This is a genomic window from Arthrobacter sp. ISL-95, from assembly GCF_018613695.1.
Lineage (GTDB): Bacteria > Actinomycetota > Actinomycetes > Actinomycetales > Micrococcaceae > Arthrobacter.
The window spans coordinates 113,475-171,145 of the sequence record NZ_JAGGPR010000002.1; the positions used below are offsets into that span (position 1 = coordinate 113,475).

The following is a 57,671-nucleotide window of genomic DNA, read 5'->3' on the forward strand; positions in this document are numbered from 1 at the left end:
GGTACACCAGCTCTGCCAGGTAGATGGGATGCGGCTGCTGCCAGATCAGGAAGGTACCGATAGGGCTGGGGCTTTCCTGCCCGTCCGGACCTATCTGCTTGGGCCAGCGAACGCCGTCGAAACCTTGAGCCTTGGCCGTTTGCCGTGAAGTCTCCAGAACTGTGGAGTACCACCGGAGCGAGGGCAGCAGCAGCTCCGCGCGATTCCACTGCGCAAAGTGGGCGGCATGCCACCAGTGCATCTCCAGATGGAAGCGGCCACGCCAGGAATTGCAGACCAACCCGGTCTCTTGCGGCGGCAACGAGCCCGAGCAGTTGATGGCGGTCAGATATTGCGACAGCACAATCCTGCGTTCCAGTTCCTTGGCTCTGGGAGCATCTGTGGCATCAAGCTCGATTGCCCCTCCTGAAGACCAGAAAGCAGGCCAATATGCCGCGGATGCGTTCTCCACACGACGCGCAGGAGAAAGCCCGACGTCGGTACAGGCGTGGGCGCCGGAGCCCACCTCGGGTGTGGGGCCGGTCAGCCTGTTGTTGCCTCGCGGCAGGCAGTCTCCGTCCCCGGCAGAAACGAAAGCAAGGGAGACCTCCATGGTGGTTGCGTCTGCGGCGCTTGCGACTCGAATCTGGTGCCGCTCTGTCTGTTCTACAGCGAGATCCTGGCCCGAGATGATCACCTGGTAGCGGGAAGCGTCCAGTTCGCGGCGGGCGGTCCATGCTGCGGCGCCACAGTTTTCAGGCGAAGGTTCCGGACCCTGGAGAGTGGTGCTGTGGGACTCGGGCCGGTTCCAGTCCGCGGCGTCATGCCACGCCTCGGACCCGTACGGGAAGGCGACTCCCACCACCAAACCAGCGGCAAGCGCTGTCGACTCCACGCGAATTCCCAGCTCATCGCGGTCCGGATGGCACGCCGTCGTCACTGTGACGGTGTGTCCTGCCAACGTGAAGCGGCTGGTGACCGTGCCCGTCCAGAGGTCCAGGGTCTGTTCAGTGCCAGCGATGTCGGCCGGCGTGAGGGGACGTTCCGTGCCATTGTCCATCCAACGGAATCCGATGCGCCCCAAGTCCAAGCGATGCGCATTCGCCCTGAGCCACGTTTCAGCCAGGGAGGTGTCGGTTTCACGGTCGTTCACGATTTCTCCCACCATGTCCACGTAGGGGACCGGGCCACGGGGTGAATCGTAGAGGACAGTTGAGCCTGTGAGGTGGTAGGGCTCCGGCGGCGGAACGGAGTGCCAACCCCATTGCGCTTGGGTCCCAAGGAGTGTTCCCGGCGGCAGATCGTCACGAGCACCCACCGGATAGTCAACCGGGAATGACTGCAGTCCGGTGAGGTCCACGGTGAAGGCGAATTCGCCGTTGCCAACTGAGACAGGACTGCGTGGATCCATGCGGTGCTGCCGGACGTTGTGCCGCTGGACCAAGGCCTTACGGTCTATCGCGGGTCTGTCGACGGCCTTGGCTTCTGCTGAAGCCAGGACCACGGTGTCGTCAAGCTCACGGAGAGGGAGGAACACCGCTCGTTCATTGGGACTGTTATTGGGCTGATGAAGAGTAAGGAACAGGCCGCCGTCCAACGTCCGGCCGATCATGCCATGCCCTCCATCGGTGTCCCACAGCGGCTCTTCCTCCTGGGTCCACGGGCCCAGCACGGTTCCGGATTCGCTCCGGGCAATCCCCATGGAATAGCCGTGGTCGCCAAAGCTGGACCACAGCATGATCAGACTGCCGTTGCCAAGCCTGAACAAGAAGGGTCCGTCCGTGACGTAAACGGGGAGCTCCCTGTCACGGACTGCTGGCACATCCAATGCTCGAGCCCATGGCGCTTCCGAAGCGCTGAACAGGAAGAACGGCTCACCGACGGCCTGCCTCAGATCGGGACTGAGGCGTTGGGCCATGATGGTGCCGTCATGGACCTGTTTCCACTCGTGGCAGAACACCATCCACGGCGCACCTTCCTGATCAATGTGGAGTGTGCCGTCCAGGCACTCCCAATCACTGGGAGTAACGGGGCCGTCGCTCCAGGGCTCAAAGGGGCCTTCCGGCATGGCGGCGGTAAGTATCTGCGTTCCACGGGAGCATCCCGGAGCGGTGAAAGTGGCAAACATGAAGTAGCGGCCCTGGTATTCATGCACCTCGGGCGCCCAAAACTGTTCCTGGCTCCAGAACCCGGCGGGCGGGCGAAAGGCCTCGATGGGACCTTCCCAGGTCAGCAGGTCACTGCTCCGGTAGCAGTCGAAGCCTGTGGCGGGTCCCCGCCAAATGTTCTTGTCAGTGCTTCCAAAGAGCAGGTATTGCCCGGATTCCTGCAATGTGACTACGAAGGGGTCCCGGATCTGGATCTGGTCCAAGTGGTAGGTCAAAGCGTGCTCCTTTGCAGGCCTAAATAGTTCACGGTGGAAACTATTGACGAATATACACGGCCTTGATACGTTTCAGGAACCGTTTTCTTAAGTCTGAAAGAAGCTTACTCAATGGCGCGTAAATCCCCCCGCAGTATCCGGAAGTCCATAGCATTCTTCACCGCTGTGGGCCTGCTTGGCCTCACCACAGCGTGTTCCAGCCCTTCGTCCAACCAGCCCGAAGACGGCCCGGTAGAAATTCGGTTCTCGTGGTGGGGCAACGCCACCCGTGCCGAACTGACCAACAGGGCCATCAAGGAATTCGAGGCAGCCAACCCCAACATCAAGGTCAAGCCGGAGTACGGAGACATCGGAGGGTACTTCGACAAACTGGCCACCCAGGTGGCTGCAAACGACGCCCCGGATGTCATCACCATGGGCGGCGCCTACCCGGCGGAGTACGCCAACCGAGGCGCGCTTCTGGACCTGTCCACGGTTGGGGGATCCTTGGACCTCTCCAAGATGGATCAGGGAGCCCTCGACAACGGCCAGGTGCAAGGCAAGCAATACGGTGTGTCCACCGGGGCCAACGCCTTGGCCATTGTGGTCAACCCGGCCATGTTCCAAGCCGCCGGCGTAGCCCTTCCGGATGACAGCAAATGGTCCTGGGATGACTTCGCCAAGACCGCCGCGGACATCACCGCCAAGAGCCCCAAGGGAACTTACGGCACGGCCACCGTTCTCACGCACGACTCGCTGGATGCCTTCGCCCGGCAACGCGGCGAATCCTTGTACACGCAGGACGGCCAGCTGGGGCTCGGCAAGGAAACCGTTCAGGACTACTTCGATTTCTCCGTCAAACTCAGTGAGTCAGGCGCAGCCCCCAGCGCTTCAGAAACCGTGGAGAAGCTCAATGTCAGCACCGAGCAGACACTCATGGGTATGGGGCAAGCAGGCATGATGCTAACTTGGACCAACTCCTTGTCTGCCCTCAGCAAAGCATCCGGCGCCGAACTCAAGCTGCTGAAATTGCCCGGCGAGAACCCCACACCCGGCATCTGGCTTCAGTCCTCGCAGTTCTACACCATCGCCGCCCGCAGCAAGCACACGGATGCGGCCGCCAAACTGGTCAGCTTCCTGGTCAACAATGAGGCCGCAGCAAAGATCATCCAGAGCGACCGTGGCGTGCCCAGCAACGCCGGGATGCGCACCGCCATTCAGGACCTGCTGACACCCCAAGGCAAGGTGGAAGCCGCCTATATCGACCAGATCGGCAAGATGGAGTTCGCGCCAACCTTCATCGGTCCTACGGGTTCAACGGCTGTCTCCGAGATCACCGCCCGCATCAACACTGAGGTCCTGTTCAAGAGGCTGAGCCCGGAGAAGGCTGCCGAGCAGTGGCTCAGCGAAAGTAAAGCGGCCATCGGCAAGTAGTACCCAACCGTGTGACAGCAAACGCTCTACTGAGGCGTCAGTGGAACGTTTGCTGTGACCTACTTGGGCGGGCAGGGTCCTCAGCCGGCGTCGCGGACCTCAAGGTACGGGTCTGCCCAGGCTCCGATGATTCGGGCAACCCGTGCTGCCTGGCCTTTCCCGGTGAGGAGATGCTCACTGCCCTCCAACGAGATAAAACTCCGGGGATGCCGGGCAGTACGGAAGATTTCGCTGGCGTTGTCGATCCCCACGGTGTTGTCGGTGGGGGAGTGCATCACCATCAACGGCTTGTGGAGGGTGCGGATGCAGTCGCGAAGGTCCGCACGTTCCACGTCTTCCACAAAGTGGCGCCGGACTTCCATGGGCCGCCCGCCAAGGTCCACCACAGCGCTGCCATCGCGCAGGATGGAGTCAATCTCGGTGTCGAACATATGCTCAACATGCTTGGGCTCGTAGGGTGCGGCAACGGTCACCACGGCGTTGAGGCCGGGGATGTCGCGTGCTGCGGCCAGCACGGCGGCACCGCCGAAGGAGTGACCCACCAGCAGCGAGATTCCACGGCCCTGCTCCTGCATGAAGTTCGCTGCCAGAATGGTGTCGGCTACCTTGACGCTGAACGAGCCCGCCGACCATTCACCGGCCGAGCCGCCCAACCCCAGGTTGTCGAAGCGCAGCATGCCAACGCCCTGCTCCGCGAGCCCTTTGCAGATGCGCGATGCTGCCGGGCTGTCCTTGCCCAGGGTCAGGCCATGGGAGTAGACACCCCAACCGCGCACGGGTCCCTCGGGAACGTCCACGATGCCGGCCAAGGTGTCGCCGGTGCTTCCCGTGAAGCTGATCTTCTCAGAGCGTGACACGCTGATCTCCTTGCGTAGGGGTAACGGTTCCGGTGGCGGCTGGTTCCGGCAGTTGATTAACGACGACGGCGTAATTAACGACGACGGCGCCACCCACCAACAGTGGTGAGCGGCGCCGACGTCGTGCTTGTTCTAAGTCCTGCTTGTTCTTAGGTGAACGCTGAACTAGATCTTGCGGGCCAGAATGGCCTGCTTGACCTCGGCGATTGCCTGGGTGACCTGGATGCCACGGGGGCATGCTTCCGAGCAGTTGAAGGTGGTGCGGCAACGCCACACGCCTTCTTTGTCGTTCAGGATCTCAAGACGCATGTCGCCGGCGTCGTCGCGGGAATCGAAGATGAAGCGGTGGGCGTTGACGATCGCGGCCGGACCAAAATACTGGCCATCGGTCCAGAAGACCGGGCAGGACGAGGTGCAGGCTGCGCACAGGATGCACTTGGTGGTGTCATCAAAGCGCTCACGGTCCTCAACGGACTGCAGGCGTTCCTTGGTGGGCTCGTGGCCCTTGTTGATCAGGAACGGCATGACTTCGCGGAAGGACTGGAAGAAGGGTTCCATGTCCACAATCAGGTCCTTCTCCACAGGGAGGCCCTTGATCGGCTCGACGGTGATGGGCTTGGTGGTGTCCAGGTCCTTCAGCAGCGTCTTGCAGGCGAGGCGGTTACGGCCGTTGATGCGCATGGCATCGGAGCCACACACGCCGTGGGCGCAGGAGCGACGGAAGGAAACGCTACCGTCAATCTCCCACTTGACCTTGTGGAGGGCATCCAACACGCGGTCAGTGCCGTACATGGTCAGCTTGTAGTCATCCCAGCGTGCTTCGTCCGAGATTTCGGGATCGTAGCGGCGTACGCGCAGCGTGATGTGGAAGGTGGGAATTTCACCGTCGCCTGCAACGCTTGCCGGGAGCTCGATCTTGGAAGCGGGCTCTGCCATTTCGGTCGTCATTAGTACTTACGCTCCATCGGCTCGTAACGGGTGAAGATGACGGGCTTCGTCTCAAGACGGATGCCCGCAACAGATTCCGCCGAGGAGTCGACGGTGACGGAAGTGTCCAGGTAAGCCATGGAGTGCTTCATGAACTTTTCGTCATTGCGGTCCGGGAAGTCCTCGCGGTAGTGGCCACCGCGCGACTCTTCACGGTGCAGTGCACCAACGGTCATAACCTTGGCCATGTCCAGCAGGAAGCCCAGTTCCACTGCTTCCAGGAGATCCAGGTTGAAGCGCTTGCCCTTGTCCTGAACCGTGACGTGCTTGTAACGCTCTTCGAAGGAAGCGATGTCGCGGAGTACCTGTTCCAGGGATTCCTTGGTGCGGAACACCTGCATGTTGGCGTCCATGGTGTCCTGCAGTTCCTTGCGGATCTGCGCAACACGCTCGGTGCCGTTGCCGGTGAGCAGGCCGTCCAGGATGCCGCGGGTCATTGCCTCGGGGTCCTCGGGGAGCTCAACGTAGTCAGCGGTCTTCGAGTACTCCGCAGCCGCGATACCGGCGCGCTTACCGAAGACGTTGATGTCCAGGAGCGAGTTGGTGCCGAGGCGGTTTGAGCCGTGCACGGACACGCAAGCAACTTCACCGGCTGCGTAGAGGCCCGGGACGATCGTGTCGTTGTCCTGGAGCACTTCAGTGGTGATGTTCGTGGGGATGCCACCCATGGCGTAGTGCGCAGTGGGGAACACAGGAACGGGATCGGTGAACGGTTCCACACCAAGGTAGGTGCGCGCGAACTCCGTGATGTCCGGAAGCTTGGCCTCGATGTGTGCAGGCTCAAGGTGGGTCAGGTCCAGCAGAACGTAGTCCTTGTTTGGACCACAACCGCGGCCTTCGCGCACTTCGTTGGCCATGGCGCGGGCCACGATGTCACGGGGTGCAAGGTCCTTGATGGTGGGGGCATAGCGCTCCATGAAGCGCTCACCTTCAGAGTTACGCAGGATGGCACCTTCACCACGTGCGCCCTCGGTGAGGAGGATGCCAAGGCCGGCGAGGCCGGTCGGGTGGAACTGGAAGAACTCCATGTCTTCCAGGGGGATGCCGCGGCGGAACGCGATGCCCATGCCGTCACCGGTGAGGGTGTGGGCGTTGGACGTGGTCTTGAAAACCTTGCCGGCGCCGCCGGAGGCGAACACCACGGACTTGGCCTGGAAGACGTGCAGTTCACCGGAAGCGAGGTCATAAGAGACCACGCCGGCAACACGCTTCTGCTTGTACGGGGTTCCGTCTTCGCGTACGGCGTCTTCTTCGACGATCAACAGGTCAAGGACGTAGTACTCGTTGTAGAACTCAACGTTGTGCTTGACGCAGTTTTGGTACAGCGTCTGGAGGATCATGTGGCCGGTACGGTCAGCTGCGTAGCAAGCACGGCGAACGGGTGCCTTGCCGTGATCGCGAGTGTGGCCACCGAAGCGGCGCTGGTCAATCCGGCCCTCGGGCGTGCGGTTGAACGGCAGGCCCATCTTTTCCAGGTCCAGCACGGCGTCAATGGCTTCTTTAGCCATGACCTCGGCGGCATCCTGGTCAACCAGGTAGTCGCCACCCTTGATGGTGTCAAAGGTGTGCCACTCCCAGTTGTCTTCTTCGACGTTGGCCAGCGCTGCGCACATTCCACCTTGGGCTGCACCGGTGTGCGAGCGGGTGGGGTAGAGCTTGGTCAGTACCGCGGTGCGTGCTCGCTGACCGGATTCGATCGCGGCGCGCATGCCGGCGCCACCTGCACCGACAATGACGACGTCGTACTTATGGACCTGCATACCAGATGCTCTCTCTTTCAAAAATTCAGATGGTCGGCGGAGGCTGCTCCGCTACGTCAGGCGAACCGGCTTGCTCGGGGGAGTAAACCGGAAGGCGCCGCTACGGGGCCGGGCAGAAACCACCAGGCAACTGAACGCCGTCGACGACGGGGCACGGGTTGAAGGTGAAGATCACCAGCGTGCCGAGGATGATGATGACCAGGGTGGCCGCGTAGAGGACCATCTTGAGCCAGAAGCGCGTGGAATCCTTCTCGGCGTAGTCGTTGATGATGGTGCGGACGCCGTTGGTGCCGTGCAGCATGGCAAGCCACAGCATGGCCAGGTCCCAGAACTGCCAGAACGGATCGGCCCACTTGCCGGCAACAAAGCCGAAGTCGATTGCGTGGATGCCCTCGCCTACCAGCAGGTTCACGAACAGGTGGCCGAAGATCAGCACCACCAGGACGATGCCGGACAGACGCATGAACAGCCAGGCGATCATTTCGAAGTTGCCACGGCTGGAGCCGGTGCGGTTGTACTTCGGTGCGATCTTCCCGCCGCCGATTTTTCCACTGCGTGGGGATTCGATGGTTGTCATGGCTTAGTGGCCTCCCAGCGCGAGGGACAGGTGGCGGATAGCGAAGCCTGCGAACGTGACAAGCCACAGTGCAAGCACGACCCACAGCAACTGGCGCTGGTACTTAGCGCCCTTCTTCCAGAAGTCGATGGCGATCACACGCAGGCCGTTGAAGGCGTGGAAGATGATCGCGGCGACCAGGCCCGTTTCACCCAGGGCCATGAGGGGGTTCTTGTAGGCGCCAATGACGGCGGTGTAGGCCTCAGGGGACACGCGCACCAATGAGGTGTCCAGCACATGGACCAACAAGAAGAAAAAGATCACTACACCTGTAATGCGGTGTCCAACCCAGGACCACATGCCTTCACGGCCGCGGTACAAGGTGCCAGCTGGTTTTGTCGGCACTGATTAAACCTTCCTGCAACACAGCGGCGCTGGCATGGGATCCACGCGGGGGGAACGCCTGCTGCGAGAGCACTCGTAGCTCACGCCTAAATCTAGGCTTCGCTAACAGCATATTCAATTTAGGACGGGCTTCTCTCCTTGTTAATTCCATGTTTCCTGCCCAAATTCAGGCGATTTTTGGGAACTGCCTGAGACGAACGCCACACGTGTGTCCTGCTGCGGGGCTTCCCGCCGGCACAGGATAAAGTGTTGCGGTGAGTACAGAAGACGCGAAATACCCGGAATCGCCATTGAACCGCTTCCATGCGGTTATTCCGGCGGGCGGTGTGGGGACCCGGCTATGGCCACTCTCGCGTGCCGCTGCGCCCAAGTTCCTCCACGACCTGACCGGTTCCGGCAGCACGTTGTTGAGGGCTACATATGACCGCCTGGAGCCGCTGGCCGGCGAACGGGTCCTTGTTGTAACCGGCGAGGCGCACCGCGCCGCCGTGTGCCGCCAACTCCCCGAAATAGGGGACGACGAATTGGTGCTGGAGAGCGAGCCCAAGGACTCCGGTGCCGCAATCGGCCTTGCCGCCGCCATCCTTTACCGCCGCGATCCTGACACCATCATGGGTTCCTTCGCTGCGGACCAGGTCATCAGCCCGGACGATCTCTTCCTGGAGACCGTGCGCGAGGCCATCTTTACTGCGGCCACCGGCAAGATCGTCACCATCGGCATCAAGCCCACCCACCCTTCCACCGGATTCGGGTACATCCGTTCCGGTGCGGCCCTGAACGTGGAAGGCGCCCCGAACGCTCTTGCTGTTGCGGAGTTCGTGGAGAAGCCCAGCCAGGAAGTGGCCAACAAATATGTTGAGGCAGGGGACTACGTCTGGAATGCCGGCATGTTCGTGGCTCCCGTTGCGCTCATGCTTAAGCACCTTGAGGCCAACCAGCCGGAACTGTTCAAGGGCCTGCAGGAAATCGCCGAGGCCTGGGACACTCCGCAGCGCGGGGAAGTGACATCGCGCGTGTGGCCGACGCTGCCGAAGATTGCCATCGACTACGCCGTCGCGGAGCCCGCAGCGGAAGCCGGCGATGTCGCCGTCGTGCCTGGTACTTTCCGTTGGGACGACGTTGGCGACTTTGCCGCGATCGGCCGCCTCAACAACGCAGGCGACGTCGATGAAGTAACGGTCCTTGGCGAGGGCGCTCGTGTGTTCGCCGAGAATGCCAGCGGCGTGGTGGTCTCCGATACCAAGCGCGTCATTGCCTTGATCGGCATCAAGGACGTGGTCATCGTGGACACTCCGGACGCACTCCTGGTCACCACCAAGGAGCACGCGCAGCTGGTCAAGGGCACTGTTGATGCCCTGAAAGCCAGCGGCGATACGGACGTGCTGTAGTACATCTGCTTATACCGTGAGCCACCTCTTTGGTTGTCCTGCGTCTGAACGCGGCGTAACCAAGAGGTGGCTTTCGTTCTTCGGGTGGCGTGCATGGCTAGAGTTGTGACGTGCGCAATTACACCACTGAAACCGAGCCCGCTCCCGTTGTGAGTCCTTGGGTTGATGAACTCCTCCCCGGACTCATTGATTTCCGGCGTGACCTCCACGCGCACCCGGAGCTGTCCTTCAAGGAGTTCCGCACCACGGACAAGCTGGTGGAGCGTCTGGAAGCAGCCGGGTTGAAGCCGCGGCGGCTGGAGGAGACCGGGCTAACGGTTGACGTGGGTGAGGGCCCCATTGCCACGGCTCTCCGCGGTGACATTGACGCCTTGCCGATCATTGAGGAAACCGGCCTGCCGTTCGCGTCGAAGAACCACGGCGTTACCCACGCTTGCGGGCACGATGTCCACACCACCGCCATGCTCGGCATCGCCTTGACGCTGCAGCGGATGCACAAGAACAATCCGCTGGGCGGCACGGTCCGGATCATTTTCCAGCCTGCCGAGGAAACCATGCCGGGTGGCGCGCTGTCCTGCATTGAGCAGGGAGTGCTCGAAGGAGTGCCGCGTATCCTGGCTCTGCACTGTGACCCCCGGATCAACGTAGGCCAGATCGGCACGCGTATCGGCGCTATCACCTCGGCCTCGGACACCATCAAAATTGAGCTCTCCGGCCGCGGTGGGCACACCTCACGGCCGCACCTGACCGAGGACCTCGTATTCGCGCTGGCTCAAATAGCGGTCAACGTTCCGGCCGTCCTTTCCAGACGGGTTGATGTCCGCAGCGGAGTGTCGGTGGTGTGGGGCCAGATCTCGGCCGGCTCAGCACCAAACGCCATCCCGGGCTCCGGCTACATGGCCGGCACCATGCGTTGCCTGGATCGCGATGCCTGGCACAGCGCGGGGGAGTTGCTGGACGACGTCGTGCGGCAGGTCGCCGCGCCCTACGGCGTGGACGTCCACCTTGAGCACACCCGCGGCGTGCCGCCCGTAGTGAACTCCGAGCATGAGACGGCCCTCATCGAGGCCTCCGCACGCGCGGAACTGGGTGAGAATGCAGTGGTCCTCACGCCGCAGTCCATGGGTGGCGAGGACTTCGCCTGGTTCCTTGCCGACCTTCCCGGAGCCATGATGCGCCTGGGCACGCACACCCCCGGGGGCGAAGAGTACGATCTCCACCGCGGTGACTTCATCGTTGACGAGCGTGCCCTTGGCTACGCCATCCGCGTCCTGACCGCAGCTGCCCTGCGCACCATCCGCGACCTCCAGCAGTAAACCCAACTGAGTCGCAGTTAAGCGCGTTTTGAGCTCTCAGAACGCGCTTAGATGCGACTCAGTTGGGTTCTTTGGGCGCAGGTCAGTTGTGCGCAATTGAATTGTGCACTATCGTTTTAGTCATGAGTGATGCACCCCGCCTCCGCCACCAGGTCTGCTTTGCGCTGTACTCGGCGTCCAAAGCTGCGACGGCGGTCTACCGCCCCGTGTTGGAGGACTTCGGCCTGACGTACCCGCAGTACCTGGTGATGCTGGTGCTCTGGGAGCAGGAACCGCGCAGTGTTCGTGAACTCGGTGCGGAGCTGGGCTTGGACTCCGGAACGTTGTCACCCCTGCTCAAGCGCTTGGAGGCCATGGGATTGGTGGAGCGCCACCGCTCGGCCGAGGATGAGCGGCGTGTGGATGTTGTCCTGACCGACGCCGGCACCGCCTTGAGTGACCGCGCCCAGGCTGTACCCCAGCGCCTCGCTGACGCCGCCGGCCTCTCGCCCGCGGAAATCGGGCAGCTGCACGCCACACTGGGCAAGCTCACGTCAGCCCTCAACAGCTCACTCTGAACAGACCTCCCGGAAAATCCCGGGATATCCCTTCCCGAAGAGAACGGAAACACCATGAAGACTCTTTACACTGCCGAGGCATTGGCGTCGGGCGAAGGCCGCGACGGCAACGCCCGCACCAACGACGGCAAACTGGATGTCGCCCTCGCAAGCCCGGTGGAACTGGGAGGCAACGGCGAAGGAACCAACCCTGAGCAGCTGTTCGCTGCCGGTTACGCCGCGTGCTTCCACTCTGCTTTGCGCTTGGTGGGCCGCAAGGAACGCGTCGACCTCAGCGATTCAGCAGTTGCCGCCAAAATCCACTTCGGTGCACTGACGGACAGTGAAGGCTACGGCTTGGCCGCCGAACTCGAGATCGCCCTGCCCGCGCTGGGCCGCACCACCGCTGAAGAACTGATGGCTAAAGCGCACCAAATTTGCCCGTACTCCAACGCAACCCGCGGCAACATGGCCGTTGACCTCAAGCTCGTGGAGTTCGCAGCATGAGCGCCGTTGCAATCGAAACCCGCGAAATCCAGCTCGCCTCCCGCCCGGTTGGCCGTCCGGCTCCGGAGAACTTCCGGCTGGCAGCAGCGCAGCTCCCTGAGCTTGCCGAGGGCCAGCTCCTGGTGAAGAACCAGTTCATGTCCGTGGACCCTTACATGCGCGGCCGCATGAACGACGTCAAGTCCTACTCGGCCCCGTTCCGCCTGGATACAGCGCTCGACGGCGGTGCGGTAGGTGAGGTGATCGCGTCCCGTTCGGACGCGCACAAGGTGGGTGACGTCGTCGTGCATCAACTCGGCTGGCGTGAGCATGCAGTGGTGGACGCCGCAGCAACAACACCGGTCCCGTCGGGACTGGCTCCTACCTCCGCTTTCCTTGGCGCTCTGGGCATGACAGGCCTGACCGCTTACGCCGGATTGCTGAAGGTCGCTGAGTTCAAGGAAGGCGATGTGGTGTTCGTCTCCGGCGCGGCAGGTGCGGTCGGCTCCATGGTGGGCCAGATCGCCAAGGTCATGGGCGCTTCAAAGGTCATCGGCAGCGCAGGATCGCCGGAGAAAGTTGCCCGGCTGCTGGAGCTTGGCTTTGATACTGCCTTCAATTACAACGATGCCCCTGTGCTGGAGCAGCTGAGGGAAGCGGCCGGGGAGCGTGGCATCGACGTGTACTTTGACAACGTTGGTGGCGAGCATCTCGAAGCAGCCCTGGCCACTCTCACGGTTGGCGGGCGCGTAGCCATGTGCGGAGCCATTGCGCAGTACAACTCCACGGAGCCCCCGGTGGCGCCCCGGAACCTGGCCGTGGCAATCGGCAAGCAGCTGACCCTGCGCGGATTCCTGGTGGGCGGACAGCGACAGCACGCCGCTGAATTCGCGCAGAAGATGGCGGGCTGGTTGGCCGATGGCTCCGTCAGCTACGACGAAACAATCGTCGACGGCCTGGAGAATGCGCCGCAGGCGTTCATCGATCTCCTGGATGGTGCGAACACGGGAAAGATGCTGGTTCGCCTCTAATCCACAGGTGAATCGCGTATGACTTGCACACCCGGCTACTGCTTGGTAACAAAAGGTCAACAATCTGACCTGGAGTGATCATTTGTGGTAGCTGGGTGTGTTTCAGGCCACTAGTGTGGGTTTCATCAATGCGCTTCGGCGCAGCTGCGAGCATCAGTGAAAACAGAATTTCTGCCTCAGGTATAGGAAACGGACACTCATTGACCATCCGTCGTAGCGCCAATCACTTTCTTCCTGGAGGAAAATTGAAGAAACCACTGCGTGCCACCCTGAAGCGCGGTTCAATGGCCGGGGTTGCCACTCTCGGCGCAGCAGCGCTCCTGCTGACCAGTTGTGGCCAGGCTCCTGACGCTGGCTCCGGCACCGCTACCAAGAGCGATTTTGTTGGATGCATCGTGTCCGACTCCGGCGGATTCGATGACCAGTCCTTCAACCAGTCCTCGTTCGAGGGCCTCAAGAAGGCCGAGACTGATCTGGGCATCACGGTGAAGTCGGCCGAATCAAAGGCCAACAGTGACTTCGAAACGAACCTTAACGGCATGGTCTCCGCCGGCTGCAACCTCACCGTCACGGTTGGCTTCCTCCTCGGCGACGCCACCAAAGCTGCTGCGGCAGCGAACGCGGACAAGCACTTCGCGATTATCGACTACTCGTACGAAACCCCCATCACCAACGTGAAGCCGATCGTGTATGACACGGCCCAGGCAGCTTACTTGGCGGGTTACGCGGCTGCGGCTACCTCCAAGACCGGCAAGGTGGGTACCTTCGGCGGCATCAAGATCCCCACGGTCACCATCTTCATGGATGGCTTCTACGACGGTGTCCAGGCCTACAACAAGGCCAAGAACAAGACCGTCCAAGTTGTCGGCTGGGACAAGAACACCCAAGACGGTTCGTTCACGGGTGACTTCGAGAAGCAGGACACCGGCAAGCAGGTCACCATCAACCTCCTGGACCAGGGCGCTGACATCATCATGCCCGTGGCCGGACCGGTTGGTAAGGGTGCAGGCGCTGCGCTGAAGGAAGCCAAGGCTGCAGGCAAGGACGTCAAGCTGATCTGGGTTGACTCCGATGGCTACCTCACCGCTCCTGAGTACAAGGACCTGATGCTGACCTCCGTGGTCAAGCAGATGGGCGAAGCCGTTGAAGCAGTTGTGAAAGACGACACCGAAGGCAAGTTCAACAACCAAGCCTACGTTGGCACGTTGGAGAACGATGGCGTAGCCATCGCTCCGTTCCACGACCTTGACTCGGCTGTGACCGCTGAAACCAAGTCCGAGCTCGATGCCCTGAAGGCTGACATCGTCTCAGGCAAGCTGGTTGTCGAATCGGCCGCGAGCCCCAAGAAGTAAACCAATTCCTGGACGCGCCGCCAGTACCGAGCCCCGGTACTGGCGGCGCGTTTTTGCCCTGACTACGCTGGGCCTCAAAGCCAGAGGCTTTGGAGCAGTACAGCCGTCCCTCGGACTCACAGAACGGTGGGAGTTGTGAAACTCGAATTGAAGGGGATCTCGAAAGCCTTCGGGACCTTCTACGCCAACCAAGACATCGACCTCGTGGTCGAATCCGGCCAGATCCATTGCCTCCTGGGTGAAAATGGTGCCGGTAAATCAACCCTCATGAACGTGCTGTACGGGCTGTACGAGCCCACAGCCGGCCAGATCCTGGTGGATGACCAGCCGGTTAATTTCCGTGGACCCGGTGATGCCATGGCCGCAGGTATCGGCATGGTGCACCAGCACTTTATGCTGGTTCCCGTTTTTACAGTGGCGGAAAACGTGGCGCTCGGCGCGGAACCAACCACGTTCGGCGGTGTGCTGAGCATGGACGAAACCCGGAAGAAAATCCGGGAAATTTCCGATCACTACGGATTCGACGTCGATCCCGACGCCTTGGTGGAGGACCTCCCCGTGGGCGTCCAGCAGCGCGTGGAAATCATCAAGGCGCTGGTCCGCGAAGCCAAAGTGCTCATCCTGGATGAGCCCACGGCGGTGCTGACGCCGCAGGAAACCGATGAACTCCTGGACATCATGCGGCAGCTCAAGGCCGGCGGTACCTCCATCGTCTTCATCTCGCACAAGCTGCGTGAAGTCAAAGCTGTCTCCGACGTCATCACGGTCATACGCCGCGGCAAAGTGGTGGGGGATGCTCCACCCACCGCATCAGCCACTGAGCTGGCCTCCATGATGGTGGGCCGCCCTGTCAGCCTGAGCTTGAACAAGGCTCCCGCCCAGCGGAAGGAAACCACGTTCGTGGTGGAGAACCTGACTGTGCGTGCAGCCAATGGCACCAACGTGGTGGACGGAATCAGCTTCGACATCGCCCAAGGCGAGATCCTCGCCGTCGCCGGTGTCCAAGGCAACGGCCAAACGGAACTGACCGAAGCCATCCTGGGAATTCAGGACCACGTCACTGGTTCGGTGACGTTGGACGGCAAGCAACTGCTGGGACTGCCGGTGAAGGAGGTCCTGCGGTCCGGTGTCGGCTTTGTTCCGGAGGACCGAACCGTGGACGGGCTGGTTGGTCCGTTCTCGGTGGCCGAAAACCTTGTGTTGGACCTGTATGACCAGGCGCCGTTTGCCAGCGGTATCAGCATGAAGCCGGCCAAGGTTACCGAGCACGCCAAGGCCAAGATCGAAGAATTTGATATCCGTACGCCGTCCGCAGGTGCGGCCGCAGGAACGCTGTCCGGTGGCAACCAGCAGAAAGTGGTCATGGCGAGGGAGCTGTCCCGGCCGCTGCGATTGTTCATCGCCAGCCAGCCCACCCGTGGCGTGGATGTTGGTTCCATCGAGTTCCTCCACAAGCGCATCGTTGCCGAGCGTGACGTTGGAACGCCTGTCATGATCGTTTCCACAGAGCTAGATGAGGTCATCGAGCTCGCAGACCGTATCGCCGTGCTGTACAAGGGCAAGCTCGTGGGTATTGTCCCTGCCGGAACACCCCGCGACACTCTTGGCTTGATGATGGCCGGCGTCGGCCCTGAAGGAGGCTCCGATGACTGATAAAAATCAGTCCAACGACGAGCAAACACCGGCCCTCTCCACCGAGGACCAGTCCACAGCGGATCTCCGTGCGGCAGATGTCTCACTCGATACCGCAGGCGGCATGCTTGAGCCCTCCATCGTGCCGGTGTCTTCCCAAAGCGGAGCCTCAGGACCGCAGCAGAACAGTCTCATGCGCCGAATCGTCATGGGCAACGGCTTTGTCTCCGTTCTTGCGGTCATTGTGGCGCTGTTCCTCGGCGGCCTGTTGATCGCCAGCACGGATGCGCAGGTTGCCAAAACCGCAGGCTATCTCTTTGCGCGGCCTACGGACTTCCTGAGCGCGTTGTGGTCAGCAATGACCGAGAGCTACGTTGCCCTCTTCCAGGGATCTGTGTTCAGTGCACGCGAAGGTTTCAAGCCTTTGCTCGAGACTATGACCGTGGCAACTCCGCTGATCTGTGCCGGCCTGGGTGTTGCCTTGGCCTTTCGCGCCGGCCTGTTCAACATTGGTGCCCAGGGGCAGATCATCATCAGCGCCACGCTGGCGGCCTACGTCGGGTTCGCCTGGCACCTCCCGTTTGGTCTGCACCTGTTGGTGGTTATCATCATGGGCGTCTTGGGCGGTGCTCTCTGGGGTGCCATTGTGGGCATCCTCAAAGCACGGACGGGCGCTCACGAGGTCATCGTGACCATCATGCTGAACTATGTGGCCTTGTTCCTGCTGGACTTCCTGCTGAACACTGCTGCGTTCCGGCGCCCGGGGGACAACAGCCCCATTTCGCCACGGATCGACGAATCGGCAACCTACCCCATCCTCATCCCGGGATCCCGGCTCCACGTCGGCTTCCTGGTGGCCATAGCGTTGACCTTCGGCGTGTGGTGGCTGCTGAACCGGTCCACCATCGGCTTCGAGTTCCGTGCCGTCGGCGCCAACCCCGTCGCGGCACGGACCGCCGGGGTCAAGGTGTCACGTGCCACCATCCTGGTGATGGCCATGGCCGGCGCCCTGGCAGCATTTGGTGGTGTTGCCCAAGTGTCCGGTACCGAGAAGGTCCTGACGGGCGGCGTCGCTGCCCAGATCGGCTTCGATGCCATCACTGTGGCCCTGCTGGGACGCAGTAAACCGTGGGGGACGTTCTTTGCCGGCCTGCTGTTCGGAGCTTTCCGTGCAGGTGCAGTGCAGATGCAGATCCAGACGGGAACGCCCATCGACATCGTGCTGGTGGTGCAGTCCCTGATCGTCCTCTTCATTGCAGCGCCGCCACTGATCAGGTCGATTTTCCGGCTTGAGCCCAAGAAAAAGAACAAAACACCAAAAGCGGCTCCCAAGGCTGCCCTGGTCAACGCCTCCGGAGGTGCCAAATGAGCGCGACAACCACCGCTCCGAAGTCGGGTTCAACGGCTCTACCGGCGTTCCGGCCTTCCATGAAAGTCCCACTCTCCCTCGGAATCCTTGCACTCCTGGCCTTGGTCTTCTTCGGCTTCCTGGGCCCGGACCAGACCGCCGAGATGAAGATCAGCGATGCCGGCGACGCCGTGGCCGTCCCTGCACTCATGATTCCGGGGCAGGTGGGCGGGGTGGTCTTCGGCATTGTGCTCCTGGCCATGGCCGCCTACTCCATTTACCTCTGGACACAGGGAGAGCGGTCACCCAAGTGGCTGCCTATCGCCTTCGCCGTGGTTTTCGTGTTCGCCTTGCTTGTTTGGATCGTCGCAGGTGCCCGCCAGCCGTCCATCTCGCTGGCCGGCCTGGTTGCCGGCTCAGTGACACTGGCAGTGCCGTTGGTCTTCGGCTCTCTCTCCGGCGTGCTCTGTGAGCGTGTGGGCGTGGTGAACATCGCCATTGAAGGCCAGCTTCTGGGCGGAGCCTTCACCGCCGCGCTGGTAGCCACCATGACGGGCAGCCCCTACATCGGCCTGATCGCGGCAGCTGCTGCCGGTGCTGCCGTGTCCATGGTCCTGGCGGTCTTCAGCATCAAGTACCTGGTCAATCAGATCATTGTGGGCGTTGTCCTGAACGTGCTGGTCTCCGGTCTGACAGGCTTCCTCTACGGCACGCTGATGGTTCCCAACAAAGAGCAGTTCAACACCCCGGGCCGACTGGACATCCTGCCGATCCCGCTGCTCTCGGACATCCCCATCATCGGGCCCATCCTGTTTGAGCAGTCCATTGCCGGCTATCTCATGTACATTGCGGTGGCCGTGGTGTGGTTCGGCCTGTTCAAGACCCGCTGGGGCCTGCGTGTCCGAGCCGTCGGTGAGCACCCGCAAGCTGCTGACACCCTGGGTATCAACGTCAACGCCACCCGGTTCTGGAACGTCACCCTGGGCGGTGCCATTGCTGGCATCGGAGGCGCGGTGTTCACCCTGGTGACTATCGACTCTTTCACCAAGGACATCTCCGGCGGCCGTGGCTTCATCGCCCTGGCAGCCTTGATTTTTGGCCGGTGGAACCCGATTGGAGCGTTCCTCGCATCGCTCCTGTTTGGCTTCGCGTACAACCTGCAGTCCATCCTGGGCATCATAGGTACCCCGGTGCCCAGCCAGTTCATGGCCATGCTGCCGTATCTGGTGACCATCTTCGCCGTCGCCGGCCTGGTGGGTAAGTCGCGGGGACCGGCCGCCAGCGGCATACCGTACGTGAAGGGTTGACGATGCGGGCTAATGACATCGATTGGCAGGCGCTGGAAGAGGCAGCGAAGCAGGCCATGCTCAATGCCTACGCGCCGTATTCGAAATTCCCGGTGGGGGCTGCAGCCCTCACCGAGGACGGCCGGATTGTGAGCGGCTGCAACGTAGAGAACGCCAGTTACGGACTGACCCTCTGCGCCGAATGCGCACTTGTTGGCCAGCTTCACATGACCGGCGGGGGCAGGATCACCGCGTTCTATTGCGTGGACGGCCAGGGCAACATCCTCATGCCGTGCGGGCGCTGCCGCCAATTGCTCTATGAATTCAGGGCACCCGGAATGCAGCTCATGACTACGCAGGGAATCAAATCCATGGACCAGGTACTGCCTGACGCCTTTGGTCCTGAACACCTGGAGGAAAGCACGTGACCAGTACTGAAGCGTTCGACGCCGTCCAGATCATTTCCATCAAGCGGGACAAAGGCACGCTGTCTCCCGAACAGATCGACTGGACCATTGACGCCTACACCCGCGGGGTGATCGCCGAGGAACAGATGGCGGCACTGAACATGGCCATCTTGCTCAACGGCATGAACCGTGCCGAGATTTCGCGCTGGACTTCGGCCATGATCGCCTCAGGCGAGCGGATGGACTTTTCGTCCCTGACAACGCCCGACGGCGGCCGGAAGGCTACCAGCGACAAACACTCCACCGGTGGGGTGGGGGATAAAATCACGCTGCCGTTGGCCCCGCTGGTGGCCGTGTTCGGCGTCGCGGTTCCGCAGCTGTCAGGCCGCGGACTGGGCCACACGGGTGGCACCTTGGATAAGCTTGAGGCCATTCCCGGGTGGCGGGCCAACCTGAGCAACGACGAAATCACGGCTCAGCTGCAGGACGTGGGCGCGGTGATTTGTGCCGCAGGTTCCGGGCTCGCTCCAGCGGACAAGAAGCTCTACGCCTTGCGTGACGTCACCGGCACTGTGGAGGCTATCCCACTGATCGCTTCTTCGATCATGAGCAAGAAGATCGCTGAAGGAACGGGCTCCTTGGTACTGGATGTCAAAGTGGGTTCCGGGGCTTTCATGAAGGATGAAGCGCGGGCCAGGGAGCTTGCCGAGACCATGGTGGCCCTTGGCAAGGACGCAGGCGTCCACACCGTTGCCCTGATCACGGATATGTCTACGCCGTTGGGTTTGACGGCCGGAAACGCTATTGAGGTTGAGGAATCCGTGGAGGTCCTGGCGGGCGGTGGCCCGGAAGACGTCGTCGAACTGACCGTCCGCCTAGCCGAGGAGATGCTGGCAGGCGCCGGTATCCACGACGCAGACCCCGCCGCCGCCTTGAAAGACGGGCGTGCCATGGACGTTTGGAACCGGATGATCGAAGCACAGGGCGGAGACCCACGTGCTGCTCTTCCGGTGGCTAAGGAATCCGAGGTTCTCTACGCCCCGGCTGACGGCGTCCTGGTGGAACTGGATGCGCTTTCCGTGGGCGTTGCCGCCTGGCGCCTGGGAGCCGGCCGTGCCCGCAAGGAGGACCAGGTCCAGGCCGGGGCAGGTGTCCGCATGCACGCCAAGCCCGGCGCGTTGGTCCGTGCGGGGGAGCCGCTCATGACTCTCCTGACGGACACTCCCGAGAAATTCGAGCGGGCCAAGGAAGCGCTCCAGGATGCCGTGGTGATCGCGCCAGAGGGTTCACGCCCGGCGCACCAGCTCATCATCGACCGCATCGCCTAGGCTTAAGTGTTCCGGGCTGTTCCCTAAAGAACAGTCCGGAACACCAGTCATCCGGCGCCTGTGGGGGAGCCGGCTACCGTAAGGAAACCGTGCAGGGCATCAACGATTTCATCCTCGCAGCAGCCGAGCAGCCGTGGGTGTTGTTCCTGGTGCTGGCCTGCTGCGTGATAGATGGCTTCTTCCCGCCCATCCCCAGCGAATCCGTGGTGGTAGGCCTGAGCGCCGTTTCAGGAGGCAGTGGCTCGCCCAACGTGTGGCTGCTGGGCTTGATGGCAGCATTGGGGGCGTTCTCCGGTGACAACATCGCGTACATCATCGGCCGACGCATCGGCATCCAGCGCTGGCGTTGGATGCGCGCCCAACGGATGCAGGGCGCCTTCCGTTGGGCAGGCAAGGAACTGCGACGCCGCTCGGCCTCGCTCATCATGGTGGCCCGCTTTATTCCCATCGGCAGGGTGGCAGTCAACCTGACAGCCGGCGCCACACACTTCCACCACCGGCGCTTCGTAGCCCTCACGGCAATGTCCGCCGTCCTGTGGGCCACCTATTCGGTGATCCTTGGCTACTTCTTTGGTGTCTGGTTCGAAGACAACCATCTCCTGGGTGCGGTCATAGCGATCGTGGTGGCCGTGATCCTGGGAATCATCATTGATCGGATCATCAGCAAAGTCCGGGGATCCGTACCATTGGACGGCAAAAACATCCCTGAGGAAGACGCCCCTACTCCACCCACGGTATGACGTTTCCGGCCCCGGAAGATCAGCCCGGCGGTTGACGACGGCACCTTATCAGCACCTATAGCGTTAAGCGTGTGATCCCAAGGCTGGGACGTAGCGAACGACGTCCCGGCCATGGGACACTAAGAGCGACTTCCGTCACACTGTCAAGTCACATTCGTCTAGGAGCTACCGCCGCGTGGAGTCTTTGAACCAAATGCTCGAGCATGCCGCCGGGCAGCCCTGGATATACCCGGTACTCCTGGTCTTCTTCTTCATTGACGGATTTGCCACCATTCTTCCCAGCGAAACGGCCATAGTTGGTCTCTCGGCGCTGTCCCTTCACAGCGGAGAACCCAACCTCTGGATCCTGGGAGCAACCGCACTGGTAGGTGCCATGGCCGGGGACAACATGGCCTACATGCTGGGCCGGAAAATCGGCCTCACCCGCTGGAAATGGATGCGCAGGCCCAAGGTCCAAAAGATGTTCGCCTGGGCCCAGTATGAGCTGGATAAGCGGGGCGCTGTCCTCATTTTCACGGCCCGGTACATCCCTTGGGGCCGCGTGGCTGTGAACTACGTGGCCGGACAAACCGGCTTTCGCCACCGTACCTTCTTCTGGCTGGACGCTTTCGCCTGCGTCACCTGGGTTATCTACTCCATCGGCATCGGCCTGCTTGCAGGTCAGTGGGTGCATAACAACCCGCTCCTGGGCGTCGGAATTGCAGTGGCTTTCGCCGTGATCCTTGGGATCGTGGTGGACCACGCCCTTCGCTGGTGGCACAAGTATCTTGAAAAGAAGGACCTGGCCCGTGACGCGGCTGCAGGCAACGCAGTACCGGCATCGGAGCCCTCGGAGCTGCCGCACAAAGCGGTCGCCAGTGTGGACCTCTCCAAACCCGCTGGCTGAGCTGCTGCCTGGGACGGCGGCGGGCGCTAGTCTTGGTACGTGACTGAGCCCATTCTTGACGCTGCCCCTGCCCTTGACTTCGATTTGAAGAGCCTGCCCAAGGTTTCCCTCCACGATCACCTGGACGGAGGACTCCGCCCGGCTACCATCATCGAGCTGGCCGAGGCCGCCGGCCACACACTGCCCTCCACCGATCCTGTGGCGCTGGGCGAATGGTTCCGCGAATCCGCCGACTCCGGTTCGCTGGTCCGCTACCTCGAAACGTTCGACCATACCGTTGCCGTCATGCAGACCAAGGAAGGCCTGTTCCGGGTCGCCAAGGAATTCGTGGAAGACCTGGCCGAGGACGGCGTGGTTTACGGCGAAGTCCGCTGGGCTCCCGAACAGCACCTGCAGCAGGGCCTGACCCTGGATGAGGTTGTGGAAGCAGTCCAGACGGGCCTTGAGGCCGGTGTGGAGTCCGCTGAAGAACGCGGCCAGCAGATCCAGGTGGGGCAACTCATCACTGCCATGCGGCATGCTGATCGCGGTCAGGAAATCGCCGAACTGGCCGTCCGCCACCGCGCCAATGGCGCCGTTGGCTTCGATATCGCCGGGGCTGAAGACGGCTTCCTGCCGTCCCGTTTCAAGGACGCCTTCACCTACTTGGCCGAGAATAACTTCCCAGCGACGGTCCACGCGGGCGAAGCCGCCGGCCTGGAGAGCATCCAGTCCGCTTTGGTGGACGGGCGCGCCTTGCGCCTTGGCCACGGCGTGCGGATCGCCGAGGACATCTCAGTGGAGTTTGAAGACAACTCCGACGACGACGGCGAGGACACCGTGGGCATGGTGACTATTGGCAGCGTGGCCGCCTGGGTCCGCGACCGCGGAATTGCCCTGGAAATCTGCCCGTCGTCCAACCTCCAGACCGGTGCCATCTCCGGCTTTGGCGACGGGATCGAAAGCCACCCGGTGGACATGCTCTTCCAGCTTGGCTTCAACGTCACCATCAACACGGACAACCGCCTCATGAGTGGTGTCACCCTGACGGACGAGTTCGAACTCCTGGTGGAGACCTTCGATTACGACCTCGATGATCTGCTCGAACTGACACTGAACGCCGCCGAGGCAGCCTTCCTGCCGTTGGACGAGCGCGAAGCCCTGGTTGAGTACATCAACGATGCCTACGCCAACCTCGGCTAACAAAGGCCCGAAAGGGATCACGGACGAGATTCCGGACGGAATCCCGGTCCTGCGGGAGCTGCTGGGGACGATTGCAGCACTGCGTGAGCATTGCCCTTGGATGGGCGCGCTGACGCATGAGTCGCTGGTGGAATACCTGATTGAGGAAGCCTACGAAGTGGTGGACTCGATCGAGGCCGGTGCTGTTGATGATGAGCTCCGCGGCGAGCTGGGCGATGTGCTGCTCCAGGTAGTGCTTCACGCCCGGCTCGCCGAGGAGCGCGGCAGCTTTGATTTTGCTGCTGTAGCCCGGGGCATCAACGCCAAGATGGTCCGACGCAACCAGCATGTGTTCAAGGCGGACGGTTCCCTGCAGGAAAGTTTCCCGGCCAGCGTCGAGGAAATCATCGTCAAGTGGGACGCTGCCAAACGCGCCGAGAAGCCGGAGCGGAAAGACCCCTTTGAAGGCATCCCGCCGCATCTTCCTGCGTTGGCAGCAGCACAGAAGTCCCTGGACAGGGCAGTCCGCTCAGGGTTGGACGTTGACGCACAAGGTGCGCTGGCCGCCGTCGGACTTTCTGCTGTTCCGGCCTCGGAAGAGGCGCTGGGCGAGCTTCTGCTCGCCGTCGTCGCCGGTGCCCGGGAACAAGGTCTGGACGCAGAACGGGCCCTGCGTGCAGCGGTTCGATCGTTTCAGAACACCCAGGCTCCGCCTTCATGACGTGAGCCGTCGGAAGCCGTGCCGTAACCTAAGCCACTCTGGACTACGCTAGTAGCGACGAGGACGTTGAGAATTTCCCTCCTCATTCCTGTAATTTGCCCATAAGGAGCACATCCATGGCGCTTATCGATGCCATCCACGCACGCGAGATCCTTGATTCCCGCGGAAACCCGACCGTAGAAGTTGAGGTTCTGCTCTCCGACGGCCAGATCGGCCGCGCAGCAGTTCCCTCCGGTGCCTCCACCGGCGAGCACGAAGCAGTTGAGCTTCGCGACGGTGACAAAGGCCGTTACCTCGGCAAGGGTGTCCAGAAGGCCGTTGACGCCGTTATCGACGAGATCTCCCCGGCCCTGATTGGTTTCGACGCCACTGACCAGCGCAGCATCGACCAGGCCATGATTGACCTGGACGGCACGCCCAACAAGGGCAAGCTCGGCGCCAACGCCATCCTGGGTGTTTCCCTGGCCGTTGCCAACGCTGCCGCAGCTTCTGCTGACCTGCCGCTGTACAAGTACTTGGGCGGCCCGAACGCCCACGTCCTGCCCGTTCCGCTGATGAACATCCTCAACGGCGGCTCGCACGCCGATTCCGATGTGGACATCCAGGAATTCATGATCGCCCCGATCGGTGCCGAGACCTTCTCCGAAGGCCTGCGCTGGGGCGTTGAGGTTTACCACAACCTCAAGGCTGTCCTCCAGGAAAAGGGCCTCTCCACCGGCCTCGGCGACGAAGGTGGCTTCGCCCCCAACCTGCCGTCCAACCGCGCTGCACTGGACCTGATCCAGGAAGCCATCAAGAACGCCGGCTACACCCCGGGCACGGACATCGCCCTTGCACTGGACGTTGCATCTTCGGAGTTCTACAAGGACGGTGCCTACCAGTTCGAAGGCAAGGCACTCTCCGCCACCGAGATGAGCGCCTACTACGCTGAGCTCGTTGCCGACTACCCGCTGGTTTCCATCGAAGACCCGCTGGACGAGAACGACTGGGAAGGCTGGAAGACCCTCACCGACACCATCGGTGACAAGGTTCAGCTTGTTGGCGACGACCTCTTCGTCACCAACCCGGTCCGCCTGCAGCAGGGCATCGAGACGGCCACGGCCAACTCCCTGCTGGTCAAGGTCAACCAGATCGGCTCGCTGACCGAGACGCTGGACGCCGTTTCCCTGGCCCAGCGCTCCGGTTACACCACCATCACCTCGCACCGCTCCGGCGAAACCGAGGACACCACCATTGCTGACATCGCCGTTGCCACCAACGCGGGCCAGATCAAGACCGGTGCCCCGGCACGCTCCGAGCGCGTCGCCAAGTACAACCAGCTCCTGCGCATCGAAGAAGAACTCGACGACGCCGCACGCTACGCCGGCCGCAGCGCGTTCCCGCGTTTCAAGGGCTAGCCTTCAGCGAAAACAGCTAACCGGTGGCTATGGTGGAATCACCATGGCCGCCGGTTCTGTTTTAACTCCGGTTCTGCTTTACCCGGGCCAGGTCAGAAACAGCAAGCGCAGCAAACGCCAGGCAAGCACCGGGCATTACAGGAGTGTCATGGCCACCCGTCGTCCAAAGGTACCCAGGGCCGACGCCCTTGGCAGCCAGCCCAGTGGCAGCCGCACTTCCAGTGGTTCCGGTCCGTCCGGCGCCGGCGGCACGTCATCCGAGGGCGCTGAGGTCATCAAAGCCGAGTTCGGCGGCGAGCGTGCAACGTCAAAGACACCCACGCCGGTTGGCGGTAAAACGGCAGCCACCAGCAGAACCTCAACCGGTGGCAAGAATCCCGCGAGCGCGAAGCCAACGGCGACCTCATCCAAGACTGCGGGCACTAAATCCGCGAACACCAAGCCTGCAGACAAAGGCCAGAGATCCGGGACATCAGGCACTGCCAAGGATGACCGAGACCTCGATCCCGTACCGGCGAAAGCGTTCTCCGGCCGGATGCTTGCACTGGCTGTGGTGATGATTGCCATCACTATCCTGTTGGCCCCCACCGTGAAAATTTTCCTGGAGAAACGCGCCGAAATCTCCGCCCTGGAAGCGGAGATAGCCAGCAGGAAAGCCGAGCAAACAGAGCTCAACAAACAGCTTTCCCGGTGGCAGGACCCCAACTACGTGAAACAGCAGGCCCGCGACCGCATTAACATGGTTATGCCGGGTGAAACGGGTTACTGGGTGTTTGGGGGAGAAGAAGCCGCCGGCACACCGGGTGGCCGCACCGGCTCCGGATCGTCGGCAAACCCGGAGAATCTGCCCTGGGTGGATGCTCTCTGGGAGTCAATCAGACGATCGGCAACTGACTAGACGCGGTGCCCGCCGCCGTCGTGCCCGCAGGGGACTCGACAAAAGGGGCAGGAAGGTTGGCAGCGCAAGTGGAAGAGAACACGGCAGCCGTGCCGCAGGAATCCCGCCAGCCATCAGCACACGATCTTGAGGTCCTGAGCCGCCAGCTGGGACGGCCGGTCCGGGATGTTGTTGAGATCCCGGCCAGGTGCGTCTGCGGCAACCCCTTGGTGGCCGCTACGGCGCCCAGGCTCAGCAACGGAACACCTTTTCCCACAACGTTCTACCTGACCCACCCGGTCATCACTTCCGCAGTGTCGCGGCTTGAAGCAGGTGGGCTGATGAATGAGATGAATGAGCGACTGACCACCGATCAGGAACTGGCCGGTGCCTACCATGGGGCCCATGATGCCTACCTGCAGGCCCGGAACGAGATCGCCGGCCGCTCCGGCACCGGAGCGGTGCCGGAGATCGACGGCATTTCCGCGGGCGGCATGCCTACCCGCGTGAAATGCCTCCATGTCCTGGTGGGTCATTCGTTGGCTGCCGGCCCGGGCGTGAACCCGCTGGGGGACGAGGCCTTGGCCTCCATCACCGAGTGGTGGACCAAAGACCGCTGCTATTGCGACGGCGCCTGGGACACCGCCGGCGAGGCTCCTTCGCGGGATTTGAGCCGCCATGGTCCGCAGGGACTGCCGGAGATTGTGGGGCGTCCCGCACCGGTGCGGAAGCCGAAAATTGAGTCCGAAAACGAGCAGGAGGGCACCGCGTGAGCCGGGTGGCCGCCATTGACTGCGGAACCAACTCCATCCGCCTCCTCATCGCCGATGCTTCAGCTGAGGCCTCGGAGACTGCTGCGATGGGTCCTCTGACCGACGTCGTGCGGGAAATGCGCGTGGTGAGGCTTGGACAGGGCGTTGACGCAACGGGTGAACTGGCCCCTGAGGCCTTGGAGCGCACGTTCGCAGCGGCGCGCGACTACGCAGAACTGATCAAGGAGCACGGCGCGGGGCGGATCCGCTTCGCGGCCACGTCGGCCACCCGCGACGCCCGGAACCGCCAGGTCTTCGTGGACGGCATCCGGGAACTGCTGGGAGTCCAGCCCGAGGTGATTTCCGGTGACGAGGAAGCTGCGCTGTCTTTCGCCGGCGCAAGCAGTGTCCTGCCGGGTATGGGGGAGGACCCCATCCTGGTGGTGGACCTCGGCGGCGGCAGTACCGAATTCGTGCTGGGCGACTCCAGCGGGGTGATCGCGGCACGTTCTGTTGACGTTGGCTGCGTGCGGCTCACCGAACGTCACCTTCGCAGCGATCCGCCCACTGCCGCCCAAATCGCCGCAGCAGAGGCCGACGTCGATGCCGCGCTTGATCTTGCCGCGCAAACAGTCCCGCTGGACCGCGCCACGGCCGTGGTTGGCGTTGCCGGTTCCATCACCACCATCACGGCGCACGCGCTGGGCCTGAGTGAATACCAGCCCAACCGCATCCACGGCGCTTCGCTGGACCTCGAAACCATCACCGATGCGTGCACCAGCCTGTTGGAAATGACGCGGGACGAACGTGCTGCCCTTCCGTACATGCACCCGGGACGCGTGGACGTCATCGGAGCGGGTGCCTTGGTGTGGCGCCGCATCCTGGGCCGCTTGGCTGCTGTCAGCAACGGGACCATCCGCGCGGCCGTCGCCAGCGAACACGACATCCTGGATGGCATCGCCCTGAGTATCCGGGACGCCCAATGACATACAGGCACCGACGCACCATCTCCGCTGCGCTTGCCACCACCCTGGCCGGCGGGGCGCTGGCGGGTGCGCTGTTGTCGGCTCCGGCCGCCAATGCGGACGCATGGCGGGACAAGGAGTACTGGCTCAAGGAATCGGGAGTCACCAACGCCTGGCAGGTGTCCAAGGGTGCTGGAGTCAAGGTCGCGATCATCGATAGCGGTGTTGACGGAAGCCACCCGGACCTCAAGGGCGTCGTGGTTGGTGGAACCGACGTCTCTGGTGCCGGGGCCCCGAACGGACAAAAGAGCATCGGTGCCAAGACCGAGCACGGCACACTGGTGGCCACCATGTTGGCCGGGCGCGGACACCCCGCACCCACGCCGCCTCCGTCAGCGTCGCCGTCCGCTTCGGCGTCGCCTGCCCCGCCGCCTCCGCCGCCAACTACTCCGCCTGCCGGGGGACCTGACGGAATCACGGGAGTGGCACCCGAGGCGGAGATCCTGGCCATCTCAACCTGGCTGGGCTCGCCCAATCCGGGCGGCAAAACTGATCAGGAACAGATACCGGAGGCCGTGCGCTGGGCGGTTGATAACGGCGCCAAGGTCATCAACATTTCCCTGGGCAGCACTTCGCCCGATTGGCCGCAGAGCTGGGACGCAGCGTTCCTCTACGCGGAGCAAAAGGATGTGGTGATCGTTGCCGCCGCGGGAAACCGGGTGGGCGGCAACGTCCAGGTTGGAGCCCCCGCAACCATTCCGGGTGTCCTCACGGTAGCCGGGCTGGACGGCGAAGGACGCGCCAGCGTGGACTCCTCGTCCCAAGGCATCAGCATCGGAGTGGCGGCCCCGGCGGAGAAACTGGTGGGTGGCATCCCCGGCGGTTCGTATGCCGAATGGGCAGGAACGTCCGGAGCAGCGCCCATCGTGTCAGGAGTGGCTGCACTCATACGTTCAAAGTGGCCGGATATGAGCGCTACCCAGGTCATCAACAGGATCGTCAGCACGGCCAAGGATGCCGGCGCTCCCGGCAAAGACCCTATCTATGGCTACGGCATCCTCAACGCGGAGGCGGCGTTGAAGAATGACGTGCCCGTCACCAGCACCAACCCGCTGGGTTCCATCGGGGACTGGATCCGTGTTCACCGCCGCGGCGTTTTCAGTGAGCCTGAGCAGGCGCCCGTTGCAAGCCCTACCAGTGCTGCCCCCACGCTCGCTGATCCGACCGTCCCCGTTGCGAAGACGCCGGCCACTGTGGACGACGCCCTCCCCGCCGCCGTCGTGCTTGGTTTTGGAGCCCTGTTTGTTGCCCTGGTAACAGGTGCGGCGATTCAGTTGCGAAGGGTTTCAAAGAACCCGCCCGCAGTGCCCGAAGAGGCCGAAACGGGTGCCCTTTCGAAGGTGGATCCTCCCGCCCGGAAGTAGTTAGTGAAGATTTTCACAAAGTACTGTACTCTGGTCTTATGGCAACCACCCCTGAGCTCATTGACCGTCCCCGGGTTCTCGTCGTCGGCGGCGGCTACGTCGGCCTCTACGTAGCCCTCAAATTGCAGAAGAAGATCGCGAATGCAGGTGGCATCGTCACCGTCGTGGATCCACTGCCGTACATGACTTACCAGCCCTTCCTCCCGGAAGTTGCAGGCGGCAACATCGAGGCACGCCACGCCGTCGTCTCCCACCGTCAGCACCTCAAGCAGACTGAGCTCATCCAGGGCCGCGTCACCAGCATCGACCACGCAAACCGCACTGCGGTGATTGCCCCCTCTGATGGCGGCGAAAACTTCGAGATCCCGTACTTCGACGTCGTGATCGCGGCCGGCGCCATCACCCGCACGTTCCCCATCAAGGGCCTCGCGGACAAGGGCATCGGCCTGAAAACCATCGAGGAAGCCGTTGCACTGCGCAACAAGGTGCTGGAGCGCATCGAATCCGCTTCCACCATGACTGACCCTGCAGAACGCGCCAAGGCACTGACCTTCGTAGTTGTAGGTGGCGGTTTTGCCGGTATCGAGTGCCTCACCGAAATGGAAGACCTCGCCCGCGCAGCTGTACGGAACAACCCGCGCATCCGCCAGGAAGAGATCCGCTTCATCCTGGTCGAAGCCATGGGCCGCATCATGCCCGAGGTCACCGCTTCGCAGGCCGAATGGGTTGTGGAACACCTCCGCAGCCGTGGCATCGAAGTACTCCTGAACACTTCCCTGGACAGCGCCGAGGGCAACCTCAAGCTGATCAACCTGCCGGACAAGACCTCCGCCGGTGAAGTTGAAGCAGACACCTTGGTGTGGGCTGCCGGTGTGCAGGCCAACCCGATGATCCGTTCCACCGACTTCCCGCTGGAACCTCGTGGCCGCGTCCGCGTCCTCCCGGACCTCCGCATCGCAGGCGACGAAGGCATTGTGGAAAACGCTTGGGCAGCCGGCGACATCGCCGCTGTTCCGGACCTCACGGGCAAGGGCCTGCCGGACGGCACCTGCGTCCCCAACGCCCAGCACGCACTGCGCCAGGCCAAGAAGCTCGCCAAGAACCTCTGGGCTTCCCGCTGGGACAAGCCGCTGCACGACTACAAGCACAAGAACCTCGGTGCCGTAGCCGGCTTCGGCGAGTGGAAGGGTGTCGCCAACATCAACCTGCTCGGCCGCATCGGCCTCAAGGGCGGTCTCGCCTGGTTGGCACACCGTGGTTACCACGGCATGGCCATGCCCACGGTGGAGCGCAAATTCCGTGTGATCTTCGGCTGGATCCTGGCCTTCTTCGCCGGCCGCGATACCACGCAGCTGATGGATCTGGATAACCCGCGCGGCGCCTTCGTGGCCGCAGCCACCCCGGCTCCCAAGCCTGCTGCCGCTCCGGCGCCGGTGGAAGCCAAGCCGGTTGCCGAGGACGTCAAGACTCCGGTAACTGCTGACGCCAAGTAGTACACGCTCGACGGCGGCCGTCCCCTTGAGGGGGTGGCCGCCGTCGGCGTTTAATCAGTCCCGCTCCACGGCTGCCCCTAGACTGTCCTCATGTCCGGTGAAACCGATTTGAAGACCCTCTTGGAATCCCTTCATCCTGTAGCCCGGGACGGCGATTACGTGTACGCCCTGTGGCCGCACGGGCGGCCGTTGGAGGGTGGCATCGAAGCTGCCGTTCGGGAGGCTGAGAGCCTCACGGTTGTTCTTCACCGCGATGCAGCGGACTCGTTGGGCCTTAGCTACGATTTCGTGGCTACCTGGATCACGTTGCAGGTCCATTCGGCCTTGGAGGCCGTGGGTTTGACCGCAGCCGTAAGTGCGGCGCTGACGCACGCAGGAATCAGCTGCAACGTACTGGCCGGTTTCCACCACGATCACCTCCTGGTGCCATCGGCAGACGCGGGCAGGGCAATGGAGGTTTTGCGGCTTCTGGCGCGCGGTGTGGTCCTGCGCTCCGAGCGGCCCGAGGACCGGGCCGACATCCTGGAACTCACTGCCCGGGCGTTTTCTGTCTCGCCGGTGACCGGTGAACCCGTTGAAGGTAGGCCCCTTGAGGTGGGGCTCTTGGAGGAGCTTTTTGAGTGCAGCGAGTACATTCCGGAGCTCAGCATCGTGGCGGAGATGGGTGGGGAAATTGTGGGTCACGCCATGAGTACGAGGGGTTGGATCGATGACTTGAAGCTCGTCGCCCTGGGCCCCATAGGCGTGCTTCCACCGTTCCAGCGGCGGGGGGTGGGTTCTGCGCTGATGCGCGAGACGGCAGCCCGCGCCACTGCCTTGGGAGAACCCGCGATCGCTTTGCTCGGCAGCCCTCTTTACTACCCGCGCTTCGGTTATGTTCCGGCCACCTCCATGGGCGTTGAACCGCCTGAGGCAACGTGGGGCGAGCACTTCCAGCTACTGACTTTGCCGGGATGGCCCGACGACGTTCATGGCACCTTCCGCTACGCGGGGCCATTCAACCGGCTCTAGCTGGGATACCATGGTCCGGGCGCCCCAGTAGCCCAATTGGCAGAGGCAGCGGACTTAAAATCCGCGTGTTGTGGGTTCGAGTCCCACCTGGGGCACAGGAAATGCGCGTCGTTACCATATCCTGACCAGCGAAAATGTGTTCTAGGACACATCTAGGTAGTAGTCTCTTGCACATGTTCGAAGTGAGATCACAACTTCGGGACAATGACCACTCAACAGATGGTGCGCGGAGGCTATTCATGTACAGGAAAAAACTCGTTTCGGCGATTGCGGCAGCAGCCGCACTCGGCATGCTGGCAACAGGATGTGCCAACCAATCAGGCCCATCCACTTCGGAGTCTTCCGGAGCCGGCAACAAGGTGGACATTCCTGCAATTTCGAAAGTAGACGTTCCTTCGGGGGCTGTCTTGCCCAAGGGAGACGGCAAAGCCACTTGCCCGGCCACCACCACGATTGCTTACGCTGGAGCCCAGACCGGTCCGAACGCCCAGCTCGGAATCAATATCTTCAACGGCATTCAGCTGGCCATCAACCAGCACAATGAGGCCAACCCGGGCTGCCAGGTGCAATTCAAGAAGTTCGATACTGAAGGCGATCCGAACAAGGCTACGGGCCCCGTGACTCAGATCGTCTCTGAAGAAGACATCGTCGGCGTCGTGGGACTGCCATTCTCCGGTGAGTCCAAAGCCACTGGCAACATCTTCGAGCAGAAGGGCCTGGTTCATATCACCCCTTCGGCCACGAACCCGGGCCTGACCAAGAATGGCTGGACAACCTTCTACCGCGCCCTCGGCAATGACGCCGTTCAGGGGCCGGCTGCGGCGAAGTTCCTGACGGACAAGTTGCAGGCCAAGAAGGTCTACCTGGTTCAGGACGACTCCGACTACGGCATCGGCTTGGGAACGCAGACGTCCGAGGCTCTCGGTGACGCACTGGTTGGTTCTGACAAGGTAGTCACCGGCCAGAAGGACTTCTCGGCCGTGATCTCCAAGATCATGAACGCCAAGGCGGACACTGTCTACTACGCCGGCTACTACGCCGAAGGCGCGCCGTTCGACCAGCAGCTGGTTGGCAAGGGCTTCACCGGATCGTTCGTTGGCCCCGATGGTGTCAAGGACGACCAGTTCATCAAGCAGGCCGGCGATGCTTCGTCGAACTCGTTCTTCACCTGCCCCTGCATCCCCGGTGAGCTCATTCCCGATTTCGCCACGGAATACAAGAAGATTGCAAACGCTGAGCCCGGTACGTACTCCATCGAGGGTTACGACGCAGCGACCGTTTTGCTTTCCGGTATCGACAAGGGCAAGCAGACCCGGGCGGACCTGCTTTCCTGGGTCAAGGCCTACGATGCGGACGGCCTCTCAAAGCACTACAAGTGGGACAGCACCGGCGAGCTCGCAACGCCTGATGTGTACGGCTACAAGGTAGAGAACGGCAAGATCGTTCCTATCGGCGTCATCGGTAAGTAACGCAGACAGCCCAATTCGAGTGCTGGGGGGAAGCTTTTAGGCGGACCCCCAGCATTTCTCTTGACCGCATCAGGAAGTGTCCATGATCACTGCAGTTATCCCTAGTTTGATCAGCACCGTCAGGACAGACGACACGTGGATTACATTCGACGTGAACTCACTGGCCGAGAACTTTTGGAATTCCACTTTTGACGGATTGACCTTCGGGGCAATCTACGCCTTGGTTGCCCTTGGTTACACGCTTGTATACGGCGTATTGAACCTCATTAACTTTGCCCACTCCGAAGTATTTATTGTTGGTTGCTACGGAGTTTTCTTTACCCTCAGTGCCCTCAATTTTGGCCCATCAGCTCCGAGGCTCGCCTTCTGGGCCATAGTGGGAAACCTAGTGCTCGCACTGGTCGTGGCCATTGTGGCCTCAGCCCTTATGGCGGTCATTGTGGAACGGGTGGCCTATAAACCTCTGCGGAAGCGCAAGGCTCCCCGCCTTGCATTCCTGATTACTGCAATCGGTGTTTCATTTGCCATCCAGTACACCATCTACTGGTGGCGTGGACCGAGCCCGGAAGCTGCCCTGACAATGTTCCGGCCGACACCCATTTTCGATGTTTTCGGAACAATCATCGATTCCCAGCAGCTGGTGATCATCGTCGCCGCTGTCATCCTGATGATCGCCACGGACCAGTTCATCCGCCGGTCCCGTACCGGCCGCGGTATCCGTGCCGTGGCACAGGATCCGGATACGGCAACGTTGATGGGCGTCAACAAAGAGAAGATCATCATCACCACCTTCATCATCGGCGGAATCCTCGCCGGCGCCGCCGCGCTGTTCTATGTGATGAAGATTCCTTCGGGCGTGCAATACAGCGGAGGTTTCATCCTGGGCGTCAAGGCATTTGCGGCCGCAGTGCTCGGCGGCATCGGCAACGTCCGGGGTGCCCTGCTGGGCGGCCTCCTCATCGGTTTGATTGGCAACTACGGCCAGGTGCTTTTGGGAAGCTCGCAATGGACGGACGTCGTTGCCTTCCTGGTCCTGGTATTGGTATTGATTGTGCGACCCGAAGGCATTTTGGGTAGCTCGCTAGGAAAGAGCAAAGCATGAGCACCACGGAAGGCCCCACACTCATTCCGGACGATGCCGCGGCCCAGGCCATGGCGGATCGGGAGGCCAAAGGAAAACCCCGCAAGGGATGGTTCCCGGGATTAGGGGAGAAATGGAATGCCCTGCCGCGCCAGACGCAGTGGTTGTTCCTGATCATCGTCGTGGTCATCGCCTACCTCCTGCCCATCCTGAACCCTCCTTTCATCACCACTGAACCGGGCAATAACTGGCAGATCGCACTCGCGCAGATGTCGGTATATGCACTGGTGGCAGTTGGTCTGAATGTGGTGGTGGGCTATGCAGGCCTCCTGGACCTGGGGTATGTAGCCTTTTTTGCCGTTGGTTCCTACACCGCGGCAATGTTTACCAGTCCGGATTCACCGTATCTGCACATTCCGTACCTTTGGACGCTACCGCTGGCCATGGCTATCACCATGTTCTTCGGCGTGCTCCTGGGCGTGCCGACGCTCCGGCTTCGCGGCGACTACCTGGCTATTGTCACCCTCGGATTCGGCGAGATCGTCCGGATCCTGGCCACCATCATCCCTGCCATGAAAGGGCAGGTGGGCTTTCAGAATGTCGGACACCCACCGGGAACGGACGCAGAGGGCCAGCCCATATTCCTTAACTCCAACGGAACCCCGTGGTACTGGTTGACCTTGACCATCATCATCGTGGTCCTCCTCGCTGCAGGTAACTTGGAACGCAGCCGCGTCGGGCGGGCATGGATTGCCATCCGTGAAGATGAGGATGCGGCCGAGATCATGGGCGTGCCCACGTTTAAGTACAAGGTCTGGGCCTTCGCGATCGGTGCTTCTGTCGGAGGATTGTCAGGAGCGCTGTTCGCAGGTCAAGTGGGATTTGTGAACAACCAGAAGTTCGACATCGCAACCTCCATTCTCTTCCTTGCCGCAGTGGTCATGGGCGGTACCGGTAACAAGGTGGGGGCCGTCCTTGGCGGATCACTTGTGGCTTACATCCCGCTCAGGTTCACTGCCATCGCCGAGTTCAAGTACCTGATCTTTGGCGCGGCCCTGGTGCTCATCATGATCTTCCGGCCCGGCGGCATCCTGCCAGCGCGCCAGAGCCTCCTGGCCTACGGCCGCACTGCCTACAACAAGCTCAGGGAAGCTACAGGAAAGAAACCAGCTCCGGGCCAACTTGCTCCCAACACAGGAAAGGGGGCCGGAGATGAGTGAGGCCATCGAACCGGAGATCGATATCGATGCGCTCAAGGAACAGGGTGTGGACCTCGACGTCGCCGAAAAGGTAGCTCCCGAGCGGGAGATCTCGGTGGAAGTGGGAGATGCCCTGGTCCAAGTACAGAACCTGACCATCAAATTCGGTGGCCTGACGGCACTGGACAACGTCTCCTTCGATATCAACCGCGGAGAGATACTCGGCCTGATCGGACCTAACGGTGCCGGTAAGACCACGTGCTTCAACGCAATGACCGGCGTTTACAAACCAACGTCCGGAAAAGTACTTCTTGAGGGAAAGCCCCTTAACGGCCTCGCGCAGCACAAGATCACCCGAAGGGGATTGGCTCGTACCTTCCAGAACATTCGCCTTTTTGGTGAGATGACGGCGCTGGAGAATGTTGTGGTGGGACTTGATGCCCGCCACAAGACCAGCGTTGGCGGTGCGTTGTTCCGCCTGCCGACACACACCCGGGAAGAGAAGACAGCGGTTGAGCGCGGAATGGCTTTGCTGGAATTTGTGGGCATCGCCGATCATGCACATTTCCTTTCCCGTCACCTGCCGTACGGTTACCAGCGTCGTCTGGAAATCGCCCGGGCACTGGCCACAGATCCCAAGGTTCTTTGCCTGGATGAGCCCGCTGCGGGCTTCAACCCGGCTGAAAAAGAGGAACTGATGGCGTTGATCCGCACCATCCGGAACGACGGCTATACCGTGCTTCTGATTGAGCACGACATGAAACTGGTCATGGGAGTTACCGATCGGATCGTGGTTCTGGAATTCGGGAAGAAGATCGCGGATGCGGTGCCCAAAGTGATCCGGGATGACCCGAAAGTTATTTCCGCCTATCTTGGGGAGCCTGAAGATGACGTTGCTTGAGTTGAAGAATGTTTCCGTGCACTATGGGCGGATCCGGGCCATCCATGACATGTCGTTCAAAGTTGAAGAGGGAGAGATTGTTTCCCTCATCGGGGCCAATGGCGCGGGCAAGACCACCACTATGAAGACCGTCTCCGGCCTGCTGAACGCTTCCTCGGGGACGATCACTTTTGCCGGAGAAGACATCACCAAAATGCGGGCCCACATTCGCGTGGTCCAAGGTATTTCCCAAGCCCCTGAGGGCCGCGGCATCTTTCCGGGCATGACAGTCCTGGAGAATCTGGACATGGGTTCCTACGGGCGGAAGGACAGGTCCGGGGTCACCAAGGACCTGGACAGAGTGTTCGACCTGTTCCCGCGCCTCAAGGAGCGCACCAAGCAGTTCGGGGGCACCATGAGTGGTGGCGAGCAGCAGATGCTCGCCATCGGCCGTGCCCTCATGTCCAATCCGAAGTTGCTGCTGCTTGATGAGCCATCCATGGGGCTCGCCCCACAGTTCATCCGCCAGATCTTCAAGATCATCACGGAAATCAACAATCAGGGCACCACAGTGCTTCTTGTCGAGCAGAACGCCAATCAGGCCTTGGCGCGAGCACACCGTGGCTTCGTTCTGGAGACGGGATCCATCACCCACAGCGGCACGGGTAAGGAGTTGTTGGCGAATCCTGCCATCAAGGAGGCATACCTCGGCGTTGGCTAGGCCCAAGGCGGTACCCGTGGTCTGACCAGTTCAGTCCAGCGGGTACCGCCTTTCCGCCCGGTGGACCTTCTTGTTGTCACGGTTGGGTTTCGTCTCGGTGAACAGGGGAACTTTCCATGCCGCGCGCGCGTGGTAATTGGTACCGTGAGTTATCACTAGCCCTTTTTCAGGAGGACACCCGCAATGGCACTTGGCGGAAACCCAGTCTTCAACGGAAAGAATTTCCGTGGAGCAAAGCAGGCCCCGCCTGTACCGCAGAACCCGTATGGCCAGCAGTTCAACCAGGTACCCGGCCGTGCGCCGAGCCCGGTCATGGATGGTCATGCAGCATGGTCAGCCCAGCAGCAGAACATGACCAACGAGCAACTGCAGCAGATGTACAACCAGCCCGCTGCAGGCCCGGCCGACACCGGCCGCATGACGTACGACGACGTCATCATGAAGACCGTCGCCTGCCTCGTGGTTCTCATCATCGGCGCCGGCGTCACCCTGTTCGTTGCCCCTGGCCTGTCCAATCTGTTGATGATTGTCGGTGCCCTGGGCGGATTCGTCCTGGCGCTGGTCAACACCTTCAAGAAGCAGCCTTCACCGGCCCTGATCCTTGCCTACGCCGGCCTTGAGGGCCTGTTCCTCGGTGGCCTCACCCGCATCCTTGATGGCATGTACCCCGGCGTCGGCCTCCAGGCTGTCATCGGTACGCTGGCAGTCTTCGGGGTCACCCTGGTGCTCTTCAAGAGCGGCAAGGTCCGCGCCACCCCCAAGATGATGCGCTTCTTCTTGATTGCCACCATCGGTTACGCGGTCTTCGCTCTGATCAACATGGTGATGATGTGGACCGGTGCCGTGCAGGAGCCCTTCGGCCTCCGCACCAGCGTTGAAATCTTTGGCATCCCGCTGGGTGTCTTCATCGGCATCCTGGCCATCGGCCTGGCAGCGTTCTCGCTAATCATGGACTTCACCAGCATCGAACAAGGCGTCCGCGCCGGCGCCCCGGAGCGTTACTCCTGGGTTGCCGCATTTGGCCTGACGGTCACCCTGGTGTGGCTCTACGTCGAAATCATCCGCCTTTTGGCAATCCTGCGAGGCGACGACTAACTCTTACGGAGAAGTCGACGCGCAATGCCCCCCGGAGATTCTTCGGGGGGCATTTTTGCGTCTCTGAGGGGTGAGATCCCGGCAGTAAGGGAGAGTTATAGGAGTGAAAGCTAACCCCTCGCGGCAAGAAACCTGCTAGCTCAAGCGCTCCAAGACCACTGCCATTCCTTGGCCTCCGCCGACACACAGTGTGGCCAGCCCCAGGGTTCCGTCGCGTTCCTTGAGGCCGTTGAGGAGCGTGCTGGTCATCCGGGCCCCGGTCATGCCGAAGGGGTGGCCCAGGGCAATGGCACCACCATGGACGTTGAGCTTTGCGGGGTCGATCCCCAATTCGCGGGCGCTCGCCACCACCTGGACGGCGAAAGCTTCATTGAGCTCCACCAGGTCAATGTCGTCCATGGTCAACCCGGCCAGTGCTAAGGCCCGTCGCGTGGATTCTACGGGCCCCATGCCCATGAGCTCAGGGGAGAGGGCGCTGACGCCCGTTGAAACCACCCGCGCCAGCGGTTGCAGACCCAGTTCCCGGGCACGTGAATCACTCATGACAACCACTGCGGCGGCGCCGTCGTTAAGGGGGCATGCGTTGCCGGCCGTGACGGTTCCGTCCGGACGGAAGACGGGCTGCAGGGCGGATACTGCTTCGAGCCTCACGCCTGCGCGGGGTGAGTCATCCTTGTCCACCACAGTGCCGTCCTTGCGTGTGTACGGCGTGATGTCGCGGGCATAGAACCCTGAAGCTATGGCGGCCTCGGTGCGATTCTGGCTCAGGACAGCCCATTCGTCCTGCTCTGCCCGGCTGATTCCATAGCTGGTGGCAACATTCTCGGCAGTCTGGCCCATCGAGATATAGATGTCGGGAAGCCGGCCGCCAAGCCGCGGGTCGGTCCAGGGGATGTTGGACGCCGCGCGAGCTGCCGTGCGTTGGGCTGCTGCCTCGAACAGCGGGTTGTGGTTCGAAGAATCCGTTTCGCCCGCCCCTGCCCAGTTCTGGTACCTGGATACACTCTCCACTCCCGCGGAGACCATCGCGTGGGCTTCCCCTGATGTGATGGCATGGAAAGCCATCCGCAGGGTTTGCAGGCTTGATGCACAGAACCGGTTGATGGTGGCTGCGGGCACGCGGTCCAGCCCGGCAAGGACGGCCACCACGCGCGCCATATTGGATCCGGCCTCGCCACTGGGTTCTGCGCAGCCCAACAGGATGTCGTCCAGCCCTTGCCCATCCTCCGCTCCGGGATCGAAGCCCGGAACTTTTGCGAGGGCGGCCTGCACCATGGCCGTAGCCAGGTCATCCGGACGTTCGTCCTTGAGGGAACCCTTGAAGGCCCGGCCAATAGGGCTTCTGGCAGTAGCAACGATGACAGCCTCAGTCATGGCCCCATGGTACGCCCGGCATCCATAAGGACGCCGGGCGCTCGCACAAGAAGACGAAAACGCGTCAGGCCAGGCGGAGGGCTCCTGCGGCCGGGGTGACGGTGAAGATGTCCGGCGCGGTGAAGCCCGCCTGCGCGAAGGAACGTACGACGGCGGCGCGCACCTGCTGTTCCTGACCCACCGGTGTCAGTGCGATGGCTGAGCCGCCAAAGCCGCCGCCGGTCATGCGTGCACCAATGGCGCCGCTGGCCCGGGAGGTGTCCACAGCAAGGTCGAGTTCCGGGCAGGAGATCTCAAAGTCGTCGCGCATGGAAACATGGCTGGCATCCAGCAAGGCACCAATTGCGGCCGGGCCCTGGGAGGCCAGAGTTTCCACCGTCTGGAGGACCCGATCGTTCTCCGTGACCACGTGACGGACCCGCCGGAGGGTGGTTTCGTCCAGCAGTCCTGACGCTTCCTCCAGACGTTCCACGCCGACGTCGCGCAGTGCCTTGACGCCAAGGATCTCGGCACCCAACTCGCAGGACGCGCGGCGGGAGGCGTAACCGCCGTCGGCGTGTGAATGCGACACCTTGGTGTCGATGACCAACAGGACCAGGCCTGACGCTTCTGCGTCGAACGGGACCAGCTCCACATGTTGGTCGCGGCAGTCCAGGAACACGGCGTGCCCCTTGGCGCCGCGCAAGGATGCCGACTGGTCCATGATGCCCGTGGGTGCGCCTACGAACACGTTCTCCGCGCGCTGGGTTGCGAGCACCAGATCCTCGGCAGCCAGCCCGGCGCCGGTCAACTCGTTGAGGGCTGAGATGACGGCGCACTCGATGGCGTGTGACGAGGACAGGCCCGCTCCAGAGGGGACATCGGAATCAAGCAGGAGATCAAAGCCCGGCACCGTGATGCCACGTTCCTCGAGCGCCCAGGCGACGCCGAGGGGGTAGCGGGACCATCCCTCACCGGATCCGGGGTCCGAGTCCGCGAGGTCAGCTTCCACTATGCCGTGGCCCCCGAAAGTGGACAGCATGCGCACCTTTGAGTCGTCGCGGACGCGCAAGGCAACCTTTGCTGTTTTGTCGATAGCGAAGGGCAGCACAAAGCCCTCGTTGTAATCAGTGTGTTCGCCGATCAAGTTGACGCGTCCCGGTGCCTGCCATACGCCGTCGGCAGCTGCGCCGAACGTTTCGTGGAAGTGGGCGGCGAGGACGCCTGTCTCGGTGGTGGTGCTCATGCTCGTGTGCCTTCCAGGGTCTTGTTCGAAGGTGCAAGGACGACGCTGCGCAGCCGCTCTGCCACCGCTTCGGGCGTGGTGTCGTTGATGAACGCCCCCATGGCGGCCTCGGAGCCGGCCAGATACTTGAGCTTATCCGCAGCGCGGCGAGGTGACGTCAGCTGCAGGTGGAGCTGGCCCGCGGGGCGAAGGGCAGGGTCCAACGGGGCCTGGTGCCAGGCCGAGATGTATGGCATGGGGGTGGGGTAGAGGGCGTCCAGCCGCTTCAGCAGGTCAAGGTAGACATACGAGAGCTCGTCGCGTTCTTCGCCCGTCAGTGCCGCAAGATCGGGGACACCACGGTGGGGCACCAGATGGACTTCCAAGGGCCAACGCGCGGCGAAGGGAACGTAGGCGCTGAAGTGCTTTGCCTCCAGGACCATGCGGCTGCCGTCCTCCCGTTCAGCCTTGAGGAGCGAGGCACCGAGCGTTTCCTTGGCGTCGACGTCGTCGTAGTACTTCCGGGCTACCGCGCCCAACTGGGCGGCGCGGGGAGTCACGTAGGGGTACGCGTAAATTTGGCCGTGCGGATGGTGCAGGGTGACTCCAATGTCCGCACCGCGGTTCTCGAACGGGAATACCTGCCTGATGCCGGGCAGCGCGCTCAGTGTTTCAGTCCTTTGAGCCCACGCTTCGATGACCGTACGCGCACGCGTTTCGCCCAGTTCGGCGAAAGAGCCGGTGTGCTGCGGCGTGAAGGCAACAACCTCGCAGCGGCCATATGCCGCGCCCTTGAGGTTGTGGCCGGAGTGCCCCGGGGCAGGAAGTGGAGGGATATCGCCCACAGCCGGACCCAATGACGGGAATCGGTTCTCGAAGACCACCACGTCATAATCCGCTGCCGGGATTTCCGAAGGGTTCGCTGCTGTGGTTGGGCAGATGGGGCACTGATCAGCGGGGGGAAGGTGCGTACGCGTTTGGCGATGGGCGGCAACCGCTACCCAGTCACCGGACAGGGCGTCATAGCGCACCTCTCCCGGCTCACCACGGGCAGGAAGCTCGCGGTGGTCCTTCAAGGAATCCGGTGTCCGTTCAGGCGTTCCGGGGTCGTCAAAGTAGATCAGCTCGCGGCTGTCCGCGAGGCGGGTGCTGGTAATGCGGCTCATAAATACATCATCTCATAAGTGACCAAAAACGCATAGTTTCAAACAAAAGCTAACATCCGGCCCAAGATGGTGCGGGCAGATGAAGTACGGTATTGCCATGTCTGCCTCTCCGTCGCCTGCCGATACCTCCCACCAGTCCGAGTCTCGCCGTTTCGCCACGGGGCGACAGTTTGAACTTCGGAGAGACGACGCGCTCGCAGTCATCACCGAGCTTGCGGCCGGCCTGCGGCTTTACTCCCGGGGAGGGGTCCAGCTGACTGAAAGCTACGACGACGATCAGATTCCGCCCGGTGCTACCGGCATTACCTTGGCGCCGTGGGCCAACCGGGTAGAGGATGGCGTCTGGTACTTGGAGGGCAAAAAACAGCAACTCGACATCACCGAGGCTTCACGCAACAACGCCAGCCATGGTCTGTTGCGCAACACCGGGTACGCGCTGGTGGACGAATCCGAATTCTCCGTGACGCTCGAAGCCACAGTCTTCCCGCAGCACGGCTACCCGTTCCTTGTGCGGCATCGTGTGCGCTACGAACTGGACCAGAACCTTGATCTCCGGGTCTCGCAGACGTTGATCAACGATTCCCAGAGCAATGCCCCCTTCGTCCTGGGCGCACATCCGTACCTGCGCATCGGAGACGTGCCTCCCGAGGACTTGGTCCTGACCGTCCCGGCTGCAACCCGGTTGGTGGCAGACGAGCGCCTGATTCCGCGCAGCGCCTCCCCAGTGGACGGCGAGTTCGACTTCTCCGGTGGTGCCGGAGTGGGCAGCTTGCTGGTGGATGTCGCCTTGACTGACCTGACGTTCGACGGCGGAATGGCGCGCCACACCCTGTCCGCACCGGATGGCCGCAGCGTGAGCCTTGAGCAGGATGAGAGCTGCAAGTACGTCCACGTTTTCGTTACCGACACCTTCCCCGGCCGTTCCAAGGCTGTGGCCCTTGAACCAATGACGGGCCCGGCCAACGCTTTCAACAGCGGTGATGTTCTCCGCTGGTTGGCGCCCGGCGAGGCGTTCACCATGGGCTGGGGGATCGCGGCATCGCTTTAGCTCGTTCGCCTGGAAATGACTCGGAAGTGAGAGCCGGTTTCCCATACGGCGCGGCCTACGGAATTATGGGTTCATGACGCCAACACCGGACGCCAAAACACGTTCTGAACGCCAAATTGCCGAAGACATCCCTTATGGGGTGCGCATTGCCGCAGCCTGGTCCTGGCGGGCAGGCTTGATCCTGCTCATGATCGGCGCCCTCGTCTGGCTGTTGGGCAAGGTCAGCTTCCTCATTATCCCGGTGATGGTTGCTGCGTTGTTGGCTGGCCTGCTGCACCCGGTAGTGGCGTGGCTGCGCAATCGCAAGGTTCCCAACGGGGGAGCAGTCGCCATCACAGTGCTGGCCTTCATTGGCGTGATCGGTGGTGCCCTCGCACTGGTGGGCAGGCAACTGGTGACGGGCTTCGGTGCCCTGTGGCAGGAGGCTCTGGCAGGCATCCAGCAGATCCAGACCTGGTTGGCTGATGGCCCGTTGCACCTGACCGCGGACCAGATTGACCAGTACATTTCCGATGGCGCGGATGCGCTCCAGAACAACAGCAGCAGCATTCTCAGCGGCGCATTGTCCTTCGGCAGCACCGCCGGCCACTTTGCCGCCGGTCTTGTCCTGGCACTGTTCATCCTCATCTTCTTCCTCCTGGAGGGCCCTCGGATCTGGGCCTTCATGGTCCGTCTGCTGCCCAAGAGCGCACGGAGGGCCACTGATGGCGCCGGGCGTCGGGGCTGGACATCCATGGTCAGCTATGTGCGGATTCAGATGTTCGTTGCGTTTGTGGACGCCGTGGGCATCGGCGTCGGAGCGGCCATCATCCAGGTTCCTTTGGCTCTTCCCTTGGCTGTCCTGGTATTCATCGGATCGTTCATTCCGGTGGTGGGTGCTTTGGTTACCGGTGCCATCGCTGTGCTGCTCGCCCTGGTGGCCAACGGGCCCATCAACGCGCTGATCATGCTGGCAATCGTCCTGGTGGTGCAGCAGCTTGAAAGCCACATCCTCCAGCCCCTGGTGATGGGCAAAGCCGTGGCACTGCATCCGGTGGCCGTGATCCTCTCAGTTGCCGCGGGTTCCTACCTCGCCGGCATACCAGGAGCCCTGTTCGCGGTCCCGCTGCTCGCCGTAGTAAACACGGCAGTTCGCTACATTGCGGGCCGGACGTGGGAACATGATGAAGGATTGGGCGGTGTGGAACTCCAGCCGGCTGCCGCTTCGGCGGGGAAGGTCGGCGACGCGAACTTCAAGGAGGTCCACCTCCCACGGCCCGAATCCCGCCTCGGCAAAGGCGTTGCCGGCAAGACCAAGGCTTCGGGGAGCACCTCTGTTGAGGAGCCTCAAGCCGACACCAACAAAGGAGAATAGTCAGTGAATACCCTCGAAACCCTGCCCGTCACGCTGGACGATGTCCTCAAGGCGCAGGAGCTGCTCGAGGGCATTATTACCAAGACTCCTGTGGAGTCGTCCCGTGCGCTGGGCAGCCTCGTGGGCGGCAACGTCTTTTTCAAGTGTGAGAACCTGCAGCGTGCAGGATCGTTCAAGGTTCGCGGCGCCTACGTGCGCATGGCCCGGTTGACGGACGATGAAAAGAAGCGCGGCGTAGTGGCAGCCTCAGCCGGTAACCACGCCCAAGGTGTGGCAGTGGCTGCCAAGAGCCTGGGCATTAACGCCCGCATCTACATGCCCCTTGGCGTGGCCCTGCCCAAGCTGGCCGCCACCAGGAGCCACGGCGCTGAAGTCGTCCTGCACGGCCACAACGTGGATGAGGCCCTGGCGGAAGCGCAGCGCTACGCCAACGAGACAGGGGCGGTGTTTGTCCACCCCTTTGACAACGTGGACGTTGTTGCCGGACAGGGCACCATCGGGCTCGAAATCCTGGACCAGATCCCCAACGTGGACACCATCCTCATGGGCGTTGGTGGCGGTGGGCTGCTGGCCGGTGTAGCTGTGGCCATCAAAGCCAGGGCCAAAGAGCTCGGCCGCGAGATCAGGGTCATCGGCGTGCAGGCGGAAAACGCCGCTGCATACCCCCCTTCGCTGGCTGCTGATGCCTTGGTGCCGCTGAAGAAGGTCACCACCATGGCTGACGGCATCGCGGTAGGGCGTCCCGGACAGTTGCCCTTCAGCATCATCCGCGAACTGGTTGACGATGTTGTTACCGTCAGCGAAGACTCGCTCGCACGGGCCCTGATCTTCCTCCTCGAGCGCGCCAAGATGGTAGTTGAGCCGGCCGGTGCGGTGGGAGTAGCCGCGCTCATGGACGGCAAAATCGAAAACCCGGGGAACACCGCCGTCGTGCTGTCCGGCGGCAACATCGATCCCATGCTGATGCTCAAAGTCATCCAGCGCGGTCTTTCTGCTGCCGGCCGCTTCATGACGGTCCGCATGATGCTGGACGACCGGCCGGGTTCGTTGGCCACCATCGCCCGTATCATCGCCGAAAACGATGCCAACGTCACCGGCTTGGACCACACGCGTTTGGGTGGTTCCATCAGCATGGGTGACGTCTCCATCACCATCAACCTGGAAACCAAAGGCCACGAACACGGCGAGCAGGTTCTCGGTGCACTGCGGGCCGAGGGCTTCCAGCCGATCGTGGTGCACTAACGGGAGGGGGCGCCCATGGTGCTTGGAATGCCTGAGGGTTCAAAGGAAGAGGCCAAGGAATCGCTCGCCGGGCGGGCAAAAGGCGGACTGCTCTTCATGGGCGGATTCGTCATCCTGCTCTACGTCATCGAGATCCTCAACACCCTGATGCGTCACGGGCTCAACTCAACCTTTGGCCTGCGCCCCCGCTCCACGGACGGTGTGCTGGACATCCTCACCTTTCCGTTGCTGCATGCAAACCTGAACCACTTGCTGTCCAACACCCTGCCGTTGATCATCTTCGGCTTCCTGGTGTTCCTGGCCGGTCTCCGGGTGTTCATCACGGCGTTGGCCTTCAGCTGGCTCGGATCAGGGCTTACGGTGTGGCTGATCGGCGGGGGAGGAGTAACAGTGGGGGCGTCCGGACTTGTCTTCGGTTTCTTCGCATTCCTGCTGGTGCGGGGATTCTTCAACCGCAACTGGTGGCAGATCCTGCTCTCCGTGGTCTTGTTCATGGCGTACGGCAGCATCCTCTTCGGCGTGCTGCCCACGGTATTGGGCTACATCTCCTGGCAGGCACACCTCGGCGGGGCCGTGGGCGGCGTCATCGCTGCCATCCTGCTGCGTCCCAAGCCCGCCCTGACCCAAGTAAGTCGCAGTTGAGGTCGTTTGGCACGCTCCAAACGTCCTCAACTGCGACCCAGTTGGGTATGAACACGAAAAAACGCCGGCCCGCCCCGCGATGGGGTGGGCCGGCGTCGTGCGTTCAGGCCGGTGAGCCGCTGCTTAGGCGACGTACGGCTTGGCGGAGACGATCTCCACCGGGATTTCCTTGCCGTTGGGGGCGACGTAGCTCAGGCTGTCGCCTTCCTTGTGGCCGATGATTGCGGCACCCAGGGGTGACTTTTCGCTGAAGACGTCGAGATCCGAATCTCCGGCGATTTCGCGGGAGCCCAGCAGGAACGTCTCTTCGTCACCGGCGATGCGTGCTACAACCAGCATGCCGGGCTCAACGATTCCGTCGTCGGCAGGAGCCTCGCCCACCTGCGCATCGCGAAGGAGTGCGGTGAGCTGGCGGATGCGGGCCTCGATCTTGCCCTGCTCTTCCTTAGCGGCGTGGTATCCGCCGTTTTCCTTGAGGTCGCCTTCCTGGCGGGCAGCTTCGATCTTCTGGACGATTTCCGCCCGGCCAGCGCCGGAAAGGTGGTCCAGCTCAGCCTGCAAGCGGTCGAAAGCTTCCTGGGTAAGCCAAGCCGCAGTGGCGCTATTGGTGGTAGACACGGATTTCTCCTCTAGATCTGGCAAATACAAAAGACCCCGCCGAGTTGGCCACTCATAAATCTCAGTAACCAACTTAACGGGGTGAAGGTTTCATCCATTGTAGTAAATCCTCTGGACGAACCCAAACCGGTTGAGTCCTGGCTCACATGAGGTGTTATTTGCCGCTGTCCACGATCCAGCAGTTGTCCACCACACCGGAGACGGCCGGGGACTCGGTCCGCAGGACAGTTCGCTGCACGGTGGTGCTGCCGCCGTCGGGATCGTCCTGGGGATCGTTGGGCCCGATCTCCACTACCTGCCAGCCCACCACCGCGAACTTGGAATCCAGGGCTTTGATGGCACATTTGGCTGTGGCCCCGGGGTACTTTGTGACCTGGTAGTCCACCTCTGCCTGGGTGTCGTCCACGGTGCTGTAACCGATGTCTTTGAAGGTGACAGGGGCCTGGGCCGAGCCCGTAGCCACGTAGGCGGCGAACCCAATCCCGAGCACCAGGGCGGCGATGACGATGTTCCGCTTGGTCTTGCGCGTCATGGCGCGCTTTTGACCGCCGTAGCGATTGGCTAGGCTGGAGCTTGCCGGTACTTGGGTGGCCGATAGGTCCTCTGAAGTCACCCATCCAGTTTAGTGCCGATCCCGGTGCCACATCACCGCCCCAAAAGCTCGATCCATGAAAGAGGAGCCGTCACGTGACAGCGTCCAGCAGTTCCGACCAGCAGCTGCGGCTGCTCGCCGTCCACGCCCACCCGGATGATGAGTCCAGCAAGGGTGCAGCAACCATGGCGATGTACGCCGCTGCCGGAGTGGACGTCATGGTTGCCACCTGCACGGACGGCTCGCGGGGCGACATCCAGAACCCCGCCATGGAAGAGGCCCCCCACCCCAAACGGGACATGGCCGGCGCCCGGCGCCTTGAGATGGCCAACGCGGCCGCTGTTCTGGGAATTCAGCAGCGTTGGCTGGGCTTTGTGGACTCGGGTCTTCCCGAAGGCGACCCCTTGCCGCCGCTGCCCCCGGGTTGCTTCGCCTTGCAGCCCTTGGAACGCGCCACGGCGCCCCTGGTCCGGCTTGTGCGCAGCTTCAAGCCGCACGTCATCCTCAGCTACGACGAAAACGGCGGTTATCCGCACCCGGACCACATCATGGCCCACAAGGTGGCAGTGGAAGCCTTCGAGGCCGCAGGCGATCCTGAGCGCTATCCCGGCATGGGTGAACCGTGGGCGCCCAGCAAGCTCTACTACGACCGCGCCTTCAGTCCCGAACGATTCCGTGCCCTGCATTTTGCTTTGGAAGAGGCCGGGCTGCAGTCCCCTTACGCCGAGCGGCTTGCTGCCTGGCTGGAAGCCGACGCTGAAGGTCACACTGCAACGGAGGCAGGGCACCAGACCACCACGCAGGTCGATTGCGGTGATTTCTTCGAAGCCCGGGATGACGCCTTGCGTGCACACCGGACCCAGATCGATCCCTTGGGCTTCTTCTTCGCCGTATCGCCGGATTTGCAGCGGACCACCTGGCCGTGGGAGGACTACACCCTGATCAAGTCCACGGTCCCTTCCGAGCTGCCGGAAAAGGATCTCTTCGCGGGGATAAGATAGGAAAGCCGGTAGTTTCTATCGCTCGTAGAAATTGCCGTGAGGCCAGCCGGATTACCGGCCACGCGCTGCCAGCCGGCACGCATCCGCTCCCATAGAAGGTTTGAAAGTGCATCACTTGATTCTTGCCCTGACCGTCACTCCGTCGCCCGATCCCACGGGCACGCTGCGGCCCGGCCTGTCCGAAGATCAGGTGACACCGGGTACGTGGGGCTTTGTCCTCACGGCCTTCATCGTGATTTTGACCACGCTTTTGATCGTTGACATGGTTCGCAGGATTCGCCGCGTCCGCTACCGTGCTCAGGTGGAGGAAGCGCGCCTGGCCGCCGAGGCAGGCGACACTGCAGGGGAGGGTGACTCCGCCGATGGAAGCGCCCCGGCCGGCGCCGGCAGCTCCGCTGATGAGACTGACGAAAGCGGTCCCCGAACTCGCTAGTAGTGGGTCTCCCTAGTAGTGGGTCCCGCTCATCGCAGGTCCCGCTGATCCGCACGGATTCGCCGGACGGGAAGCTGCAGCCTAGCTCAGGACCGCCATCATGATGGCGGCGAAGTGCGCTGCGAAGGCCAGCACCGTGAAGGCGTGGAAGAGCTCGTGGAAGCCGAAGTGCTGGACGCTGAAGTTTGGCTTTTTGAGGGCGTAGAACACCGCCCCGGCGATGTACAGCGCGCCGCCCACGCAGATGAGTATTGCTGCCGGGGCGTTGGCGGTGAAGAACTGTGGCAGATAGAACAGCGCTCCGCAGCCCAGGGCAATGTACACCGGCACATAGAGCCAACGGGGTGCGTGTGTCCACAGAATCCGGAAGAGAACGCCAACTATGGCGCCGGACCACACCAGCCATAGCAGGGTCACTGCCTGTGATCGCTCCAGCAGGGACCATGCCAAGGGCGTATAGCTGCCGGCGATCACAAGCATGATGTTGGTATGGTCAAACCGTTTGAGCAGCATCTGGACTTTGGGCGTCCAGTTTCCGCGATGGTAGACAGCGCTCACGCCAAAAAGCAGGAAGCCCGTCAGCGCATAAATCGCTGAGGTGATTTTGCGATCCGGGGTGGGGGCAACACTCACCAGGACAATGCCGGCCGCTAGCGCAAAGGGGGCGGCGACGGCGTGGATCCAGCCACGCCAGAGGGGCTTGGTTTCGAGAAGCTCAGCCATGGGACCAGAATAACTTACGTTCCAGTAAGTTACCCACTGGTAACAAGCAGTGGGAGGAATTTGACCGGCGAGTGCACCGGCCCTGCAGTTCGGGGCGGTAGCCTTGGATGTGCGCCGTCGTCGTACAAGCAAGGAAGTCAGGTGAGAGTCCGGTGGAGCTGCCCGGTTTCCTCTATGGCTTCTATGAGCGCAAATTGCTGCGCTCCCTCAAGCAAGACAGAATCCCCGGCCATATCGGCGTCATGGTGGACGGAAACCGTCGGTGGGCCCGGCAGTTCAATGCCCCCACCAGCCAAGGGCACCAAGCCGGCGCAGACAAGATCCACGAGTTCCTTGGCTGGTGCCAGGAACTCGGCGTCAAAGTCGTGACCCTCTACATGCTCTCCACGGACAATATGAGCCGATCCGGTGAAGAACTGGACCTCCTTATGGGCATCATTGCCAACACCATGGACCGGCTCGACGAAGACGAAGACGTCTCCGTGCACGCCATGGGCGCACCGGAGCTTTTGCCGGACTACCTTGCCGAGCGCCTCAATAAACTCACCGCCCGCACCCCGGTCCACGAAAAGATCCACGTGAACGTGGCTGTCGGCTACGGCGGCCGCCGTGAAATCGTCGACGCCGTACGGGAACTACTTCACGACGCCGACGCCAAAGGGCGCAGCATGTCCGACGTCGCAGATGAACTTTCGGTGGACGACATCTCCCGGTTCCTCTACACCCGCGGCCAACCCGATCCGGACCTGGTTATCCGCACCTCAGGTGAGCAACGGCTCTCAGGTTTCCTTATGTGGCAAAGCGCCTACAGCGAGTTCTACTTCTGCGAAGCCCTGTGGCCTGCCTTCCGCAAGGTCGATTTCCTCCGCGCGCTGAGGGACTACGCCGGGCGCCAGAGGCGATTCGGAACCTAAGTGCGGCCCGGTTCACCAAAACTTAACGATCTGGACATGCGACTTGCCGAGCGCAGATTGCGGAAATGAATGTGCTGAGGATTACGTTAATCCCATCAGCAGGCAAAACCGCCCGCTGATCGGGGAGGCCAGTATATGGAGCGGACTATCGCACCAGTTACACGGGAGGCCACGCCCGGCCTTCCGGCCGAGCCGCTTCACCATTAGGCCGGGCGATCTGCCCGGGGCTGGAGTCGATGTGGCTATTTCTGAGCAACTGCCCGCAATGGTTTCCGACGGGGAAAGTGCAGCTACCTCTCGCGCCAAGCGGGTCTCACAAAAAGCGCGGACTGCACCATCCGCCACAGGCCGCAGCTACGTGATCGATACGTCCGTCCTGCTATCCGATCCACACGCACTGTTGCGCTTCGCCGAACACGAGGTGATCGTCCCCATCGTGGTCATCAGCGAACTGGAGGGAAAACGCCACGACCCCGAGCTGGGTTACTTCGCCCGAAAAGCCCTGAGACTCCTGGACGACCTCAGAATCGAGCACGGCGGGCTGGATCACTCCATCCCCATCGGGAAAGACGGCGGAATGCTCCGGGTGGAAATGAACCACATTTCACCGGAAGTGTTGCCCGCAGGATTCCGTGGAGGCGACAACGACAGCCGCATCCTGGCTGTTGCCAAAAACCTGGCCAACGAGGGCCACAACGTCACCGTCGTCTCCAAAGACCTCCCCATGCGCGTCAAAGCCTCCGCCATGGGCCTCCAAGCTGACGAATACCGCAATGAACTCGTCAAAGACTCCGGATGGACCGGTATGGCCGAAGTGGACGCAACCGAAGAGGAAATCACCACCCTCTACGGCCACGAACCCGCCTTCATCCCCGCCGCCGCAGAACTGCCCGTCAACACGGGACTCGTTCTTCTCTCCAACCGCGGCTCTGCGTTGGGCCGGGTAGGAGCGGACAAACAAGTCCGCCTCGTCAAAGGCGATCGGGACGTGTTCGGACTCCACGGACGCTCAGCAGAACAACGGCTGGCCATCGACCTCCTCATGGACCCGGCCGTAGGGATCGTCTCCATCGGCGGCCGTGCTGGCACGGGCAAGTCTGCACTCGCCCTCTGCGCGGGCCTGGAAGCCGTCCTGGAACGCCGGGAACACCGCAAGGTGGTGGTGTTCCGTCCCCTCTACGCAGTGGGCGGCCAGGAACTCGGATACCTCCCCGGCTCGGAATCGGAAAAGATGAACCCTTGGGCGCAGGCAGTGTTCGACACCCTCGGGGCATTGGTCAGCCAGGAAGTCGTGGAAGAAGTCATGGACCGGGGCATGCTCGAAGTCCTGCCCCTGACCCACATCCGCGGGCGATCGCTCCACGATGCCTTTGTGATCGTGGACGAAGCACAGTCACTTGAGAAAAACGTCCTCCTCACCGTCATGAGCCGCATCGGACAGAACTCCAAAATCGTCCTCACCCACGACGTCGCCCAACGCGACAACCTCCGTGTGGGGCGCCATGACGGCGTCGCTGCAGTAGTGGAGACGCTCAAGGGCCACCCACTGTTCGGGCACATCACGCTGACGCGCTCGGAACGTTCGCCCATTGCTGCCCTGGTGACGGAACTGCTCGAAGGGGCTGAAATCTAACCCCATCGACGCCGTGCTCGCCAAAGGCGAAGGCAGACATCCTCCGCGTGCTAGCTCGTTCCTCGCTTTTGACGCACGCTGCCGGATGCCTGGCCTTCGCCTTTCAGTCACTTGCCGGAAGTTGTCCGATTCCGAGATAGGAGGAAAAGGCTTCGTGGCCTAGGACTTTCAGGGTCCAGTTGGGGCGGGTGTAGGTGGTGGGGGTGAGGCGGACCCTTTGGACTTCCTCTACTTTTTCGCCCCAGCCGTCGCGGAAAGTGCCGTTCAGTTCATAGCCGAGGCTGGTGGAGACTCCCAGTGATTGGTTGTTCCAGACGGCTGCCTCAGACTCGGCTACTTCGGCGCCCAGGTAATCAAACGCGAAGCTCACGACGGCGGAACGCATCTCCTTGCCGAAGCCTTGTCCCTGCGCGGCCTGCTTCAGCCAAGAGCCCGTACTGACGGTTTTGAGGGTGCCGAAGTTCTTGGCGCCGATGTCCTGGACGCCCAGGAGCTCGTCGTCGTTCCAGACTCCGAGGAGGAGTGTCCAGGAGTCCTTGGTGAAGTTTGCCCGGCAGCGCCAGTACCACTGCGCCATGTTCGGTGCGAGTTCGTCGTCCGGAAGTTCCGCCCATGGCATGCTGAACGGGCTCTTGCCTGGTTGGTGGATTCCGGAACGCGCCGCAGCTACGGCTGAAGGGATGTCTTGATCCAGAACGGGACGGAGGGTCAGCCTCGGTGTGTTGAGGGTGAGTCCGAACGGGGGCCACATTTCTGCCAGCGATGTCATCGCCGTAGCTTAGCCCGCAAGGAGGGGGCGTGCGAGTCACATCGCAAGGGTCCCTCGGCGCCGTGCTATCCCGCCACAGTTGCTGAGGGGTTGGATCTCGCGACATTGGCGCCGGGATACTGCAGAGAGTCCGCCCCTCAGCGCAGGGTGTTCAGGCGGCGGGACCAATATCCCATGAGATATGGCGGCGGACGTCCGTGAGATTCATCGACTCCGCGAGAAATAGGTCATCCAGCATGTACTCGTCCACCGCCAGGATCTTGAGCCAGTGGCCTTTGCCGGAGGAGTCGCCGTCCAGGCTTTGGCTGGCTACGCAAACGCCTGTTCCGGCGTCGATCCTGATCAGTGTGCGGCCGGGGTGGGCCAATGGCTCGGAGGGATCCGAGGGGAGGTACGTCCGGCTTGGCCTGACGATTGTTTCCAAGGCCAGGCGGCCCTCATGGTCCACTTCGCGCGGTTGCTCAAGGAACACAGGGTTGGTATCCGGGAATTCCAAGGGAACGGGGGCCTTGCCGGCAAGTTCCACGGGATCGAGTGCGGCGGCCAGGCGACCGTTACCGAAGGAGGGTTCACCGTACGCGGCCTCAGGGCGGCGGCGCACCAGACCGGCGTCGTCGTATACAGGGGTGACCAAGTGGGCCGGAAGCAACCACGAACGGCGGGTGGAACTGACGTAAAGGTCATCCCGGGAATCGTTGATTCCGGTGGTGCTGTGCAGAAGCTGGCCGTCCGGCGTCTCAAGACGGAGTGCACCCGGGCGCCTGAGCCATGCACGGACGATCGCTGCTCCCGATGCGGGCCGTTCAAGGTACTCGAAGCGGAGGCTGGTCCACTTCCACGGCGAAGAACGGCAAAGATTGCGGAATGTGGAGGACAAGTCAAAACCCGGTCCAGCTGCACTGTATCTCCCCATATCCACAGTTTACCCAAGCGTTCAAGCCGGTCCGAAGGCTGAAGCGGGATAGCATCCGAAGGTGATCCGACGACTCTCAGACCTCTGGACCGACAGCCCCTTGGGTTTTTGGCTGGTAATGGCTTCCTGCCTGTACTTCGTGGTCATGGCAGGGCGGTTGACAGTGATGGATGTTCGGAGCCATCTTCTGCCGAACCGCATCGTGTTCCCGTCGTATGCAGTGGTCGGAGTACTTTTGCCGGCTGCGGCGGTCTTGGTTCCATTCGGTGATTCTGCCATGGAGGAAACGGCTGCAGCTGTGCTCTTTGGCGTACCAGGGCTGGCCGTCCCGGCCGGCTCTGCCGTGCTGTGGCTGTTCTATTTTGTGCTGCGCCTCATTCACCCTCCCGGCATGGGCTTCGGGGACGTCAAGCTGGCGGGCGTGTTGGGCCTCTACCTGGGCTATCTGGGGTGGGGCCACGTCTTTGCCGGAACGTTTGCCGCCTTCCTGTTGGGAGGGCTGTGGAGCTTGGGCATACTGATTACCCGGCGTGGAACGCTACGCTCGGCCATCCCGTTCGGCCCTTTCATGCTGGCTGGAGCGGCGGCCGCGATGCTGGTCTTGCCCACGTGAAACTTCCTACCAGTGCCAACTGCGGCCAAGTTGCAACACTGTTCGTATTCTCGGCGTTCACCGGGCTGAGTCATGCTTAGGCCAGCGACTCACACACCACGATCGAATCGAAGGAAAACTGACACCATGGGTGCACCCGAATTCGTGCTCAAACTGCGGGAAAAGATCGGTAACGACCCCCTTTGGCTGCCGGCCGTGCGGGGAGTGGTATTCGATGACGAAGGCAGGGTGTTGCTGGGTCAGCGTGCAGACAACGGTCACTGGACACTCATCACAGGGATGCTTGAGCCGGGGGAGCACCCGGCCCCTGGTTTGGTGCGCGAAATCTTTGAGGAAACAGCGGTGGTGGCCGAGACCGAGCGCATTATCGGCGTCGGAGTTGTGGGCCCTGTGACCTTCCCGAACGGCGACGTGTGCGACTTCCTGGACATTACGTTCCGGTGCCGGTACATCTCGGGAGAGGCGCGGGTGAACGATGACGAATCACTGGCCGTTGGGTGGTTCACGCTGGACGACCTTCCGGGAATGAGTGCCGGAAATCTCGAAGCCATCAGGCTTGCCACGGAGCCCGAAGGCCCCGTGGCATACCAAGTGGAGGACTAACGCTACTGACGCCCCGCATCAGCTGTTGGACGGTCCTTTTCACCATCACCGGAGGCTGCCAGATCCGCTTCCAGGCGGGCAGTTTCAAGGCGCTTGGCCTCAAGCCTGTCTGCTTCCTCGCCACCCACAGCCTCGCCGCGCGCCACCATTCCGGCGGTATCGGAGAGGGGAATCTGCTTCAGTGTGATGGCCAGGATCAGTGCGATGGCAATGAACGGAACCAAGTACCAGAAGACGGGCGCCAGGGAGTTGGCGTAGGCATTGACGATCGCATCGCGCAACTGTTCAGGCATCTGGGCCAAGGCCTGGGGATCCAGGGTGCTGGTGGATTGTGAAGCCTGGTCAGCAGAAGCGCCGGCACCGGTGAAGGCCTCGGTGAGCGATTCCGCCAAACGGTTGGTGAAAATTGCTCCAAAGACTGCCACACCCAGCGATGCCCCTACTTCGCGGAAGTAGTTGTTGGTACTGGTTGCCGTACCAATCTGGTCAGCGGGAACGGAGTTCTGCACTACCAGGACGATGACCTGCATGATCAGGCCAAGGCCCGCGCCAAAGATGAAGAGCTGCACGCAGATGACCCAGATGGGCGTTGCCGCCGTGAGCGTGGTCAGCCACAGCATGGCGGCGATGGTGAGCGCTGCACCCAGGATGGGGTACATCTTGTACTTGCCGGTCTTGGAAATGCGGATACCGGAGTAGATCGATGTACCCATCAGGCCCACCATCATGGGCAGCATCAGCAGGCCCGACTCAGCGGCAGACGTTCCGGAAGACATCTGCAGGAACGTAGGAACGAAGGCAATGGCAGCAAACATGCCCAGGCCCAGCGTGAAGCCGATTGCCGTGGCGTTGATGAAGATGGGGTTCTTGAAGAGGCTCAGCGGAATGATGGGGTCCTCGGCGCGACGTTCAACCATCACGAAGGCAAAGGCGGCCAGCACCATGCCGGCGCCAAACGCCCAGGTAAGGGGGGAGTCCCAGCCCTCGTCCTTCTTGCCGCCGAAGTCGGTGAAGAAGATGAGGCATGTGGTGGCCGCGGAGAGAAACAGGACACCAAGGATGTCGATCTTCTTCTCTGCCTTCTTGTTGGGCAGCGTTAACGTGAACCAGGCGGTGATGAACGCAGCGATGCCGATGGGGATGTTGATGTAGAAAGCCCATTCCCAAGTGAGGTGGTCTACGAAGAACCCACCCAGCAAAGGACCGGCTACAGCGGAAAGGCCGAAGATGGCGCCCAGCGGACCCATGTACTTGCCGCGCTCCTTGGCGGGAACAATGTCAGCGATGATCGCCTGAGACAGGATCATGAGGCCGCCGCCGCCCAAGCCCTGGATGGCGCGGAAGATCACGAAGCCCCAGAAATCAGTCGCGAACGCGCAGCCCACGGATGCGAGCGTGAAGAGGGCGATGGCCGCGAGGAACAGGTTGCGACGCCCCAGGATGTCACCGAATTTGCCGTAAATGGGCATCACGATGGTGGTGGCAAGGAGATATGCCGTGGTGATCCATGCCTGGTGCTCCACACCGCCCAGCTTGCCCACGATGGTGGGCATGGCGGTGGAAACGATGGTCTGGTCGAGGCTGGACAGGAGCATGCCTGCGATCAGCGCCGAGAAGATAATCCAGATGCGTTTCTGGGTCAGCAGCAATGGTTCGGCTGCTTTCGAGAGTGTACTCATGCGGGGTCCTTCGAGGTTTCAAGGGGGTTGGGGCCCAGTTGTTGGTTCGTGGCCAGTGGCTGGGCGAAGAGTTTCCGTGCGGCGTTGAGGTTCTGTTCGAGGATCCCGCGGTACGGGCGCGCGTTGTCCTCCGAGAAGAATTGCTGTGCGGTTTTCTTGGAGACGGCCCCGAACAATGCGGTGGCCGTCATGACTTCGGGGTGATCCGGTTCCAGTCCTTCGCGGGCGGCAACCAGCGCGGCGAATTGACGTTCGCGGGCTTCCCCTTCGAGGGTTAGCCGCGCCAGGAGTTGTGGTTCGGCCGTGATGGCAGCGATGAACTGTTGGACTTCCGTGCGGCTGATGGATGAACGCTCCATCAGGGTCACAGTGAGCACATGCAGGGCTGCCAAAAGAGTCCCGGAGATGCTGCCAGGGGTGCGCGTTGGGTTCCGGTTGAAGGTCTCCAAGGCATCTTCGGGCAACTCATCCGAGAACGAGCCGATCACTGCGTCTTCCTTGGAGTGGAAGTAGTTGAAGAAGGTCCGGCGCGAAATCCCCGCTTCTTCGCACACTTCCTCAACAGTAAAACCGCTCAGGCCACGCGCCGCGGTCATGGAACGCGCGACGGCGGTGATCGCCGTCCGCGTGGCAGCCCGCTTGCGCTCGCGAAGACCACCGTCAGTATTTGCACTATTGCTCACAAAGTAAAGTTTTGCACTCTAATCGCGAAAGTGCAAAATCTACCAGAGTTCTTGCCTAGGTAATGACCCATAGGAAGGGTTTTGAGGGCATCTGCTGTACAAAACTTCCGGGTACGACGACGGCCGGTACCTTTCGTACGAAAGG

At 62.0% G+C, this 57,671-nt stretch carries 55 protein-coding genes, 1 tRNA gene and 1 pseudogene (1 of these 57 only partly in view); 40 read left to right on the plus strand and 17 right to left on the minus strand.

Annotation, left to right across the window (positions count from 1 at the left end; genetic code table 11):
- Together J7I86_RS01635 and J7I86_RS23235 are read right to left on the minus strand one after the other, a co-directional pair.
- Positions 1-1,390: the 5' portion of a hypothetical protein gene (locus tag J7I86_RS01635; RefSeq protein WP_396019851.1), read on the minus strand. The gene continues 743 nt to the left of window position 1, outside the view; the window shows 1,390 of its 2,133 coding nt (coding positions 1-1,390); it begins with the start codon at positions 1,388-1,390; the stop codon falls past the left edge of the window.
- A gap of 141 nt (positions 1,391-1,531) precedes the next feature.
- Positions 1,532-2,362, minus strand: a pseudogene (locus tag J7I86_RS23235) (glycoside hydrolase family 43 protein); the annotation flags it as partial.
- Between the two features lie 111 nt (positions 2,363-2,473).
- Here J7I86_RS23235 and J7I86_RS01645 point away from each other — a divergent pair.
- A complete protein-coding gene (locus J7I86_RS01645) occupies positions 2,474-3,775 on the plus strand; it encodes an ABC transporter substrate-binding protein (protein ID WP_214815047.1) in 1,302 nt (433 codons plus the stop codon).
- Between the two features lie 80 nt (positions 3,776-3,855).
- Here J7I86_RS01645 and J7I86_RS01650 read toward each other — a convergent pair whose 3' ends face one another.
- The 5 genes from J7I86_RS01650 to sdhC all read right to left on the minus strand — a co-directional run bounded on the left by J7I86_RS01650 (position 3,856) and on the right by sdhC (position 8,340).
- Positions 3,856-4,632, minus strand: a complete 777-nt coding sequence (locus J7I86_RS01650) for a S9 family peptidase (RefSeq protein ID WP_214815048.1) — start codon at positions 4,630-4,632, stop codon at positions 3,856-3,858.
- A 165-nt stretch (positions 4,633-4,797) separates the two neighbouring features.
- Positions 4,798-5,580: a succinate dehydrogenase iron-sulfur subunit gene (locus J7I86_RS01655; protein WP_011773975.1), complete on the minus strand. Its 783-nt coding sequence runs from the start codon at positions 5,578-5,580 to the stop codon at positions 4,798-4,800.
- Positions 5,580-7,379, minus strand: a complete 1,800-nt coding sequence (gene sdhA / locus J7I86_RS01660) for a succinate dehydrogenase flavoprotein subunit (protein WP_089594136.1) — start codon at positions 7,377-7,379, stop codon at positions 5,580-5,582. Before sdhA ends, J7I86_RS01655 begins: the two co-directional genes overlap by 1 nt.
- A 100-nt stretch (positions 7,380-7,479) precedes the next feature.
- Positions 7,480-7,956, minus strand: coding sequence for a succinate dehydrogenase hydrophobic membrane anchor subunit (locus tag J7I86_RS01665; RefSeq protein ID WP_214815049.1), 477 nt, complete (start codon positions 7,954-7,956; stop codon positions 7,480-7,482).
- Between the two features lie 3 nt (positions 7,957-7,959).
- A complete protein-coding gene (gene sdhC / locus J7I86_RS01670) occupies positions 7,960-8,340 on the minus strand; it encodes a succinate dehydrogenase, cytochrome b556 subunit (RefSeq protein WP_011773978.1) in 381 nt (126 codons plus the stop codon).
- Positions 8,341-8,594: 254 nt separating this feature from the next.
- Here sdhC and J7I86_RS01675 point away from each other — a divergent pair, with 254 nt between their 5' ends.
- The 29 genes from J7I86_RS01675 to J7I86_RS01815 all read left to right on the plus strand — a co-directional run bounded on the left by J7I86_RS01675 (position 8,595) and on the right by J7I86_RS01815 (position 38,322).
- Positions 8,595-9,728, plus strand: coding sequence for a mannose-1-phosphate guanylyltransferase (locus tag J7I86_RS01675; RefSeq protein WP_214815050.1), 1,134 nt, complete (start codon positions 8,595-8,597; stop codon positions 9,726-9,728).
- Between the two features lie 110 nt (positions 9,729-9,838).
- Entirely contained in the window at positions 9,839-11,044 is a 1,206-nt protein-coding gene (locus tag J7I86_RS01680) for an amidohydrolase (RefSeq protein WP_214815051.1), read from the plus strand.
- A gap of 122 nt (positions 11,045-11,166) precedes the next feature.
- Positions 11,167-11,601 carry a MarR family winged helix-turn-helix transcriptional regulator gene (locus J7I86_RS01685; RefSeq protein ID WP_214815052.1) on the plus strand — a complete coding sequence of 145 codons (435 nt, stop codon included), beginning with the start codon at positions 11,167-11,169 and terminating at the stop codon, positions 11,599-11,601.
- Positions 11,602-11,655: 54 nt separating this feature from the next.
- The gene (locus J7I86_RS01690) at positions 11,656-12,087 is read left to right on the plus strand and encodes an organic hydroperoxide resistance protein (RefSeq protein WP_214815053.1); all 432 of its coding nucleotides are present in this window, start codon (positions 11,656-11,658) and stop codon (positions 12,085-12,087) included.
- The gene (locus J7I86_RS01695) at positions 12,084-13,097 is read left to right on the plus strand and encodes an NADP-dependent oxidoreductase (protein WP_214815054.1); all 1,014 of its coding nucleotides are present in this window, start codon (positions 12,084-12,086) and stop codon (positions 13,095-13,097) included. Before J7I86_RS01690 ends, J7I86_RS01695 begins: the two co-directional genes overlap by 4 nt.
- A 113-nt stretch (positions 13,098-13,210) precedes the next feature.
- A complete protein-coding gene (locus J7I86_RS01700) occupies positions 13,211-14,449 on the plus strand; it encodes a BMP family protein (RefSeq protein ID WP_214815055.1) in 1,239 nt (412 codons plus the stop codon).
- A 135-nt stretch (positions 14,450-14,584) separates the two neighbouring features.
- Positions 14,585-16,102 (plus strand): ABC transporter ATP-binding protein, encoded by a 1,518-nt coding sequence (locus J7I86_RS01705; RefSeq protein ID WP_214815056.1) that lies wholly within the window; start codon positions 14,585-14,587, stop codon positions 16,100-16,102.
- Positions 16,095-17,450 (plus strand): ABC transporter permease, encoded by a 1,356-nt coding sequence (locus J7I86_RS01710; RefSeq protein ID WP_214815057.1) that lies wholly within the window; start codon positions 16,095-16,097, stop codon positions 17,448-17,450. Before J7I86_RS01705 ends, J7I86_RS01710 begins: the two co-directional genes overlap by 8 nt.
- Entirely contained in the window at positions 17,447-18,736 is a 1,290-nt protein-coding gene (locus tag J7I86_RS01715) for an ABC transporter permease (RefSeq protein ID WP_214815058.1), read from the plus strand. Before J7I86_RS01710 ends, J7I86_RS01715 begins: the two co-directional genes overlap by 4 nt.
- Before the next feature lie 2 nt (positions 18,737-18,738).
- Entirely contained in the window at positions 18,739-19,143 is a 405-nt protein-coding gene (locus tag J7I86_RS01720) for a cytidine deaminase (RefSeq protein WP_214815059.1), read from the plus strand.
- Positions 19,140-20,450, plus strand: coding sequence for a thymidine phosphorylase (locus J7I86_RS01725; protein ID WP_214815060.1), 1,311 nt, complete (start codon positions 19,140-19,142; stop codon positions 20,448-20,450). The genes J7I86_RS01720 and J7I86_RS01725 overlap by 4 nt, the downstream gene beginning before the upstream one ends.
- Before the next feature lie 89 nt (positions 20,451-20,539).
- A complete protein-coding gene (locus J7I86_RS01730; RefSeq protein ID WP_214815061.1) occupies positions 20,540-21,190 on the plus strand; it encodes a DedA family protein in 651 nt (216 codons plus the stop codon).
- 193 nt (positions 21,191-21,383) lie between these two features.
- A complete protein-coding gene (locus J7I86_RS01735; protein ID WP_214815167.1) occupies positions 21,384-22,076 on the plus strand; it encodes a DedA family protein in 693 nt (230 codons plus the stop codon).
- 39 nt (positions 22,077-22,115) lie between these two features.
- A complete protein-coding gene (locus tag J7I86_RS01740; RefSeq protein ID WP_214815062.1) occupies positions 22,116-23,258 on the plus strand; it encodes an adenosine deaminase in 1,143 nt (380 codons plus the stop codon).
- The gene (locus J7I86_RS01745; RefSeq protein WP_396019850.1) at positions 23,236-23,958 is read left to right on the plus strand and encodes a MazG nucleotide pyrophosphohydrolase domain-containing protein; all 723 of its coding nucleotides are present in this window, start codon (positions 23,236-23,238) and stop codon (positions 23,956-23,958) included. Before J7I86_RS01740 ends, J7I86_RS01745 begins: the two co-directional genes overlap by 23 nt.
- Before the next feature lie 116 nt (positions 23,959-24,074).
- Positions 24,075-25,355: a phosphopyruvate hydratase gene (gene eno / locus J7I86_RS01750; protein ID WP_026542844.1), complete on the plus strand. Its 1,281-nt coding sequence runs from the start codon at positions 24,075-24,077 to the stop codon at positions 25,353-25,355.
- A 148-nt stretch (positions 25,356-25,503) separates the two neighbouring features.
- Entirely contained in the window at positions 25,504-26,253 is a 750-nt protein-coding gene (locus J7I86_RS01755; protein WP_214815169.1) for a septum formation initiator family protein, read from the plus strand.
- 68 nt (positions 26,254-26,321) lie between these two features.
- Positions 26,322-27,005 carry a DUF501 domain-containing protein gene (locus J7I86_RS01760; RefSeq protein WP_214815063.1) on the plus strand — a complete coding sequence of 228 codons (684 nt, stop codon included), beginning with the start codon at positions 26,322-26,324 and terminating at the stop codon, positions 27,003-27,005.
- The gene (locus tag J7I86_RS01765; protein ID WP_214815064.1) at positions 27,002-27,970 is read left to right on the plus strand and encodes a Ppx/GppA phosphatase family protein; all 969 of its coding nucleotides are present in this window, start codon (positions 27,002-27,004) and stop codon (positions 27,968-27,970) included. The genes J7I86_RS01760 and J7I86_RS01765 overlap by 4 nt, the downstream gene beginning before the upstream one ends.
- Positions 27,967-29,373 (plus strand): S8 family serine peptidase, encoded by a 1,407-nt coding sequence (locus J7I86_RS01770; protein ID WP_214815065.1) that lies wholly within the window; start codon positions 27,967-27,969, stop codon positions 29,371-29,373. Before J7I86_RS01765 ends, J7I86_RS01770 begins: the two co-directional genes overlap by 4 nt.
- 38 nt (positions 29,374-29,411) lie before the next feature.
- Complete coding sequence (locus J7I86_RS01775) at positions 29,412-30,866, plus strand: NAD(P)/FAD-dependent oxidoreductase (protein ID WP_214815066.1); 1,455 nt, start codon at positions 29,412-29,414, stop codon at positions 30,864-30,866.
- Between the two features lie 90 nt (positions 30,867-30,956).
- Entirely contained in the window at positions 30,957-31,877 is a 921-nt protein-coding gene (locus J7I86_RS01780) for an N-acetyltransferase (RefSeq protein WP_214815067.1), read from the plus strand.
- A gap of 21 nt (positions 31,878-31,898) precedes the next feature.
- Positions 31,899-31,972: transfer RNA gene (locus J7I86_RS01785), tRNA-Leu, on the plus strand.
- A 144-nt stretch (positions 31,973-32,116) separates the two neighbouring features.
- Positions 32,117-33,346 (plus strand): branched-chain amino acid ABC transporter substrate-binding protein, encoded by a 1,230-nt coding sequence (locus J7I86_RS01790; protein ID WP_214815068.1) that lies wholly within the window; start codon positions 32,117-32,119, stop codon positions 33,344-33,346.
- Between the two features lie 82 nt (positions 33,347-33,428).
- A complete protein-coding gene (locus J7I86_RS01795; RefSeq protein ID WP_214815069.1) occupies positions 33,429-34,448 on the plus strand; it encodes a branched-chain amino acid ABC transporter permease in 1,020 nt (339 codons plus the stop codon).
- The gene (locus tag J7I86_RS01800) at positions 34,445-35,647 is read left to right on the plus strand and encodes a branched-chain amino acid ABC transporter permease (RefSeq protein ID WP_214815070.1); all 1,203 of its coding nucleotides are present in this window, start codon (positions 34,445-34,447) and stop codon (positions 35,645-35,647) included. The genes J7I86_RS01795 and J7I86_RS01800 overlap by 4 nt, the downstream gene beginning before the upstream one ends.
- Positions 35,640-36,527: an ABC transporter ATP-binding protein gene (locus tag J7I86_RS01805; RefSeq protein ID WP_214815071.1), complete on the plus strand. Its 888-nt coding sequence runs from the start codon at positions 35,640-35,642 to the stop codon at positions 36,525-36,527. The genes J7I86_RS01800 and J7I86_RS01805 overlap by 8 nt, the downstream gene beginning before the upstream one ends.
- Complete coding sequence (locus J7I86_RS01810; RefSeq protein WP_396019852.1) at positions 36,520-37,227, plus strand: ABC transporter ATP-binding protein; 708 nt, start codon at positions 36,520-36,522, stop codon at positions 37,225-37,227. Before J7I86_RS01805 ends, J7I86_RS01810 begins: the two co-directional genes overlap by 8 nt.
- Positions 37,228-37,410: 183 nt before the next feature.
- Entirely contained in the window at positions 37,411-38,322 is a 912-nt protein-coding gene (locus tag J7I86_RS01815) for a Bax inhibitor-1/YccA family protein (protein WP_214815073.1), read from the plus strand.
- A 135-nt stretch (positions 38,323-38,457) separates the two neighbouring features.
- Here the strand turns inward: J7I86_RS01815 and J7I86_RS01820 are convergent, their stop codons facing one another.
- From J7I86_RS01820 to galT, 3 genes are all read right to left on the minus strand, one after another.
- Positions 38,458-39,696: an acetyl-CoA C-acetyltransferase gene (locus J7I86_RS01820; RefSeq protein ID WP_214815074.1), complete on the minus strand. Its 1,239-nt coding sequence runs from the start codon at positions 39,694-39,696 to the stop codon at positions 38,458-38,460.
- A 64-nt stretch (positions 39,697-39,760) separates the two neighbouring features.
- On the minus strand, positions 39,761-40,921 hold the full coding sequence (galK, locus tag J7I86_RS01825; protein WP_214815075.1) for a galactokinase: 1,161 nt from the start codon (positions 40,919-40,921) through the stop codon (positions 39,761-39,763).
- The gene (galT, locus tag J7I86_RS01830; protein WP_214815076.1) at positions 40,918-42,066 is read right to left on the minus strand and encodes a galactose-1-phosphate uridylyltransferase; all 1,149 of its coding nucleotides are present in this window, start codon (positions 42,064-42,066) and stop codon (positions 40,918-40,920) included. Before galT ends, galK begins: the two co-directional genes overlap by 4 nt.
- Before the next feature lie 97 nt (positions 42,067-42,163).
- Here galT and J7I86_RS01835 point away from each other — a divergent pair, with 97 nt between their 5' ends.
- From J7I86_RS01835 to J7I86_RS01850, 4 genes are all read left to right on the plus strand, one after another.
- A complete protein-coding gene (locus tag J7I86_RS01835) occupies positions 42,164-43,114 on the plus strand; it encodes an aldose 1-epimerase family protein (protein ID WP_286179173.1) in 951 nt (316 codons plus the stop codon).
- A gap of 73 nt (positions 43,115-43,187) precedes the next feature.
- Positions 43,188-44,468, plus strand: coding sequence for an AI-2E family transporter (locus J7I86_RS01840; protein ID WP_214815078.1), 1,281 nt, complete (start codon positions 43,188-43,190; stop codon positions 44,466-44,468).
- Between the two features lie 3 nt (positions 44,469-44,471).
- Positions 44,472-45,710: a threonine ammonia-lyase gene (gene ilvA, locus J7I86_RS01845; protein ID WP_211713122.1), complete on the plus strand. Its 1,239-nt coding sequence runs from the start codon at positions 44,472-44,474 to the stop codon at positions 45,708-45,710.
- A 15-nt stretch (positions 45,711-45,725) separates the two neighbouring features.
- On the plus strand, positions 45,726-46,352 hold the full coding sequence (locus J7I86_RS01850) for a rhomboid family intramembrane serine protease (protein WP_214815079.1): 627 nt from the start codon (positions 45,726-45,728) through the stop codon (positions 46,350-46,352).
- 123 nt (positions 46,353-46,475) lie between these two features.
- Here J7I86_RS01850 and greA read toward each other — a convergent pair whose 3' ends face one another.
- Together greA and J7I86_RS01860 are read right to left on the minus strand one after the other, a co-directional pair.
- A complete protein-coding gene (gene greA / locus J7I86_RS01855; RefSeq protein ID WP_026542824.1) occupies positions 46,476-46,970 on the minus strand; it encodes a transcription elongation factor GreA in 495 nt (164 codons plus the stop codon).
- Positions 46,971-47,124: 154 nt separating this feature from the next.
- Positions 47,125-47,583, minus strand: coding sequence for a DUF4307 domain-containing protein (locus tag J7I86_RS01860; RefSeq protein ID WP_214815080.1), 459 nt, complete (start codon positions 47,581-47,583; stop codon positions 47,125-47,127).
- A gap of 74 nt (positions 47,584-47,657) precedes the next feature.
- On the opposite strand from J7I86_RS01860, the gene mca reads away from it, so the two are divergent.
- Together mca and J7I86_RS01870 are read left to right on the plus strand one after the other, a co-directional pair.
- Entirely contained in the window at positions 47,658-48,563 is a 906-nt protein-coding gene (mca, locus tag J7I86_RS01865) for a mycothiol conjugate amidase Mca (RefSeq protein WP_214815081.1), read from the plus strand.
- Positions 48,564-48,669: 106 nt separating this feature from the next.
- Positions 48,670-48,996, plus strand: a complete 327-nt coding sequence (locus J7I86_RS01870; RefSeq protein ID WP_214815082.1) for a hypothetical protein — start codon at positions 48,670-48,672, stop codon at positions 48,994-48,996.
- 81 nt (positions 48,997-49,077) lie between these two features.
- Here the strand turns inward: J7I86_RS01870 and J7I86_RS01875 are convergent, their stop codons facing one another.
- Positions 49,078-49,719, minus strand: coding sequence for a hemolysin III family protein (locus tag J7I86_RS01875; RefSeq protein WP_214815083.1), 642 nt, complete (start codon positions 49,717-49,719; stop codon positions 49,078-49,080).
- Positions 49,720-49,826: 107 nt separating this feature from the next.
- Here J7I86_RS01875 and J7I86_RS01880 point away from each other — a divergent pair, with 107 nt between their 5' ends.
- Entirely contained in the window at positions 49,827-50,633 is an 807-nt protein-coding gene (locus tag J7I86_RS01880; protein WP_214815084.1) for an isoprenyl transferase, read from the plus strand.
- Positions 50,634-50,871: 238 nt separating this feature from the next.
- The gene (locus J7I86_RS01885; RefSeq protein ID WP_214815085.1) at positions 50,872-52,266 is read left to right on the plus strand and encodes a PhoH family protein; all 1,395 of its coding nucleotides are present in this window, start codon (positions 50,872-50,874) and stop codon (positions 52,264-52,266) included.
- Positions 52,267-52,369: 103 nt separating this feature from the next.
- On the opposite strand, the gene J7I86_RS01890 is transcribed toward J7I86_RS01885, so the two are convergent.
- Positions 52,370-53,035, minus strand: a complete 666-nt coding sequence (locus J7I86_RS01890) for a GNAT family N-acetyltransferase (protein ID WP_214815086.1) — start codon at positions 53,033-53,035, stop codon at positions 52,370-52,372.
- A gap of 151 nt (positions 53,036-53,186) precedes the next feature.
- Positions 53,187-53,948, minus strand: a complete 762-nt coding sequence (locus tag J7I86_RS01895) for a hypothetical protein (RefSeq protein ID WP_214815087.1) — start codon at positions 53,946-53,948, stop codon at positions 53,187-53,189.
- A 61-nt stretch (positions 53,949-54,009) separates the two neighbouring features.
- Here J7I86_RS01895 and J7I86_RS01900 point away from each other — a divergent pair, with 61 nt between their 5' ends.
- Both J7I86_RS01900 and J7I86_RS01905 read left to right on the plus strand, forming a co-directional pair.
- Positions 54,010-54,561 carry an A24 family peptidase gene (locus J7I86_RS01900; RefSeq protein WP_214815088.1) on the plus strand — a complete coding sequence of 184 codons (552 nt, stop codon included), beginning with the start codon at positions 54,010-54,012 and terminating at the stop codon, positions 54,559-54,561.
- Positions 54,562-54,687: 126 nt separating this feature from the next.
- Positions 54,688-55,164 (plus strand): NUDIX domain-containing protein, encoded by a 477-nt coding sequence (locus tag J7I86_RS01905; protein ID WP_214815089.1) that lies wholly within the window; start codon positions 54,688-54,690, stop codon positions 55,162-55,164.
- A 2-nt stretch (positions 55,165-55,166) separates the two neighbouring features.
- Here the strand turns inward: J7I86_RS01905 and J7I86_RS01910 are convergent, their stop codons facing one another.
- Both J7I86_RS01910 and J7I86_RS01915 read right to left on the minus strand, forming a co-directional pair.
- Positions 55,167-56,843 (minus strand): MDR family MFS transporter, encoded by a 1,677-nt coding sequence (locus J7I86_RS01910; RefSeq protein WP_214815090.1) that lies wholly within the window; start codon positions 56,841-56,843, stop codon positions 55,167-55,169.
- Entirely contained in the window at positions 56,840-57,526 is a 687-nt protein-coding gene (locus J7I86_RS01915) for a TetR/AcrR family transcriptional regulator (RefSeq protein ID WP_214815091.1), read from the minus strand. The genes J7I86_RS01910 and J7I86_RS01915 overlap by 4 nt, the downstream gene beginning before the upstream one ends.
- Positions 57,527-57,671: the final 145 nt, after the last annotated feature.

Bases quoted from the DNA above. Each gene is read 5' to 3' on its own strand.
- J7I86_RS01795 (WP_214815069.1), top strand. From the start codon at position 33,429: ATGATCACTGCAGTTATCCCTAGTTTGATCAGCACCGTCAGGACAGAC.
- J7I86_RS01695 (WP_214815054.1), top strand. From the start codon at position 12,084: ATGAGCGCCGTTGCAATCGAAACCCGCGAAATCCAGCTCGCCTCCCGC.
- galK (WP_214815075.1), bottom strand. From the start codon at position 40,921: ATGAGCACCACCACCGAGACAGGCGTCCTCGCCGCCCACTTCCACGAA.
- J7I86_RS01840 (WP_214815078.1), top strand. From the start codon at position 43,188: ATGACGCCAACACCGGACGCCAAAACACGTTCTGAACGCCAAATTGCC.
- J7I86_RS01685 (WP_214815052.1), top strand. From the start codon at position 11,167: ATGAGTGATGCACCCCGCCTCCGCCACCAGGTCTGCTTTGCGCTGTAC.
- J7I86_RS01820 (WP_214815074.1), bottom strand. From the start codon at position 39,696: ATGACTGAGGCTGTCATCGTTGCTACTGCCAGAAGCCCTATTGGCCGG.
- J7I86_RS01910 (WP_214815090.1), bottom strand. From the start codon at position 56,843: ATGAGTACACTCTCGAAAGCAGCCGAACCATTGCTGCTGACCCAGAAA.
- J7I86_RS01850 (WP_214815079.1), top strand. From the start codon at position 45,726: ATGGTGCTTGGAATGCCTGAGGGTTCAAAGGAAGAGGCCAAGGAATCG.
- J7I86_RS01690 (WP_214815053.1), top strand. From the start codon at position 11,656: ATGAAGACTCTTTACACTGCCGAGGCATTGGCGTCGGGCGAAGGCCGC.
- J7I86_RS01775 (WP_214815066.1), top strand. From the start codon at position 29,412: ATGGCAACCACCCCTGAGCTCATTGACCGTCCCCGGGTTCTCGTCGTC.
- J7I86_RS01875 (WP_214815083.1), bottom strand. From the start codon at position 49,719: ATGGCTGAGCTTCTCGAAACCAAGCCCCTCTGGCGTGGCTGGATCCAC.
- J7I86_RS01755 (WP_214815169.1), top strand. From the start codon at position 25,504: ATGGCCACCCGTCGTCCAAAGGTACCCAGGGCCGACGCCCTTGGCAGC.
- J7I86_RS01815 (WP_214815073.1), top strand. From the start codon at position 37,411: ATGGCACTTGGCGGAAACCCAGTCTTCAACGGAAAGAATTTCCGTGGA.
- J7I86_RS01835 (WP_286179173.1), top strand. From the start codon at position 42,164: ATGTCTGCCTCTCCGTCGCCTGCCGATACCTCCCACCAGTCCGAGTCT.
- J7I86_RS01880 (WP_214815084.1), top strand. From the start codon at position 49,827: ATGTGCGCCGTCGTCGTACAAGCAAGGAAGTCAGGTGAGAGTCCGGTG.
- J7I86_RS01645 (WP_214815047.1), top strand. From the start codon at position 2,474: ATGGCGCGTAAATCCCCCCGCAGTATCCGGAAGTCCATAGCATTCTTC.
- eno (WP_026542844.1), top strand. From the start codon at position 24,075: ATGGCGCTTATCGATGCCATCCACGCACGCGAGATCCTTGATTCCCGC.
- J7I86_RS01665 (WP_214815049.1), bottom strand. From the start codon at position 7,956: ATGACAACCATCGAATCCCCACGCAGTGGAAAAATCGGCGGCGGGAAG.
- sdhA (WP_089594136.1), bottom strand. From the start codon at position 7,379: ATGCAGGTCCATAAGTACGACGTCGTCATTGTCGGTGCAGGTGGCGCC.
- J7I86_RS01805 (WP_214815071.1), top strand. From the start codon at position 35,640: ATGAGTGAGGCCATCGAACCGGAGATCGATATCGATGCGCTCAAGGAA.
- J7I86_RS01780 (WP_214815067.1), top strand. From the start codon at position 30,957: ATGTCCGGTGAAACCGATTTGAAGACCCTCTTGGAATCCCTTCATCCT.
- J7I86_RS01735 (WP_214815167.1), top strand. From the start codon at position 21,384: ATGCTCGAGCATGCCGCCGGGCAGCCCTGGATATACCCGGTACTCCTG.
- J7I86_RS01715 (WP_214815058.1), top strand. From the start codon at position 17,447: ATGAGCGCGACAACCACCGCTCCGAAGTCGGGTTCAACGGCTCTACCG.
- J7I86_RS01720 (WP_214815059.1), top strand. From the start codon at position 18,739: ATGCGGGCTAATGACATCGATTGGCAGGCGCTGGAAGAGGCAGCGAAG.
- J7I86_RS01895 (WP_214815087.1), bottom strand. From the start codon at position 53,948: ATGGGGAGATACAGTGCAGCTGGACCGGGTTTTGACTTGTCCTCCACA.
- J7I86_RS01710 (WP_214815057.1), top strand. From the start codon at position 16,095: ATGACTGATAAAAATCAGTCCAACGACGAGCAAACACCGGCCCTCTCC.
- J7I86_RS01890 (WP_214815086.1), bottom strand. From the start codon at position 53,035: ATGACATCGCTGGCAGAAATGTGGCCCCCGTTCGGACTCACCCTCAAC.
- J7I86_RS01770 (WP_214815065.1), top strand. From the start codon at position 27,967: ATGACATACAGGCACCGACGCACCATCTCCGCTGCGCTTGCCACCACC.
- J7I86_RS01800 (WP_214815070.1), top strand. From the start codon at position 34,445: ATGAGCACCACGGAAGGCCCCACACTCATTCCGGACGATGCCGCGGCC.
- J7I86_RS01790 (WP_214815068.1), top strand. From the start codon at position 32,117: ATGTACAGGAAAAAACTCGTTTCGGCGATTGCGGCAGCAGCCGCACTC.
- J7I86_RS01745 (WP_396019850.1), top strand. From the start codon at position 23,236: ATGCCTACGCCAACCTCGGCTAACAAAGGCCCGAAAGGGATCACGGAC.
- J7I86_RS01655 (WP_011773975.1), bottom strand. From the start codon at position 5,580: ATGACGACCGAAATGGCAGAGCCCGCTTCCAAGATCGAGCTCCCGGCA.
- galT (WP_214815076.1), bottom strand. From the start codon at position 42,066: ATGAGCCGCATTACCAGCACCCGCCTCGCGGACAGCCGCGAGCTGATC.
- J7I86_RS01905 (WP_214815089.1), top strand. From the start codon at position 54,688: ATGGGTGCACCCGAATTCGTGCTCAAACTGCGGGAAAAGATCGGTAAC.